At 68.2% G+C, this 57,671-nt stretch carries 36 protein-coding genes and 1 riboswitch (1 of these 37 cut by a window edge); of the genes, 26 read left to right on the top strand and 10 right to left on the bottom strand.

The genetic code is table 11. From position 1 onward, the window contains the following. Positions 1-10: 10 nt before the first annotated feature. From BMX37_RS08675 to BMX37_RS08655, 5 genes are all read left to right on the top strand, one after another. Complete coding sequence (locus BMX37_RS08675; RefSeq protein ID WP_093665318.1) at positions 11-1,285, top strand: TolC family protein; 1,275 nt, start codon at positions 11-13, stop codon at positions 1,283-1,285. After that, complete coding sequence (locus BMX37_RS08670; RefSeq protein ID WP_093665317.1) at positions 1,282-2,418, top strand: efflux RND transporter periplasmic adaptor subunit; 1,137 nt, start codon at positions 1,282-1,284, stop codon at positions 2,416-2,418. Before BMX37_RS08675 ends, BMX37_RS08670 begins: the two co-directional genes overlap by 4 nt. A gap of 3 nt (positions 2,419-2,421) precedes the next feature. Further along, positions 2,422-5,646: an efflux RND transporter permease subunit gene (locus tag BMX37_RS08665; protein WP_093665316.1), complete on the top strand. Its 3,225-nt coding sequence runs from the start codon at positions 2,422-2,424 to the stop codon at positions 5,644-5,646. Then, positions 5,636-6,550 carry a cation diffusion facilitator family transporter gene (locus BMX37_RS08660; protein ID WP_093665315.1) on the top strand — a complete coding sequence of 305 codons (915 nt, stop codon included), beginning with the start codon at positions 5,636-5,638 and terminating at the stop codon, positions 6,548-6,550. Before BMX37_RS08665 ends, BMX37_RS08660 begins: the two co-directional genes overlap by 11 nt. Positions 6,551-6,623: 73 nt before the next feature. Then, entirely contained in the window at positions 6,624-7,013 is a 390-nt protein-coding gene (locus BMX37_RS08655) for a barstar family protein (protein ID WP_093665314.1), read from the top strand. Between the two features lie 9 nt (positions 7,014-7,022). Here BMX37_RS08655 and BMX37_RS08650 read toward each other — a convergent pair whose 3' ends face one another. The 3 genes from BMX37_RS08650 to BMX37_RS08640 are packed head-to-tail and all read right to left on the bottom strand — an operon-like array spanning position 7,023 to position 9,195. After that, complete coding sequence (locus BMX37_RS08650) at positions 7,023-8,207, bottom strand: FAD-dependent monooxygenase (protein ID WP_093665313.1); 1,185 nt, start codon at positions 8,205-8,207, stop codon at positions 7,023-7,025. Positions 8,208-8,234: 27 nt separating this feature from the next. Then, entirely contained in the window at positions 8,235-8,744 is a 510-nt protein-coding gene (locus BMX37_RS08645) for a MarR family winged helix-turn-helix transcriptional regulator (RefSeq protein ID WP_093665312.1), read from the bottom strand. Continuing rightward, positions 8,737-9,195 carry an Rrf2 family transcriptional regulator gene (locus tag BMX37_RS08640; RefSeq protein WP_093665311.1) on the bottom strand — a complete coding sequence of 153 codons (459 nt, stop codon included), beginning with the start codon at positions 9,193-9,195 and terminating at the stop codon, positions 8,737-8,739. The genes BMX37_RS08645 and BMX37_RS08640 overlap by 8 nt, the downstream gene beginning before the upstream one ends. 189 nt (positions 9,196-9,384) lie before the next feature. On the opposite strand from BMX37_RS08640, the gene BMX37_RS08635 reads away from it, so the two are divergent. Continuing rightward, positions 9,385-11,010, top strand: a complete 1,626-nt coding sequence (locus BMX37_RS08635) for a Na+/H+ antiporter (protein WP_170841900.1) — start codon at positions 9,385-9,387, stop codon at positions 11,008-11,010. A gap of 48 nt (positions 11,011-11,058) precedes the next feature. Here BMX37_RS08635 and maiA read toward each other — a convergent pair whose 3' ends face one another. The 3 genes from maiA to BMX37_RS08620 all read right to left on the bottom strand — a co-directional run bounded on the left by maiA (position 11,059) and on the right by BMX37_RS08620 (position 14,824). Then, positions 11,059-11,694, bottom strand: a complete 636-nt coding sequence (gene maiA / locus BMX37_RS08630; RefSeq protein ID WP_093665310.1) for a maleylacetoacetate isomerase — start codon at positions 11,692-11,694, stop codon at positions 11,059-11,061. A gap of 218 nt (positions 11,695-11,912) precedes the next feature. Next, entirely contained in the window at positions 11,913-13,424 is a 1,512-nt protein-coding gene (locus BMX37_RS08625) for an alginate export family protein (RefSeq protein WP_170841899.1), read from the bottom strand. 56 nt (positions 13,425-13,480) lie between these two features. Next, on the bottom strand, positions 13,481-14,824 hold the full coding sequence (locus BMX37_RS08620; protein ID WP_093665309.1) for a dicarboxylate/amino acid:cation symporter: 1,344 nt from the start codon (positions 14,822-14,824) through the stop codon (positions 13,481-13,483). Positions 14,825-15,060: 236 nt separating this feature from the next. Between BMX37_RS08620 and BMX37_RS08615 the strand changes: the two genes are divergently transcribed. From BMX37_RS08615 to BMX37_RS08595, 5 genes are all read left to right on the top strand, one after another. Then, positions 15,061-16,737 (top strand): sensor histidine kinase, encoded by a 1,677-nt coding sequence (locus BMX37_RS08615; RefSeq protein WP_093665308.1) that lies wholly within the window; start codon positions 15,061-15,063, stop codon positions 16,735-16,737. Next, positions 16,734-18,029 carry a sigma-54-dependent transcriptional regulator gene (locus BMX37_RS08610; protein WP_244501465.1) on the top strand — a complete coding sequence of 432 codons (1,296 nt, stop codon included), beginning with the start codon at positions 16,734-16,736 and terminating at the stop codon, positions 18,027-18,029. Before BMX37_RS08615 ends, BMX37_RS08610 begins: the two co-directional genes overlap by 4 nt. 153 nt (positions 18,030-18,182) lie before the next feature. Further along, entirely contained in the window at positions 18,183-18,689 is a 507-nt protein-coding gene (locus tag BMX37_RS08605; RefSeq protein WP_093665307.1) for a 2Fe-2S iron-sulfur cluster-binding protein, read from the top strand. Then, positions 18,686-19,675, top strand: a complete 990-nt coding sequence (locus BMX37_RS08600) for an FAD binding domain-containing protein (RefSeq protein ID WP_093665306.1) — start codon at positions 18,686-18,688, stop codon at positions 19,673-19,675. Before BMX37_RS08605 ends, BMX37_RS08600 begins: the two co-directional genes overlap by 4 nt. Beyond that, a complete protein-coding gene (locus BMX37_RS08595) occupies positions 19,672-22,014 on the top strand; it encodes a xanthine dehydrogenase family protein molybdopterin-binding subunit (protein ID WP_093665305.1) in 2,343 nt (780 codons plus the stop codon). Before BMX37_RS08600 ends, BMX37_RS08595 begins: the two co-directional genes overlap by 4 nt. Before the next feature lie 63 nt (positions 22,015-22,077). Here BMX37_RS08595 and BMX37_RS08590 read toward each other — a convergent pair whose 3' ends face one another. Next, positions 22,078-24,009, bottom strand: a complete 1,932-nt coding sequence (locus BMX37_RS08590) for an MGH1-like glycoside hydrolase domain-containing protein (RefSeq protein ID WP_244501464.1) — start codon at positions 24,007-24,009, stop codon at positions 22,078-22,080. A gap of 333 nt (positions 24,010-24,342) precedes the next feature. On the opposite strand from BMX37_RS08590, the gene BMX37_RS08585 reads away from it, so the two are divergent. From BMX37_RS08585 to BMX37_RS08570, 4 genes are all read left to right on the top strand, one after another. Then, positions 24,343-26,850, top strand: a complete 2,508-nt coding sequence (locus BMX37_RS08585) for a glycoside hydrolase family 31 protein (RefSeq protein WP_093665303.1) — start codon at positions 24,343-24,345, stop codon at positions 26,848-26,850. A gap of 133 nt (positions 26,851-26,983) precedes the next feature. Next, positions 26,984-27,664 (top strand): DUF6445 family protein, encoded by a 681-nt coding sequence (locus BMX37_RS08580; RefSeq protein ID WP_093665302.1) that lies wholly within the window; start codon positions 26,984-26,986, stop codon positions 27,662-27,664. 164 nt (positions 27,665-27,828) lie between these two features. Next, positions 27,829-30,780 (top strand): TonB-dependent receptor, encoded by a 2,952-nt coding sequence (locus BMX37_RS08575; RefSeq protein WP_093665301.1) that lies wholly within the window; start codon positions 27,829-27,831, stop codon positions 30,778-30,780. An 87-nt stretch (positions 30,781-30,867) separates the two neighbouring features. Continuing rightward, positions 30,868-32,367, top strand: a complete 1,500-nt coding sequence (locus BMX37_RS08570) for a tryptophan halogenase family protein (protein WP_093665300.1) — start codon at positions 30,868-30,870, stop codon at positions 32,365-32,367. Between the two features lie 59 nt (positions 32,368-32,426). Here BMX37_RS08570 and BMX37_RS08565 read toward each other — a convergent pair whose 3' ends face one another. Continuing rightward, a complete protein-coding gene (locus BMX37_RS08565; RefSeq protein ID WP_093665299.1) occupies positions 32,427-33,446 on the bottom strand; it encodes a LacI family DNA-binding transcriptional regulator in 1,020 nt (339 codons plus the stop codon). A gap of 157 nt (positions 33,447-33,603) precedes the next feature. Between BMX37_RS08565 and BMX37_RS08560 the strand changes: the two genes are divergently transcribed. From BMX37_RS08560 to BMX37_RS08525, 8 genes are all read left to right on the top strand, one after another. Beyond that, positions 33,604-35,418: an alpha-amylase family glycosyl hydrolase gene (locus BMX37_RS08560; protein ID WP_093665399.1), complete on the top strand. Its 1,815-nt coding sequence runs from the start codon at positions 33,604-33,606 to the stop codon at positions 35,416-35,418. Continuing rightward, positions 35,415-36,998 carry an alpha-glucosidase family protein gene (locus BMX37_RS08555; RefSeq protein WP_093665298.1) on the top strand — a complete coding sequence of 528 codons (1,584 nt, stop codon included), beginning with the start codon at positions 35,415-35,417 and terminating at the stop codon, positions 36,996-36,998. Before BMX37_RS08560 ends, BMX37_RS08555 begins: the two co-directional genes overlap by 4 nt. Before the next feature lie 5 nt (positions 36,999-37,003). Then, positions 37,004-38,521: a tryptophan halogenase family protein gene (locus tag BMX37_RS08550; RefSeq protein WP_093665297.1), complete on the top strand. Its 1,518-nt coding sequence runs from the start codon at positions 37,004-37,006 to the stop codon at positions 38,519-38,521. Beyond that, on the top strand, positions 38,518-40,041 hold the full coding sequence (locus tag BMX37_RS08545; protein WP_093665296.1) for an MFS transporter: 1,524 nt from the start codon (positions 38,518-38,520) through the stop codon (positions 40,039-40,041). The genes BMX37_RS08550 and BMX37_RS08545 overlap by 4 nt, the downstream gene beginning before the upstream one ends. 101 nt (positions 40,042-40,142) lie before the next feature. Next, on the top strand, positions 40,143-41,540 hold the full coding sequence (locus BMX37_RS08540) for a 2OG-Fe(II) oxygenase family protein (RefSeq protein ID WP_093665295.1): 1,398 nt from the start codon (positions 40,143-40,145) through the stop codon (positions 41,538-41,540). An 84-nt stretch (positions 41,541-41,624) separates the two neighbouring features. Further along, complete coding sequence (locus BMX37_RS08535; RefSeq protein WP_093665398.1) at positions 41,625-44,411, top strand: M14 family metallopeptidase; 2,787 nt, start codon at positions 41,625-41,627, stop codon at positions 44,409-44,411. A 249-nt stretch (positions 44,412-44,660) separates the two neighbouring features. Then, on the top strand, positions 44,661-47,720 hold the full coding sequence (locus BMX37_RS08530) for a TonB-dependent receptor domain-containing protein (RefSeq protein WP_093665294.1): 3,060 nt from the start codon (positions 44,661-44,663) through the stop codon (positions 47,718-47,720). Between the two features lie 36 nt (positions 47,721-47,756). Next, positions 47,757-49,211, top strand: coding sequence for an amidohydrolase (locus BMX37_RS08525; RefSeq protein ID WP_093665293.1), 1,455 nt, complete (start codon positions 47,757-47,759; stop codon positions 49,209-49,211). A gap of 107 nt (positions 49,212-49,318) precedes the next feature. Here BMX37_RS08525 and BMX37_RS08520 read toward each other — a convergent pair whose 3' ends face one another. Further along, positions 49,319-50,308: a FecR family protein gene (locus tag BMX37_RS08520; protein WP_093665292.1), complete on the bottom strand. Its 990-nt coding sequence runs from the start codon at positions 50,306-50,308 to the stop codon at positions 49,319-49,321. Next, positions 50,305-50,820, bottom strand: a complete 516-nt coding sequence (locus tag BMX37_RS08515; protein WP_244501463.1) for an RNA polymerase sigma factor — start codon at positions 50,818-50,820, stop codon at positions 50,305-50,307. The genes BMX37_RS08520 and BMX37_RS08515 overlap by 4 nt, the downstream gene beginning before the upstream one ends. A gap of 184 nt (positions 50,821-51,004) precedes the next feature. On the opposite strand from BMX37_RS08515, the gene BMX37_RS08510 reads away from it, so the two are divergent. The 3 genes from BMX37_RS08510 to cobN all read left to right on the top strand — a co-directional run. Beyond that, positions 51,005-53,530: a TonB-dependent receptor gene (locus tag BMX37_RS08510; RefSeq protein ID WP_170841898.1), complete on the top strand. Its 2,526-nt coding sequence runs from the start codon at positions 51,005-51,007 to the stop codon at positions 53,528-53,530. 111 nt (positions 53,531-53,641) lie between these two features. Next, a riboswitch (cobalamin riboswitch) is annotated at positions 53,642-53,869 on the top strand. 180 nt (positions 53,870-54,049) lie between these two features. Continuing rightward, entirely contained in the window at positions 54,050-55,099 is a 1,050-nt protein-coding gene (gene cobW, locus BMX37_RS08505; RefSeq protein ID WP_093665290.1) for a cobalamin biosynthesis protein CobW, read from the top strand. A 10-nt stretch (positions 55,100-55,109) separates the two neighbouring features. Continuing rightward, positions 55,110-57,671: the 5' portion of a cobaltochelatase subunit CobN gene (gene cobN, locus BMX37_RS08500; protein WP_093665289.1), read on the top strand. The gene runs 702 nt beyond the window's last position; 2,562 of the gene's 3,264 nt are visible here — the first part of the coding sequence; the start codon lies at positions 55,110-55,112; the stop codon falls past the right edge of the window.

Here is a 57,671-nt window from a genome sequence, read left to right as displayed (position 1 = left end):
ACAATGCAACATGATGAAGATGATCGCGGCGCTCTGCGTCGCGGTGCCTTGCGCGGCGTCGGCGCAGGCAAGCCAACAGCGCGCGTCCGCCACGATGGCGGACGGGCCGCTGACCCTGGAACAGGCGGTCGCGGCGGCGGGTGGCTCCGCACCCATGATGGAGGCGGCGAGCGCCGGCGTCGAAGCGGCCCGCGCAGCCCGGACGACGGCCGCCCTCCGCCCCAACCCGTCCCTTCAGGGGCAGGTGGAGAATGTCGTCGGCAGCGGACCCTATCGCGGCCTCAGGAGCGCGGAGACGACGCTGGGCGTCGCCGTGCCCATCGAACTGGGCGGAAAACGAGGTGCGCGCATAGCTGTCGCCGATGCGCAGTTGTCGCGGGCGGAGCTTCAGGCCGCCATGACCGCCGCGGATGTGCGGTATCAGGTGACACAGCTGTACGTGGAGGCGGTCGCGGCGGCGCGGCGTCTGTCGACTGCCGGGGACCAGCATAGGGTCACCGGCGACGCGCTGCATGCCGCACAGGTGCGCGTGCAGGCGGGGCGCGCCTCGCCGTTGGAGGAACAACGCGCCATGGTCGCACGGGCGCTGTCGCTTGCACGGCTGGAACAGACGGAGCGGCTGGCGGGGGCGACGCGAGAGAACCTGGCGCGCCGCATCGGCCGGCCCGTGGACGGTCCGCTGGACGATGCGTGGCTCGATGCACTGCCGCCCGTCACCTATGGACCCAGCGCCATAGCATCTGCCACGGGCACCCTGACGCTGGCCGCCGCGGAAGCCGATCTAGCGGTCACCGACGCCAATGTCCGATTGTTCCGCGCCGCCCGCGTTCCGGACCTCACCGTCGGCCCGGCGCTACGTCGGCTTTCGGCGACCAACGACACCGCTGCCGTGTTCAGCGTCTCGCTGCCGATCCCGCTGTTCAACGCCGGTCGCTCCGCCCTCGCCCAAGCACGATCCGAACGCGTGCGCGCGGATTCGCAGCGGCGCGCGACGGCGCTGGACGTCGAACAGGCGATCACCGACGCACGTGCGGAGGTCGCGAACGCGGCCGCCAGCGCCAGGGCGGCGTCGGGACCCGCGATGACGGCCGCGGCGGAAGCCGCCCGGATCGCCCGCATCGGCTATCGCGAGGGCAAGTTCGGGCAGCTCGACCTGCTGGATGCCGAACGCACGCTGGCCGACACCCGCCTGGCGGCGATCGACGCGCTGGCCACCTATCACAACGCCCAGGCTCGGCTGGAGCGGCTGACCGCCCCCGTGCCGCAGGGGGAGACACTGCCATGAAGATGCCCTTTCCAGGCGCCGCAATCGCCCTGACCCTGACCTTGGCGGGCTGCGGCGGCTCGCCCGAAACCAGCGACCCGACCACGAACGGCGAAGCGCCCGCGGGCCATGCCGCGGAAGGCGTCGTCACCTTGTCGCCCGACCGGATCGCAGCGGCGGGAATCCAGATCGCGCGGCCGACGACCGGCGGGGTCGGCGTCATCGACCTTCCCGCCACGATCGAGGGCGATCCGCAGGGCATGCAGATCGTGTCCGCCGCTCTGTCGGGTCGTGTGGTCGCGCTGGTCCGCAATCTGGGTGAGTCCGTCCAACGCGGACAGACCCTAGCCGTGATAGAGAGCCGAGAGGCGGCGCAGCTGAAGGGCGAAGTGGAGGCATCGCGCGCACGCTTTGCGCTCGCCCGGTCGAACCTGGCCCGCGAACAGCGCCTGTTCGCGGAACGCGTATCGCCCGAGCAGGACCTGATCGCGGCCCGCACCGCCGCGACGGAGGCGCGCATCGCCTATGACCAGGCGCGCAGCCAGGTGTCCGCCGCCGGCAGCGGTGCGGGCAGCCTGAACCGGATCGGCATCGTTGCGCCGATTGCGGGACAGGTCATCGCCCGCCCGGTGACGCTGGGCCAGACGGTTGCCGCCGATGCCGAACTGTTCCGCGTCGCAAGCCTGGGACAGCTGTCGCTGTCGCTCAACCTCCAGCCCGCCGATGCGGGGCGGGTCCGGCCGGGGACGGCCGTGACGGTGACTGCGCCGGGGCGACAGGGCACGGCGCGGGTCCGTTTCGTGTCGCCCGCGCTCGATCCCCAGACCAGATTGGTGCCGACGATCGCCACGCTTCCCAATCGCGACGGGGCCTGGCGGGTCGGGGAGGCGGTGACCGCCGCCGTGCAGATCGCCGGCGATGCCAGCGGCGCCGTCCGCGTGCCGACCACCGCCATCCAGACGGTGGACGGGCGCCCGGTGGTCTTCGTCCGCACCGGCACCGGCTTCCTGGCCACCCCGGTCACATTGGGGGAAGCGGCGGGCGATGGCGTGATCGTCCGGACGGGCCTGTCCGGGCGCGAGCGGATCGCGACCACCGGCAGCTTCACGCTCAAGGCCGAGCTGGGCAAGGGCGACGCGAGCCATGAGGACTGAACCATGATCGCCCGCATCGTCACATGGGCGGTCGAGAAGCGCTGGCTCGTCCTGGCCCTCACCGCCATCGCCGCCGCCATCGGCGCCGTCTCGCTGTATCGGCTGCCGATCGACGCGGTGCCCGATATCACCAACAATCAGGTGCAGATCAACGTCCGCGCACCCGCCTTGTCCCCCGAACTGGTGGAAAAGCAGGTGTCGTTCCCGATCGAAACGGCGCTGTCGGGCATACCTGGCCTGGACCACACGCGCTCGTTGAGCCGCAACGGCTTCGCGCAGGTGACCGCCGTGTTCTCGGACGCGACCGACATCTATTTCGCGCGTGCGCAGGTCGGCGAGCGATTGCAGGGCATCGCGGACAGCCTGCCCGACGGCGTCAGCCCGGAAATGGGGCCGATCGCGACGGGCCTGGGGGAGGTCTATATGTGGACCGTCCGCCTGCAACACCGCGCCGACGACACGCACCGCCCCGGCGAGCCGGGGCAACAGCCCGACGGCAGCTACATCACGCCGGAGGGAGAGCGGCTGACCACCGACGAGGACAGGGCGACCTATCTGCGCACGGCGCAGGACTGGATCGTCACGCCCTTGCTGAAGAATGTGGACGGCGTCGCCGGCATCGATTCGATCGGCGGTTTCGCCAAACAATATCTGGTCGTCCCCGACGTGCAGAAGCTGGCCGCGCTTCACCTGACGCTGAGCGAACTCGGGACCGCGTTGGAACGCAACAATTCCAGCATCGGCGGTGGCGTCGTCGACCGCAACGGAGAGGGGCTGGCGGTCCGGTCGGACGCGCTGATCCGCAACCAGGCGGAGCTGGGCCGTACCGTGGTCGCCACGCGCGAAGGCGTGCCGATCACGCTGGATCAGGTCGCGACGCTGCGCACCGGACAGGCGATCCGCATGGGATCGGCGTCGGAGAACGGGACGGAAGTGGTGGTCGGCACCGCCATCATGCGCATCGGCGAGAACAGCCGCACCGTGGCGAGCGCGGTGGCCGCGCGCCTGCGCTCGATCAACGCGTCGCTGCCGCCCGATGTGGTGGTGCAGCCGGTGCTCGACCGCACCGCGCTGGTCAACTCGACCATCGGCACGGTTGCGCGCAACCTGGGCGAGGGCGCGCTGCTGGTCGTGGCGGTGCTGTTCCTGCTGCTCGGCAACGGGCGCGCCGCGCTGATCGCGGCGATGGTGATCCCGATCACCATGATGCTGACCGGGTTCGGCATGCTGCGCGTGGGCGTCTCGGCCAACCTGATGAGCCTGGGCGCGCTCGATTTCGGCCTGATCGTCGACGGTGCGGTGATCATCGTCGAGAACGCGCTGCGCCGGCTGGCGGAGCGGCAGCACGCGGAAGGCCGGCTGCTGAGCCTGGATCAGCGGCTGGCCACCGTCGCCGCCGCCGCGCGGGAAATGATCCGCCCCTCCGTCTACGGACAGGCGATCATCATCCTGGTCTATGTGCCGTTGCTGACGCTGACCGGGGTGGAGGGCAAGACGTTCGTGCCCATGGCGCTGACCGTCATCATCGCACTCGCCTTTGCGTTCGTTCTGTCGCTGACATTCGTCCCGGCGATCGTCGCCATCTGGCTGTCGCGCCGGGTGGACGAGGAGGACGGTCGCATCGTCACATGGCTGAAACGCCGCTACGCCCCCGGACTGGACCGGGCGATGCGCCGTCCAACCGTCACCATCGGCGCGGCGCTCGTCAGCCTTGCGGTCGCGGCGCTCGCGTTCGCCTCGCTGGGTCAGGTGTTCCTGCCGCAACTGGACGAGGGCGACCTGCTGATCCAGGCCCTGCGCATCCCTGCGACCTCCGTACAGCAGAGCCAGTCGATGCAGGTGCCGATCGAGCGGGCGATGTCGCGACAGCCGGAGGTGCGGTTCGTCTTTTCCAAGACCGGCACCGCCGAGTTGGCGTCCGACCCGATGCCACCCAATGCGACCGACATGTTCGTGATCCTGAAGCCGCGCGCGGCGTGGCCGGACCCGCGACTGGCGAAGGAGGAACTGGTGTCGCGACTGGAAGGGGCGCTCGCACAAATTCCCGGCAACGCCTACGAGATCACGCAGCCGATCCAGATGCGCTTCAACGAACTGATCGCGGGTGTACGCGGTGATATCGCGGTGAAGGTGTTCGGCGACGACTTCGCGGCGATGACGCGCACGGCCGATCAGATCGCCGACGTGCTGCGCCGGACCGAAGGCGCGGCGGACGTCAAGGTCGAACAGACGGCCGGGCTACCGATGCTCGACATCCGGGTGAACCGCGACGCCATGGCCCGTCTCGGCATCACCGCCGGGGACGTGCAGGACACGCTGACTGCCACGATCGGCGGCCGGGGGTCGGGCACCATCTTCGAAGGGGATCGCCGCGTGCCGATCGTGATCCGCCTGTCCGACAGCCAACGCGCGGACTTGGCCCTGCTGGCGCAGGTCCAGGTGCCGGTGGCGGGCGGCGCCTATGTGCCGCTGGCCAGCGTCGCCGACATCCGCGTCGTCGACGGCCCGAACCAGATCAGCCGGGAGAACGGAAAGCGTCGCGTCGTGGTCCAGGCCAACGTCCGTGGCCGCGACGTCGGGTCGGTCGTCGCCGACGCACAGGCGGCGATCGGGCGACAGGTCCGCCTGCCCGCGGGCAGCTATCTGGAATGGGGTGGCCAGTTCGAGAACATCGCATCCGCCAGCGCGCGGCTGAAACTGGTCGTGCCGGCCTGTTTCGTGCTGATCCTGTTGCTGCTGTACGGCGCGCTCGGCAGCGTGCGCGACGCGGCGATCGTGTTCACCGGCGTGCCGTTCGCGCTGGTCGGGGGCGTGCTGCTGCTGGTCGTGCGTGGCATGGACTTTTCTATCTCGGCGGCGGTGGGGCTGATCGCGCTGTCCGGCATCGCGGTCCTGAACGGGCTGGTGATGGTCAGCGCGGTTCAGGCGCTGGTGCACGCCGGCATGGACCGGGCACAGGCGGCACGGAAGGGCGCGATGCAGCGGCTTCGCCCGGTCGCGATGACCGCGCTGGTCGCCAGCCTGGGCTTCGTACCCATGGCGCTGGGCCATGGCGCGGGCGCGGAGGTGCAGAAGCCCTTGGCCACCGTGGTCATCGGCGGGCTGATCTCCGCCACGTTGCTGACGTTGTTCGTGCTGCCGACGCTGTATGGCCGGTTCGGCCAACGCCCGCCGCAGGACAACTCGACACGCGCGACGAACCATCGGGAGACTCCGGATGCCGCATGACGACCATGGCGCAGGCCACGCCCATGACCATACCGCGGGGGCCAATGCACGCATGCTAGGCTGGGCGCTGGCGCTGACCGCCACCTATCTGGTGGCGGAGGTGATCGGCGGCCTCTGGTTCAACAGCCTGGCGCTGCTGTCCGATGCGGCGCACATGCTGACCGACGTCGCGGCGCTGGTCATGTCGTTGCTGGCGATCGCGCTAGGGCGAAAGCCGCCCGACGATCGGCGCACCTTCGGTTATCGCCGGTTCGAGATTCTGGCCGCCGCGTTCAACGCGGTCCTGCTGTTTGCCATCGCCATCTATGTCTTCGTGGAGGCGATCCGGCGGTTCAGCCAGCCGCAGGAGGTGCAGTCCTGGGGCATGCTGATCGTCGCGGCGATCGGCCTGGCCGTGAACCTGGTGTCCATGCGGCTGCTGACCGCCGGAAAGGATGCCAGCTTCAACGTCAAGGGCGCGTATCTGGAGGTATGGGCCGACATGATCGGCTCCGTCGGGGTCATCGCCGGCGCGGTGGCGATCCGCTTCACGGGATGGACGTGGATCGATCCCGTGGTCGCCGTGGCGATCGGGCTGTGGGTGCTGCCACGCACCTGGATTCTGCTGCGCGATACGAGCAACGTGCTGCTGGAAGGGGTACCGCGCGGTGTCGTCCTGTCGGATGTGCGGGCGGCGATCGGTAACGTGCGCGGCGTGTCGGGACTGCACGACCTGCACGTCTGGTCGACCTCCAACGACGAAAACAGCTGCACCGTCCATGTCACGCTGGACGATGCGGCCGATCCCGACACGGTCCGCACCGCCATCGTCGCCGAGATGGAGCGGCGTTTCGGCATCGCCCATGTGACCGTACAGGCGGAACGGCCGGACGCGCTATGCGACGCCGCCACACGCCACGCCTGAGGGTCGCGGAACGGCGACAATCGCGGGCCGACAGGCTAATCGCGGCGGCATCGGCATGACAGGATGATGGACCATCAAGACACTGATCATCCAGGGCGGCGCCATCCGCGACATTCCGTCCTTCTACGAAGAGATCAACCGCGTCTTCATGTCGGCAGAAGACTGGTCGCTGGGGCAGAGCCTGGACGCCTTGGACGACATGCTCCGTGGCGGCTACGGTGCGATCGAGGGGCGTGAGCCGGTGCGGCTGATCTGGCGCGACATGGAGCATAGCCGCGCGGCGCTGGGTACCGAGACCACACGCGCTTACCTCACCGCGAAGCTGGACCAGCCCGGCCGCTACAACATGGCGACCATCGGCCGCCAGCTGGCCGAGCTGGAGGGCGGCACGGGCCAGACCTATTTCGAGATCGTGCTGGCCATCATCGCCGAACACGCCAACATCGCGCTCGTCGCCGCCTGACCCGCCGCCTCAGCCATAGGGCGACAGGTCGACCTCCTTGCCGGGGCCGCCGAACAGCTTCGCGGCGGTGGCACGCACCGGCGCCAGGCTGGCGACCCCCAGCACGCCGTGGAGCATACGGATGCCGAGCCGGCTGTCGGGATGCATCAGGCGCGGTCCGATCTTCGGCACCCCCTGCCCGTCCTCGACCATGGGCCGCATCTGGCGTTCATAAGCGGCAAACGCGGCCTGCACCGTGTCGTGCCGCGCCAGCTCCTGCGCCAGCACATAGGCGCCGGTCACCGCCAGCGTCGTCCCGACCCCGGCAAGCGGCGTCGCGCACCATGCCGCGTCGCCGGTCAGCGCCACCGCCCCATTAGACCAGCGCGGCATCCGCACCTGACGCAGCACGTCCAGGTAGAAGTCGTCCGTATCCTCCATCCCCGCCAGCACGCGCGGCGTCTCCCAGCCGGCATCGGCGAATTGTTCGCGCAGGAACGCCTTTTGCCGATCGGCATCCCAGTCCTGTTCGCCCTCGGACGCCCGTGACAGGCAGAGCATCGCGCGCGTGGTGCCGTGGCGGTCGGGACGCAGCGACACGCTGCGCTTGCCCGGCGCGTTGTACCAGCGCCACATGCGATCGTCGTCGGGCGCGCGCGGGATGGTGAAATAGGCGATGGTCATGTCCATCCACCGCGCATCGTTCTCCCCGGCGAATGCCAGCTCGCGCGTGGTCGACCCGACGCCCTCGGCAACGATCAGCGCGTCGTAGCGCTCGGTTCCACCGCTGGAGAGGGTGACGGACACCCCGTCCGCTTCCTGATCGACGCCGTTCACATGGTCGCCGAAGCGGAAGCGGGCATGGTCCTTGCCTGCGTCCATCAACAGGCGTGCCAGGTCGCCGCGCAGGATCTCCATCTCCGCGGTCGGTCCGTCGGTACCGATATCGGCCGTGACGAAGCGCGCGGCGTCCGAGCCATCTTCATTGACCCACACGGTGCCTTCCTCGCCTGTGCCCCGATCCAGCGCCGCCTGTTCCAGCCCGAGCCGCCTGAGCACCTCGCGCCCGACCCCGCGAACGTCGATATTCTGTCCGCCGTCCCGAAACTCGGGCGCGCGTTCCAGCACCGTGACGTCGAAGCCATGCCGGCCCAATACGCTGGCGGTGGCATTGCCGGCGATGCTCGCCCCGGTGATCAGGACCTTTTTGGACATGGCAGCTTCTCCTCGCCGCCCTGAACATCATGAATGATGTTTATGTTCCGCCTCGAACCCGTCGATCAATCGCTGGAGCAGCCGGACAAGGGTATCCGCCTCCTCCTGCGACAGGCCGGACAGCCCACGGGCATTCTCCGCGCGCAGGGCATCGCCGCCGATCGCGGCCATGCGGCTGCCCTTGTCGGTCAGCGATACGATCGCGGCCCGGCCGTCATCCGGCGACTGCGCGCGCTCGATCAGCGCCATCCCCTCCAGCTTGTCGAGCAGGGCGACCATCGCCGGCTGTTTCACCGCCGACCCCGCGACCAGATCGCGCTGCCGCATCGGGCCACGCCACGACAGCAACAGGATCGGGCCGATCAGGCTGAGCGACAGGCCGTGCCGGCGCAGCGCGGCATCGACGTTGCGGTTGAACACCCGTGCGGCATGGTTGGCGAGATACCCCGGCGCGACCGCCGCCTCGGGATGCGGGCGATCCTCTTCCGACACCCGCGTGGGCCGGTCGCCCGACGCCCTCTCCGCGGCATCATCCATGGCCGATGTCCGACCGGTCCATCCCCAGCGCGGACAGGCGCGTGTCGAAGTTGCGGGCCAGTGCCGACAGCGTCACGCCGGCCATGCGGGTCAGCAGAACCGCCTCCGCCTGCCGCCGGGCATCGTCCAGTTCGGCGTTCACCGCCTGCTCCACCAGACAGTCGGGTCGCTCGCTGCGGTTGCCGAAGGCGAAGATGCGTGGCGCGCCCAGCGCCTCATAGACCATGCGCAGCGTCACTTCGTCCGGGTTCCTGGCCAACGACCAGCCGCCGCCATGCCCCTTTACGGAGTGGACGATGCCCGCATCGCGCAACCCGGCCAGCGTGCGCCGGGCGACCACCGCGTTGCTCCCCATCGCCCGGGCCATCGCCTCCGACGTCACCGGGCCGTCCGCATCGGCCAGATGCAGCAGGAGGTGCAGGACGCTGGACAGGCGAACGTCGGACGACATGCATGGTCAGGTGTTCCCCACGACTGCACGTGTCAACCGGACCGATCGTCCGGCGCCCCCCCCCTGGCGGCGATCCGATCCCGCTTGGCCCTCGGCAAGTCCGGGCAAAGCCGGTGTTGAACCGCCAAAAGGGTTGTCGCACGCCTGTTCTACACCTTACGGAGTAATTGTCAGCACCGGAGAAGCCATTTGGAAGTTGTATCGCTCAGCCTGTTTCTGCTCCTGGCAGTGGTGATCAGCGTGGCCGCCGCACGCATGCTGCCCCTGTCCATACCCACACCGTTGGTGCAGATCGCGCTGGGCGCCCTGATCGGGCTGTCGACCTCGTACCGGGTGGAACTGGACCCGGAACTGTTCCTGCTGCTGTTTCTGCCGCCCCTGCTGTTCCTTGACGGGTGGCGCATCCCCAAGGACGAATTGTTCAAGGATCTGTCCACCGTGGTGGAACTGGCGCTGGGGCTGGTGCTGCTGACGGTGGTGGGCATGGGCCTGTTCATCCATTGGATGATCCCGGCCATGCCGCTGGCGGTCGCGTTCGCGCTGGCGGCGGTGGTGTCTCCGACCGACCCGATCGCGGTGTCGGCGATCGCGGCGCGCGTGCCCATCCCGAAGCGGATGATGCACATCCTGGAGGGGGAGTCGCTGCTCAACGACGCGTCCGGCCTGGTCTGCCTGCGCTTCGCCATCGCCGCCGCGCTGACCGGCACGTTTTCGGCGGGCGCGGTGGCGCTTAACTTCCTGTGGGTCGCGGGCGCCGGCCTGGCGATCGGAGTCATCCTGACCGCCGCCGTGTCGCGAGCCAAGGCGTGGCTGACGCGCCGATCGGGCGAGGACACGGGGTCGCAGATCCTGGTCAGCCTGTTGATCCCGTTCGGATCCTATCTGCTGGCCGAACATCTGCACGCGTCCGGCATCCTTGCCGCAGTCAGTGCCGGCGTGACGATGACCTTTGTGGAAATCTCCCGCCAGGCGGCCGCCGTCACGCGGATGCGCCGCAACTCGGTATGGGACACCGTCCAGTTCGCGCTGAACGGCATCATCTTCGTGCTGCTTGGCGAACAGCTGCCCGCCATTCTCGCCAATGCGCGGCAGACGGTGGCGATCACCGGCCATGCCTCGCCCTGGTGGCTGGGCGCGTACATCCTCGCGATCGTCACCGGGCTGGTGGTGCTGCGCTTCGTCTGGGTGTGGGTGTCGCTTCGCCTGACCATCCTGCGCAAGGCGACGGGAATCGGGCGCAGCCCCGACTGGCGCGTGGTCGCGACAACCTCCTTTGCCGGCGTGCGTGGCGCGATCACCCTGGCCGGCGTGCTGACGCTGCCCCTGACCATGGCCGATGGCAGCGCGTTTCCCGGGCGCGACCTTGCCATCTTCCTGGCCGCCGGGGTGATCATCGTTTCGCTGATCCTGGCCACGCTGACGCTGCCGATCCTGCTCAAGGGACTCGCCCTGCCTGCCCAGCCGTCGGGGCAGGAGGAAGAGGACGCCGCCAGGATCTCAACCGCCAAGGCGGCGGTGCGCGCGATCGAGCGGCACCAGCATGCGCTGGCCGAGGAGCATGACGATCCCGACCTCTACACCGCGGCCGGCTCGCGGGTGATGGACTTCTACCGCGACCGGATCGACGGCCTGACCGACGGCGCGTCCGACGCGCTGCGCCAGCAGGAAGCATTGGCGTCGGAGCTGCGGCTGGTGGGCGTAAAGGCTGAACGCGAACAGCTCACCCGCCTGATCCGCGACCGATCCGTCGGCAGCGAGACGGCGCGCAAGCTGGTGCGGGAACTGGACCTGGCGGAGGCACGGCATCGGGGCTGAGCGCCCGGCGGTGCGTGGGTGATGCGGCGATGCCGCCAGCCGCCACCCTCATTCCGTGTCGATCTGGTTCTCCGGTCTGGCACGCCGAAAGGCGTCGAGTTCCAGGCACGCGGCCTCGATCGCCAGCAGACGCGGCCAGCGCAGGTCCACGCCGAACCGCCGCGCGTTGACCAGCTGCGGCACCAGACAGATGTCGGCCAGCGTCGGCGCATCGCCAAAGCAATAAGGGTTCGTCGCGTCGCCGATCAGCGCCGCGCAGGCGTCCAGCCCGTCGGCGATGACGTCGCGCGCCCAGCCCGTCACCTGCTCCTCGTCCAACCCCATCGCGCGGAGCCGGGCCAGCACCTTCAGGTTCTGGACGGGGTGGATGTCGCAGGCGATCGCCTGCGCAAAGGCGCGGACATGCGCCCGCTTCACCGGCTCATCCGGCAACAGCGGCGGCGACGGGTGGGTCTCGTCCAGATATTCGCAGATTGCGAGGCTCTGCGTCAGCACCGCGCCATCGACCTCCAGCACGGGCAACAGCCCTTGCGGATTGATCGCGCGAAACGCCGCCGCCTTTTGTTCGCCCTTGCGCAAATGGTGGATGGCATCGGCATAGCGGATGCCCTTCAGGTTCAGCGCGATGCGAACGCGATAGGAGGCGGTGGAGCGGAAATAGCCATGGAGCAAGGGTTCGGTCATGCGCGTGCCTGCACAGCGGCGGTGCGACCGGGGCAGCGGTGCGTCGTCAGCATCCTCACATCATCCTCCACCCGGCGGACCCAACGTCTCGTCCGAGTGGCCGCCACATCCGGCGCGCCCGAGCGCGCGCCCTGGCGCGGCGTAGCAGGACGGCCGCGCTACCGCGAGCCTCGCCCGGTACCGTCCGCCAACGCCCCTGCACGGGGGGGGGGCCGTTGTCAGAATCGCAGGCTGATCCATCCGGCCAGGAAATCGGAACTGCGATAGCCGGCATTGGTCAGCGCCGGTCCCGCCGCCAGATGCTCGTAGCGCCCGGTGACCGACAGGCGCGGCGACAGCGACCAGACGACCTGCGCCCGTGCCGTCTCCGCGACCTTGCGACCGGCAACCGACTGCGTGCCGGCGAACGCCTGGCCATTGGCCCGGTACACCGCGTCCGACAGGCTGTCGCGCCAGGAGAACTGATATTCCAGCGACGCGCGGACCTTTGCCATCGGTTGAAAGCTGACGTTCGGTGCCGCCGCGATCAGGTTGGTCGGGGTCGCGTAGAGCTGGTAGCTGTAATAGACGTTGTTGCCGAACGGGGCGAGCGCGTTGCGCAGCTTGCCGCCGTCATAGGCCCCGCCGCCGCTGGCATAGTCGACATGGAAACCGACGCGCGGCGCGCTGCGGTCCTTGCCGACGCGATAGCTCTGCGCGAACAGCAACTGCCAGGCGGAGATGTCGCGGTCGGCATAGCGGCCACCCTGGTGATTGATCGTCCAGTCCAGGTTGACCGGCCCCGCATCGCCCCAGATGTGCAGGCCGTAGAATTCACGCTCCTCACGCGCGCTCTGCCCGCCCCACACTGCCGCCCGGTTCCGCAACCGCCAGAAGAACGGATCGACGTACAGCTTGGACCCGCCGAACAGATCGCGCGGCAGGACGACGCCACCCGATACGCCGGAAAAGCGCCGCCCATCGCTGTTCAGGTCGTCGCCGGTGCCCGTCTGACCCGGACGCGTCACGGTGAAGTCGAACACGTCGACGCGCGTCGTTCGGGTGTGGCCCCAGGCACGCACGCCGTTGAAGGTCAGGAAGATCGTGTTGTTGTCACGCGGCACGACCAGCAGGTTGGGGCCGTCGGCAAAGGTCTGTCGCCCGTACCGGATGCCTAGGTCCGCGCCCCCGACCTGTGTCGTCGCGTCGGCAAAGGACTGCTGCACGATCAGCCGGTTGCGGAGCAGGCCGGATGGCGAACCGATATTGGGGCCGGAGATGCCGGCATGCGCGACCTCCCCGAAAAAGCGGAAATGCTTGCCGACATGCAGGTCCGCGCCGCCGACGATGCGGTCGATGTCCTGCCGCTGCGCATCCTGTTCGCGCAGGTCCGGATTGGTTGTCTGGTTGACGCGCAGCCGCACCTCTCCCGACAGGGTCAGGTACACGTCGTCACCGACCAGCGGGATGAACTTCATCCGGTCGATCGGATCGCGACGCTTTGCCGGATCGCTCAGCGCACTCCAGTCCTCCACCCAACGCGACTGGTTGTAGCCGTTCGCCGTCGACCCGTTGCCCAGCGCCTCGACGGGATAGGATTCGGACAGCGGCGCGGCCAGCGTCTGGCGGGCGCGTTCGTTCTGCGCCGTGGCCGGTGGCGACGGTGCGTTTGTCTGGGCCGGGGCGGACGCCGCCGCCACCAGGGCGAGCGCGGCGGTGGCGGTGGCGAAGCCCCGCGGGTTGATCGACATGATGATGCTTTCTGGTCGGCGGCGGATGCGCGGTGCGACCGCGCGTCCGTCCGCGATTACTCGGCGGGAATGGCGCTGGCGGACAGCTGGTCGACGCGGGGACCGGGATGCCCGGATAGCGCATGGGCGAGCTGCTCGCTGTCCAACTTGCCCTCCCACCGCGACACAACCACGGTGGCGACCGCGTTGCCGATGAAGTTGGTCAGGCTGCGACATTCGCTCATGAAGCGGTCGACGCCCAGGATCAGCGCCATGCCGGCCACGGGCACCGAGGGTACGATCGACAACGTCGCGGCCAGCGTGATGAACCCCGCGCCGGTGACACCCGCCGCGCCCTTGGACGACAGCATGGCGACGAGCAGCAGCAGCAGTTGCTGGCCGATCGTCAGGTCGACGTTGCACGCCTGCGCGATGAACAGCGCGGCCAGCGTCATGTAGATGTTGGTGCCGTCCAGGTTGAATGAATATCCGGTCGGCACGACCAGCCCGACGATCGACTTCGGACAGCCGGCGCGCTCCATCTTCTCGATCAGCGACGGCAGCGCGCTTTCGGAAGACGAGGTGCCGAGCACCAGCAACAGCTCCGCCTTCAGATAGGCGACCAGCCGGAAGATGGAAAAGCCGGACAGGCGGCTGACCGCGCCCAGCACGATCACCACGAACAGGACACTGGTCAGGTAGAATGCGCCGACCAGCGTCGCCAGGTTGACCAGCGTGCCGACCCCGTACTTGCCGATAGTGAAGGCCATCGCCCCGAACGCGCCGATCGGGGCCGCGCGCATCAGGATCGACACCACCTTGAACACCGCCAGCGACACGTCCTCAAGCGCGCCAAGCAGCCGGTCGCCGCGATCCCCGATCAGGGCCAGCCCGATGCCGAACAGGATGGCGACGAACAGCACCTGCAGGATGTTGCCCTCCGTCAGGGCGCCGACGAACGTGTCGGGGATGATGCCGGTCAGGAATCCGGTGATCGTGGTCTCATGCGCCTTGCTGGCGTATTCCGCGACCTTGCTGGTATCCAGCGTGGCGGGGTCGATGTTCAGCCCCGCGCCGGGACGGACGACGTTGCCGACCACCATGCCGATGATCAGCGCAAAGGTGGAAAAGAACAGGAAATAGGCGAATGCCTTGCCCGCGACCCGGCCCACCGACGCGATGTCGCGCATCCCGGCGATGCCGGTGACGATGGTCAGGAAGATGACCGGCGCGATGATCATCTTCACCAGCTTGATGAAGGCATCGCCCAGCGGCTTCATCGCTTCGCCGGTCTGCGGATAGAAGTGGCCGAGCAGGACGCCCAGCGTGATCGCGATCAGCACCTGTACGTAGAGCTGCGCGTACCACGGCTTGCGCTCGGGCAGCGGAGCCGCGGACGGTGAATGGGCGGCCTGGATCATGATCGCGAACCTCTCCTTCCGCTGCTTGCGAGCGGATCGATCTATGCTTGCATCCTGCGGCGGAACGCGGCGCGGACCATCACGAAAAATCGATAGGTGAGTTTCTAGTTATTTCTCAGTGGCTTGGGAGGTACGCCGCAAGTGAGGGCATGTCGTCCCGTGCAGCTTTTCGCCTGCGGCCGCGACGACCAGTGCAAGAACTTGCACAAGCGCCCCGCGAGACTAGGGTCGATCGTATGAGTCGCGAGAACGCAATCCGCGTGCGCTGGCTGGCGGCCGTCCTGCTGCTGGCGCTGCTCGTCGGATATGGCGCGGGCCAGATCACGTGGGACCGGGCGCGTCAGGCCCTGTCACGCAGCCTGGTGACCGACGCCCGCCTGCGCGCGTCGCTGCTGAACAGCGAAATCGCCCGGTTCCGCCTGGTTCCGCTGACGCTGAGCGACGACCGCGACGTGGTCGCGACCCTGTCCGGTTCCGCGCCGGCGACCCTGAACCGAAAGCTGGAGATGCTGGCACGGACCACCGGCGCGTCCGTCATCTATGTGGTGGACCGGTCGGGCCGTGCGGTAGCGGCAAGCAACTGGCGCACGTCGTCCAGCTTCGTCGGCAGCGACTACGCGTTCCGCCGCTATGTCCGCGACGCGCAGCGGTTCGGCGCCGCCGCCCAGTTCGCGCTTGGTACGGTCAGCGGTCGGCCCGGCCTGTACCTGGCCCGGCGAACGACCGCGGGCGGCGTTGTCGTCGTGAAACTGGAGTTCGATGGGGTGGAGGCGGACTGGTCGCGCGCCGGCGGCGACACCTTCGTGCGCGATCCCCATGGCGTTGTGCTGGTCAGCAGCCGTCCGGCCTGGCGCTTCGCCCTCACCCAACCCTTGTCCCCGCGACTGCTGGCCACGGTACGTTCCGAGGCGAGCCTACCGCCAGGGTCGCTGCGCCTGCTTCCCTCTCCCTTGCAGGAGGTGACGGCGACAGTCGCCACGGCGCATCCCGGCTGGACGCTGACGCTGCGCAAGGCCGTTGGCGCGACGGAGCGGGCCGCCGCCCGCACGGTCGGGATCGGCGCCGGACTGGCGGTGGTCGCGCTCGCCGCGCTGCTCTGGGGCCTGCGACAGCGCAGCCGCTCCGCGCGCCGCCGCACCGCCGAACTGGAGGACGCGGTGGCGGCCCGTACCGCGCTGCTGACGCGAGAGATGGAGGAACGAGCGGCCGGAGAGGCGCGCGCCGCCGACCTGCGCGAGGGGCTGCGCCAGGCGAACCGGCTGGCGACGCTGGGTCAGGTCACCGCCAGCGTGGCGCACGAAACGGCACAGCCGGTCGCGGCGATCCGGACCTATGCGCAGACCAGCGCCGCCCTGCTCGACCGCGGCGACATGGACGCCGTGCGCGCCAATCTTTCCGCGATCGCGCGCCTGTCGGACCGGATCGGCACCGTGACGGAGGAACTGCGCGGCTTTGCCCGGCGGCGGCCCGGTCCCAAGCGCCCGGTGACGCTGGCCGGCGTGGTGGACGGGGCGGCGCTGATCCTGAAGGAGCAGTTGCGGCGCGTGACCTTCGACCGGCCCGCGATCGATGCCGGGCTGCACGTCAGCGGCGGGCACATCCGTCTGGAACAGGTGCTGGTCAACGTGCTGCAGAACGCGCTGGAGGCGCTGCGCGACACGCCTGACCCGCGCATCGCGATGACGCTGTCGGTCAATGGCGGCCATGTCGTGCTGGCGGTGACGGACAACGGACCGGGCGTGTCGGCGGAGGTCGCCGCGCGCCTGTTCACCCCCTTCGTCACCAGCCGCGCCGACGGGCTCGGCCTGGGGCTGGTCATCGCGCATGACATCATGACCGATATCGGCGGCACGTTGCGCCATGTCGCGGGCGCATCCGGTGCACGTTTCGAGATAGAGATGGTGCTGGCGTGAGCGGCTCCCCCTCCCTGACCGCCCCGTTGGTCGTCGCTCTGGTCGATGACGACGACGACCTGCGCACCGCGACGGCACAGCTGCTGTCGCTCGCGGGTCACGAGGTCCGCCCCTTCGCCGCCGCCGCGCCGGCCCTGGCGGCGATCGACGACAGCTTCCCCGGCGTGGTCGTGACCGATGTGCGGATGCCGGGCATGTCCGGTATCGAACTGTTCCGCGCCCTCGTTGGGCGGGATGCCGAGCTGCCCGTCATCCTGATCACCGGGCATGGCGATGTCGAGATGGCGGTGTCCGCGCTGAAGGACGGGGCCTGGGATTTCCTGTCCAAGCCGTTCGACCCCGACGCGCTGCTGGCCGCGGTGGCGCGCGCGGCGACGGCGCGCGCGCTGGCGATGGAGAACCGTCGCCTGCGCACGCTGGCCGAGGAGTCGGCGGCGGACGAGCTGGTCGGTCAGTCGCCCGCGATACGTCGCCTGCGGACCACCCTGCCCGTGGTGGCGGACGCCGATCTGGACGTCGTGCTGGAGGGGGAGACGGGGACCGGCAAGCAACTGCTCGCCCGACTGATCCACCGGGCGAGCCGGCGCAACCGCCACCGGCTGGTGACGCTGGATTGCGCGGTGCTGCCCGCCGCGGCGGAGGATGCCGCCTTCGACGCCCATGGCGCCATTTCGCGGGCCGGTCGCGGCACGCTGTTCCTCGACAATCTGGACCGCGCCGACGAGCGTTTGCAACACAGGCTGGCGCAGTTCGTCGAACGACGCGCCGTCGCCCTCGATACGCGCGATCCCGTGCCGGTCGATGCGCGCATCATCGCGGCGGTCGATGAGGGTGGACGATCGCGCGTGCTGCCGACGCTGTTCCACCGGCTCGCGGCGGTGACGTTGCGCCTGCCGCCACTGGCCGAGCGGCCGGAGGACGTTCCCCTGCTGGTGGCGCACTTCCTGGCGGCGCAGGGGGGCGGCCGATCCCAGTCGGCAAGGGCGCCGTCCGACCTCGCGCATCTGACCGGACGGCGGACATGGCCGGGCAACGTGCGCGAGCTGGAGATGGCGGTGGCGCGCGCCGCGCTGGGCCTGGACGAGGCCGCGCCCGTATCGGCCGATCTTCCGCTGCCCGAACGGGTCCGCGCCTATGAACAGGCGTTGATCGTCGATGCGGTGACGCGCGCCGGTGGAGAGGTATCGCGGGCGGTGGACCTGCTCGGCATCCCGCGCGAGACGTTTTACTACCGGGTCAAACGGCTCGGCATCGACCTGAAGCGGCTGCGCGGCGCGCCGGGTGCCGGATAGCGGCCGGCCGATCCGCCCCCCGTTCGCCGCCGGAGGATCGATCGTCCGGCACGTGCGACGAGTTGTTCCCGAATGGTCGCGGCCGCGCCTCCACAGCCGACCGATCCGTGCTAAGCTTTCGGTCACGCACACGGCCACACGCTGGAGGATAGGATGTCGCTCATCGTCAACGGAACGTCCGTCGCGCCGCCCGACGATCCACGCGTATCGTTGCTCGACCACCTGCGCGAAGGGCTGCACCTGACCGGGACGAAGAAGGGGTGCAACCAGGGGGCGTGCGGCGCGTGCACCGTGCTGGTCGATGGCGAGCGCATCCTGTCGTGCCTGGCGCTGGCGGTGCAATATGACGGGCGTCACATCACCACGGTCGAGGGTCTGGCGCAGGACGATGCGCTGCACCCGTTGCAGGCCGCGTTCATCGAGCATGACGGCTTCCAGTGCGGATATTGCACGCCGGGGCAGATCTGTTCGGCGATCGGCATGGCGGCGGAGGTGGAACGCGGCGTGCCCAGCCATGTCACCGCCGACCTGCGCGCCGATGCCGCGCTGACCCGGGAGGAGATCCAGGAACGGATGAGCGGCAATCTGTGCCGCTGCGGCGCGCACAACGGCATCGTCGCGGCGATCCAGGCGACCTTTGTCGTGGAGGCCCAGGCATGACCCCGTTCACCTACAGCCGGGCCGGCGAGACGGCGGAGGCCGTGCGCATGGGCGGCGCGGCGGCGAGCGCGTATCTGGGCGGCGGCACCAACCTGGTCGACCTGATGCGAGAAACCGTGGCACGGCCCGAACGGCTGGTCGACGTCAGCGGGCTGTCGACGAGCATCACCGACACCGACGCGGGCGGCCTGCTGATCGGCGCGGGCGTGCGCAACACGACGCTGGCGGAACACCGCGCCGTGCGCGAGCGCTTTCCGCTGCTGTCGCGCGCGATCCTGGCCGGGGCGTCCGCGCAGATCCGCAACATGGCGACGGTCGGCGGCAACCTGATGCAGCGCACCCGCTGCACCTATTTCTACGACGCCGACGGATCGCGCTGCAACAAGCGGGTGCCCGGATCGGGATGCGACGCGCGCGACGGATTCAACCGCATCCACGCGGTCCTCGGCGCTTCGGACGCGTGCGTGGCGACGCATCCGTCCGACATGTGCGTCGCGCTGGCCGCGCTGGACGCGGTGGTGCACGTGGAGGGCAGCGCCGGCGTCCGCACCCTGCCCCTGCGCGAGTTCCACCGCCTGCCGGGCGACCGGCCCGATGTCGACACGGTGCTGGCGCCGGGCGATCTGATCGTCGCGGTGGAGGTGCCGCCACTCGGCTTCGCCACCAACTCCACCTATCGCAAGGTGCGCGACCGGGCGAGCTACGCCTTTGCGCTGGTGTCCGTCGCGGCGGCGCTGGACATGGACGGCGACCGTGTCCGCGACGTGCGCATCGCCCTGGGCGGCGTCGCGCACAAGCCGTGGCGCGCCGCCCGTGCCGAGGACGCGTTGCGCGGCGGTCCGGCGACCGAGCAGGCGTTCCGCGCCGCCGCCCTGATGGAATTCGCGGACGCGCAGCCGTTGCGCGACAATGCGTTCAAACCGGAACTGGCGACGCGCACGCTCGTGTCCGTGCTGGGCGCGCTGGCCAAGGGAGACGCGGCATGAGCATCCTCGACACCGCAAAGGAAACCGCACAGGGCCTGATGCAGGGCGCGCTGGAAAAGCTGGTGCCGCTCGCCCCCGACAGCTGGATACCCGGCGGCGTGCCGGACCCGCTGATCGCGCGCAAGCATGGGCTGATCGGCAGCCCCGTGTCGCGGCTGGACGGCGCGTTCAAGGTGCAGGGACAGGCCCCCTTCGCCGCAGAGTTCCGGTTCGACCGGATGACCTATGCCGCGCTCGCCTATGCCACGGTCGCGCGCGGGCGGGTCGCATCGATCGACAGCGCGGCGGCGGAGGGGGCACCCGGCGTGGTGCTGGTGATGACCCACCGCAACGCCCCGCGGATGAACACGCCGGCGGTGTTCGGATCGTCCCCATCGGCGGTCGGACCCTCCGACCTGCCCATCTTCCAGGACGACCGGGTCCACTGGAACGGACAGCCGATCGCCTGCGTCCTGGCGGAGACGCAGGAACAGGCCGACCACGCCGCCTCCCTGCTGGCATTCACCTATGACGAGGAGCCGTCGACCACCACGCTGGAGGGGGCAAGGGCCGCGGGGACGGAGCAGGGCGTGATGATGGGACGCCCGCTTCTCAATAAGATCGGCGATGCGGACGCCGCGCTCGCGGCGGCACCGCACAGCGTCGATCACCTTTATCGTACGCCGCGCCACAACCATAACGCGATCGAGCCGCATGCCGCCACCATCGCATGGGTCGACGATCAACTGCACATCCACGACGCCAGCCAGATGGTCACGCAACAGGCGCAGACGGTCGCCGAGGTGTTCGACCTGAAGCCGGATCAGGTGCGGCTCACCTCGCCCTATGTGGGTGGCGGGTTCGGCAGCAAGGGGCTGTGGGATCACCAGATCATCGGCGCCGCCGCCGCGAAGCTGTGCGGGCGACCGGTGCGCATCACGCTGTCGCGTGAGGGCGTGTACCGCGTGGTCGGCGGCCGCACCCTGACCGAGCAGCGGGTGGCGATCGGGGCACAGGCGGATGGCGCGATCGACGCGCTGATCCACACCGGCATGGCTGTGATGACGCCGCACAACAGCATGCCCGAACCCTTCACCCTGGGCACCCAGTCCGCCTACGCCTCGCCCAACATCACGCTGCAGGTGAAGATGGCGAAGATGAACATGCTCGCCAACACCTTCATGCGCGCGCCCGGCGAGGCGGTCGGCACCTTTGCTCTGGAATCGGCGATCGACGAGCTCGCGGTGGAGTTGGGGATGGACCCGATCGACCTGCGCCTGCGCAACGAGCCGGATCGGGACCCGGTGTCGGGCCTGCCCTTCTCCTCCCGCAACATCGCGGAGGCGTGGCGGCGCGGCGCGGAGGCGTTCGGCTGGAACGAACGCAGCGCGACACCGGGGACCAGGCGGGATGGCGAGTGGCAGGTCGGCATGGGCTGCGCCACCGGCACCTATCCCTATTACCGAATGCCGGGAGCCGAGGCGCGGATCACCCTGACCCTGCAGGACGGCGCGATCCATGCGAAGGTGGAGATCGCGGCGGCCGAAATGGGCATGGGTACGTCGACCACCACCGCGATCGTCGCAGCGGAACGGCTGGGCCTGCCCATCGAGCAGGTGGAGGTCGCGTACGGCGATTCCGCCATTCCAGGCGCGATCATGGCCGGCGGCTCGCAACAGACGGCGGCAATCGGGGGCGCCGTGATCGCCGCGCACAACGCGCTGGTCGCCGAACTGCTGAAGCTGGCCGGCAACGACTCTCCGCTCGCCGGCCTGTCCCCGGACGAAGTCGGCAGCGAGGGCGCCGCCCTGTGCAAGCTGGATGATCCGGGACGGCGCGAAAGCTACGCGTCGATCCTCGGCCGGGCCCAGCGGGATCAGGTGAGCGTCACGCAGGCGGGCTCGCCGCCGCTGGAGTTGATGCACTGGTCGATGCACTCGCACAGCGCGCTGTTTTGCGAGGTGCGGGTCAACGCCGTCACGGGCGAAACCCGTGTCGGCCGTTTCCTCGGCGCGTTCGATTGCGGTCGCATCCTCAACCCCAAGACCGCGCGGAGCCAGTTTCGGGGCGGCATCATCATGGGGCTGGGCATGGCGCTGATGGAGGAAACGCAGTTCGATGAACGCAACGGGCGGATCATGAACCCCAGCCTCGCCGAATATCACGTTCCCGTGCATCTGGACGTGCCGGAGATCGACGTAATCTGGACCGACATCCCCGATCCGCACACCCCGATGGGCGCGCACGGCATCGGTGAGATCGGCATCACCGGCGTCGCGGCGGCGGTCGCGAACGCGGTGTACAACGCGACCGGCAGGCGCGTGCGCGACCTGCCGATCACGCTGGACAAGCTGATCTGATACGCGACCGTGCGGTTCGGTGGCCGTCCCGGCGCCGAATCGCACGGGTTCATCCCGCGACCGCTAGAACATCTTCAGCTCGACCAGGCGGATCTGCCGACCGGCCGGCACGTGCAGGTTCAGCCTGTACCGGCTGGCCGTGACCGGAGCCCAGGTCAGGTTGGTGACGCCGTTCGGCACGATCGGCACGCCGGGCGCATCCACGTCCAGCCATTCGCCGGCCTGCCATCCCGTCTCGTGCCAACGCTGCAACCGCACGGTGTCGGGCACGTCGAAGCGTTTTCCATCGGCAAGAAAGGCCAGTTCCGCACGGGACAGCATCACCGGCTGGCCGAAGTTCAGCTCGAACCATTGATCGCCCGCGCCCTCCGGCGACCAGCCATTCTCCAGCTCGCGAAAGAACCACAGCCGCCCGTCGACCGCCGCGTGCAGCGCCTCCGGCTGCGCACCGCTCGACGCGCTCAGTTTCGGAAAGCCTGAGCGGTCCAGCTGCATCGCCCGGTTGATCGGCCGTGCCACCGGCGCATTCTCCGCACGGGACAGCGCCACGACGATCCGCGACAGGCCCGGCGTGTTCGCCACTTCCCGCCCGTCGACCTCGACGCGCAGGCCCGCGCCCTGTCGGAAATGCCGCCCGTCCGCGTCCCAGGTCACCGCCACCAGATGGCCGTGATAGGGGATCTGTTCGGCCCGGAACCAGCTCAGCGCCTGTGGATCGCCCCTGCTCGGCAATAGCGGGTTGACCTCCAGCACCTCGTCGGCGCGCGGGCGGATACCCACGACCCCGGTCAGGACGAGGTTGTCGAAGCCGGAATGGAAATAATGGTGGCTCCGCGCGAGCCCGACGATCGGGCGACCCGTATCGGGATGGTAATCCTCCTCCAGGTCCAGCCGCCCGTCCTGATAATGCAGGCGCGCATATTGCCGCAGCAGCTGCATGAAGTCGGCACGGGTGACGCTGGTCTGGTGGTAATGATCCAGCAGGTTGATCATGCCCTCCAGAACCTGCGTGGTCTGGAACGGCCAGACGGGGCCGTTCCACTGGCACTCGGGCTGCGTACCCTCGTACCGATATTGCCGCATGTAATATTGGTAGCCGGGCTCCACGGTCCTCAGGCCCGCCGGCCCCCGAAACCCCGTCGGCGCCATGACGTGCGACCACGCCGCGCCAAAGGCTGGCGTGTCGTCCGGCAGATCGAACGCCCAGGGGGCATAGCCGGCCAGCTCACGCCCGCGGATCGGCTGCCAATAGGTCACGAACTGGTTGTTGACCTTGTACCGGTCGGTGAAGTGGCCGAGCGCGGGGTTCCAAAGGTCCTGCTGGACCCGCGTCTTGATGGCCTCCGCCCGCGCGGCATAATCCTTGGCGGTGGCGTCGTCGCTGGTCAGCGCGGCCAGTTGCGACAGCGCCCGCGCCTGCGCGAACATGTAGCTGTTGACCGTCGGACGAAATGCCTCTCCACCGAAGAAGCCGTCCTTGCCGCCAGACGCGTCGATCGATGCGATCGTGTATTCGGTCGCGTCCAGAAGCGGCGAGATCCAGTACAGGCCCTTGGACCAGTCGAGATGGTCGTACCACGCATCGTACAGGCGGCGCATTTCGGCCAGGTGTCGCGTGGCGGCCGCCGCGTCGCCATCGACCAGGTACCGACCCCAGACCGAAGCCGCGATATAGTCGCTGAAATGCCGGTCGTTGCCGCCGGACAGCATGTAATCGAGGTAATCGTCCGCAAAGCGCCGATCGCGCAGCCAGCGCAGTTCCGCGACGTGGAACCCGGTGGCGTCGTTCAGGCTCGCCTCCGGTTCCCGCTGCCAACTGACGTCGTTCGCGAACTCGGTGGTGATATAGCCCTTGCCGCCCAGGTCACGCTGATGCGCGCGCACGATCTGCCAACGGTAGTAATAGACATCGTCCAGCGTCGGGTCGGAGGAGCGGAAGAACGGGATACGGTCGCGATACCACGCGGCATCGTTCCCGAACCTCTGCCGCGCCACCTGGTCCAGTTCGTCCGCCCGTCGACCCCTGTCCGCCGCCCGCGCCGAAACAGGCGTAGCGACGACGACCGACGCGACGGCAAACAAAGCCGCGGAACGAAGCCATGTGCGGATGCGGGATCGGGAGCGTTGAAGTGCCTGCATCCGGTAACGCTATCGCAGATCGCAGGCTCGCAACAGCCAGTCCGCGCGACGGGTTACTCCGCCTCCCCTCGGCCCGCCGGGCAGCCTTACCCCGGCAATCGCCCCATACGTATTCATGCCCGGGCTCCCCTTGTCGCGGATCGTCGGTGGATGCCAAGCGGACGGCGATAAATCATTCGGGAGAGAGCCATGTCGATCGGCCGTTTTTTGAAAGTCGCGCTCGCGACCAGCAGCGTCGCCATCGCCGTACCCGCGCTCGCTCAGGGCCCCGCCGCAGCCACGGCGACCGGCATCAACCGCGACAATGGGCTCGAAGCGCGGCGGGGAGCGATGCTGATGCGCGTGGAAGCGCTGACCGACATGGTGCTGCGGGTGCGGATCGGTCGTGACGGCACCCTGCCCGAAGATGCGAGCTGGGCAGTCGCCGCTCCGCTGCGGCAACAGCGGGTGAAGGTCACGGCCACGCCCGATGGCTTCCGCACGTCGGCGGTTCAGGTCCGCCTCGACCCGGCGACGCTGGCACTGACGGTCACCGATCTCGCCGGCAAGGTCATCGTCGCCGATGCGCCAAGTCCGGTTGCGGTGGAGGGTCGCACGTTCACCCTGCGCAAGGCCTTGCCGCAGGGGGAGCATTATTTCGGCCTGGGCGACAAGACTGGCGGGATGGACCGACGCGGGAAGACCTTTGTCGACTGGAACACTGACGCCTATGGCTTCAGCCCGGCCGACGATCCCATCTACAAATCGATTCCGTTCTTCATCGGCGTCGGCGGCGAGGGCGGCAGCTGGGGCATGTTCCTGGACAATAGCTGGCGCACCGCGTTCGATTTCGGCCACAAGACTGACGGCGTCCTGGAACTCAGCGGCCCGGACGGTCCGATCGACTATTACCTGATCGCCGGCCCTTCCACGGCGGAGGTGGTGCGCCGCTACACGGACCTGACCGGAAAGGCGCCGCTCGTGCCGCAATGGGCGCTCGGCTACCAGCAGTCCCGCTACAGCTACGAAACTGCGGACGAACTGCGTCAGGTCGCCGCCCGCCTGCGCCAGGAAAAGGTGCCGACGGATGTTCTGTGGCTCGACATCGGATTCCTGGACAAGAATACGCCCTTCACCGTCAACAAGACCAAGTTCCCGGACCTGAAGGGCCTGGTCGCAGACATGCGCCACGACGGGTTCAAGGCCGTGACGATCACCGACCTGCATGTCGGCGCCAATCGGCCAAAGGGCAGCTATGCCCCATACGACAGTGGCATGGCGGGCGATCACTTCGTAAAGAACGCAGATGGGTCCGTGTACGTGGCCCCGGTCTGGCCCGGTCCGTCGGTGTTTCCCGACTTCACGCAGAAGCGGACGCGTGACTGGTATGGCGGCCTGTTCAAGGAACAGGTCGACATGGGCATCGCCGGCGCGTGGAACGACATGAACGAACCCGCGATCTTCGAGACGCCGACCAAGACCATGCCGCTCGACGTCCAGCATCGCATTGCGACGGACGACTTCACGCCCCGAACGGCCAACCATGCCGAACTGCACAACATTTACGGCATGGAGAACACACGCGCGACGTTCGACGGGCTGCAAAAGCTGGCGCCCGACGAACGGCCGTTCGTGATGACCCGCGCAAGCTATGCCGGCGGGCAACGCTATGCGGTCACCTGGACCGGCGACAACAGCGCGACCTGGGATCATCTGAAGCTGTCGATCCAGCAGATCGTGAACCTGGGCCTGTCCGGATTTTCCTATGGCGCTGCCGATGTCAGCGGCTTTGCGGGCGGACCCAGCGCCGACCTGCTGACCCGGTGGTTCGAGATCGGCGCGTTCTATCCCGTGTTCCGAGATCATTCGGCCACGGGCACGCCCCGCGTCGAACCTTGGGTCGACGGTCCGGACCACCTCGCCATCCGGCGCCGCTTCGTCGAGGAGCGGTATCGCCTGATGCCGTACCTGTACGGGCTGGCGGATCAGAATGCGCGGACCGGCGACCCGATCCTGCGCCCCGTCTTCTACGACTATCCATCGGCGCTGCGCATGTCCTGCGACCAGAGCTGGACGTTCACGCTGGGCAAGGCGTTGCTGGTCGCGCCGCCGCCCACGCCCGAAAGCCCTCAGGCCTATGACGTGTGCCTGCCACAGGGCGGGTGGTTCGATTATTGGACCGGCCTGCCTGCTGGCACAAAGGCGATGCAGGAGACCGGGCCGATCCAGTCGGCGACGCAGGCGACGGGCGAGAAGCAGGCGCAGGGCGACCTGGTGCGCGAAACGCCGCGATTGGACCGGTTGCCCGTGTTCGTCCGCGCGGGCACCATCCTACCGCGTCAGCCGTTGGTGCAAAGCACCGCGGAAACGCCGTCCGGCCCCCTGCAGCTCGATGTGTACCCGGGTGACGACTGCCAGGGCACGCTGTACGCCGATGACGGCCACTCGATGGCCTATCGACGCGGCGTGCTGCTGCGGCAGGCGATCCGGTGCACACGCACTGCGGAGGGCATCAGGATCGATTTCGATCGGCGACAGGGATCGTTCCGGCCGTGGTGGCGGGAGATGCGCGTGACCGTCCATAGCTGGACCGGCGCCGGCACAGTCTCGGCGCGGAACCGCGCGGTGGCTTCGGACACAGACGCGACCGCGCAGACCCTGTCCTTCACCCTTCCCGACCAAGCGCGCGCCGCGAGCGTGACGATCGCCCGTCGCTGATGGCCGCGATCGGCGCGCGACCTGTTCTGGCCCGTTCATGGCGGCGCGTCCGTGCGATGCACGCGGCGCCCACCGTCTGGCCCCGACAGAGCGATCGGTGGAGACTTGCCCCGCGGTCGGGCTATGGTCGCGCATGACCTGGCGCGTCTCCATCGAGCATCATGGCGCGGAGCGGCAGCCGGTGGTCTTGATCGACCATTTCGCTCCGGATCCCGCGCAGTGGGTCGACGGGGCCGGTTTCCTGTCGTTCTATCCGATCGGGGAGCATTATCCGGGTGTACGGGCGCCCGTGCCGCCGTCGATGCTGCGCCAGCTGCTGTCCGATCTGGCGCCGGTGGCGGAGGAGTTGTTCGGAGCCGTGGAGCTGGAGGTGGTCGACGCCTTCTTCTCGCTGGTCACCACTCCGCCGGCAGCGCTCGCACCGATCCAGCGGCTACCGCATTTCGACGAGACCTCGCCCGGACGGCTCGCATTGCTCCACTTCCTCTCGACGGACGAATCCAGCGGCACGGCCTTCTACCGCCACCGCGCGACTGGGTTCGAAAGCGTGGATGGGGCGCGGCTGCCCGCCTATCGCACCGCATTGCAGGCCGATGTAGCGCGCGCCGGCCTGCCGGAGCCAGGCTATATCGGTGGAGACACGCCGCTGTTCGAACAGCTCGCGGTGCATCGCGGCACGTTCAATCGCGCCCTGCTCTATCGCTCCAACACGCTGCATTGCGCGCTGATCCCGCTGGGCATGAACCTGTCCGACGACCCCGCCACCGGCCGTCTGACCGTCAACACCTTTCTCGATTCCCGGCCCGCCGCCTGATCCGCGTCTGTGGCCGGAAAGCCACGTCCGGACGGGCGGGGAGGAGACTCCGTCTGAATACGTATGTGGCTTTCTTTCCACGGCGGAGCCAGCGGACCTAAAACCCGCCCAATCAGACAGCCGGCCGCGTGTTGCAAAGAGCCGGTGTTTTTGGAGGGGCTTTCATGACAACTTCGCAACCGCTCTCGATCCGTGCACGCCTGACGACGCGGGCCAGTGCGCTGACCATGGCCGGCGCGATGCTGGTGGCCGGCGGTGCAGCATGGGCGCAGGAAGCGCCCAACCCCGGCGCCCCGACCGCGAACACGGCGGCCCCCGCCTCTGCGCAAAGTGCGCCGCAGCCGGCCGACGGCCGTCCCCAGACCAGCGCCGATCCCGATCCGGCGGCCACCGGCGTCGCCACGGCCACCGCGGCACCGCAGGCCGATGAGCAGACCGACATCGTCGTGACCGGCATCCGCGCCTCGCTCGCCTCCTCGGCGAAGATCAAGCGCGACTCCACGCTGATCGTCGACTCCGTCTCTGCCGAGGATGTCGGCAAGCTGCCCGACGTGTCGATCGCCGACTCGCTCGCCCGTCTGCCCGGCGTCACCGCCCAGCGGCTGGAGGGACGCGACCAGCGCCTGTCAATCCGCGGCCTGGGTCCGGATTTCTCGACCACGCTGTTGAACGGTCGCGAGCAAGTGACCGTCGGCGACAATCGCGGTGTCGAGTACGACCAGTACCCGTCCGAGTTCTTCAAGAACGTCAACGTGTTCAAGTCCGCCGATGCCTCGCTGATCGCGTCGGGCATCTCGGGCACGGTGGACCTGCGCATGCTGCGGCCGCTCGATCAGTCGCAGCGGGTGTTCGCCGTCAACGCGCGCGGTCAGATGAACGGGCTGAAAAGCCTGAACCCGGACTCATCGCGCTACGGCTACCGCGGGTCTGCGACCTATGTCGACCAGTTCGCCGACGACACGTTCGGTGTCGCGCTGGGCGTATCGGCGACCCAGACGCCGTCGCAGGACGAGCGGTACAACGCATGGGGCTACAATCCCGACGCGAATGGCAACCAGCTGCTGAGCGGGGCCAAGCCCTATGTCCAGTCGAACGAACTGAAGCGCTACGGCGCGGTCGCGACGCTGGAGTGGGAACCGAGCGACAGCTTCCACTCCACCTTCGACGCGCTGTATTCGCATTTCCAGGAACGCCAGATCCTGCGCGGCATCGAGTTCCCGCTGTCCGGTCAGCTGGCCAGCGCCACCAACCCGACCGGGACCGTCGTCACCAACAGCACCGCCAGCGATGGCTTCGTGACCGGCGCCACGTTCAGCAACGTGTTTGGCGTCCAGCGCAACGACTACAACAAGCGCAAGGCCGACAACTACTCGCTGGGCTGGAACAACGACCTGCGCCTGACCGACAGCATCCACCTGAACGTGGACGCAAGCTGGAGTCATGCGAAACGTACCGACTTCCTGCTGGAAACCAACACCGGCACCGGCTTCTCGAAATCGGGGCGGCCCGACACGGTCACGATCTCGCAGAACGACAACGGCACATACCGCATCGTGCCGACGCTGGATTACACCAACACCGACATCTTCAAGCTGACCGATCCGCAGGGCTGGGGCAACAATGGCAACCAGCAGGTCGTGCAGACCGGCTTCCTCAATCGGCCCAGCTTCAAGGATGACCTGAAGTCGCTCCGCGCCAGCCTGAACGGCGAATTCGAGGGCAGCGTGGTTAAGGGTTGGGAGGTCGGCGGGAACTACAGCCGCCGCAAGAAGACCAGCGCCTACACCTCCTACTTCCTGTGCCCCAAGGGTGCGGGCACCGGCTGCACCGTGGCCAGCGGCACGCCACTGACCGGCAACGTGCCGCAAGAGGCTCTGCTGGGCGAAAATGTCGCGCTGGACTATCTCGGCATACCGCAGATGCTGACGCTTGATCCGCTGTACATCTACAACAACTCGGTGAACGCCGCGTACGACAACCGGCCGTCCGCCCTGGTGCGCGACAACAGCGTGACCGAGAACGTGTACACCGGCTATGCCAAGATCACGCTTGACGGCGAGGTCGGCGGCAAGACGCTGAAGGGGTCGCTGGGCGGCCAAGTCGTGCATTCGCAGCAGCGTTCGGACGGGCAGATCGCCAGCGTCGTCGGCGGCAACGTGACCGTCGCGCCCGCCAGCCAGAAGGTCAACTACACCAACTTCCTGCCCAGCGCGACGATGTCGGTCGAACTGATCCCCAGCGGCTTCATCAAGATGGGCGCGTCCCAGACGATGGTGCGGCCGCGCCTGGATCAGGAGCGCGTGACGCAGGACGTCGCGATCAACACCGGCAATATCGGTCAACAGCCCGTGTCGCTGTTCCCGGTGTTCACCTCCACCGGCGGCAACGTCGCGCTACGCCCGTATCAGTCGACCAACATCGACCTGTCGTTCGAGAAGTATTTCACCGGCGGCGGCTACGTCGCGCTGTCGGGATATTTCAAGCACCTGACCGACTTCGTCGATCCCAACAACAGCTACGCCTACGACTTCACGCCGCTGTTGAGCGCGCTGACGCCTGCGCAGCAGGCGGCGGTGATCGCCGCCGGTCAGACGACGGGCAACGTGTCGTCGCCGGCGAACACCGGGCGCGGCGAAGTGCTGGGGCTGGAGGGCACGCTGTCGCTGCCGTTCAAGGCCATCACCAGCGCGCTGGACGGTTTCGGCATCTTCGCCACGGGCAACTACACCCAGTCGACGATCAAGTTCGCCAGCAACCCGGCCGAGGCGATCACCCTGCCCGGCCTGTCGAAATACACGGCCAGCGGCACGGTCTATTTCGAGAAGTGGGGTTTCCAGGCGCGCGCCAACTACCGCTATCGCTCGTCGTTCCTGGCGGAGGTCGCGGGCCTGTCGGCAACGCCCACCTATCGCACTGCGCGGTCGGAGGGCATTCTGGACGCGCAGATCGGTTATGAATTCCAGGAAGGGTTCCTGAAGGGCTTCTCCATCCTGGCACAGGGTAAGAACCTGACCGATCGTCCGTTCGTCACCTACAACAACGGCGATTCACGCCAGGTGATCGATTACCAGCGCTATGGCCGGGATTATTATATCGGCCTGACCTACAAGTTCTGATCGTCCCCTCGATTGGACCTGGTCGCCATCACCACAGGGTGATGGCGACCATTTTCATTCAAGCGGGAAGAGGACAAACATACCGGCATGGATCAGCAACCCGTCACCATCGTCATCGCGGGCGGGGGCACCGCCGGCTGGATGACCGCCGCCGCGCTCGGCCAGTTCATCGAGAGCGGCTATCGCATTCGTCTGGTCGAGTCCGAGGAGATCGGCACCGTCGGCGTCGGCGAGGCCACCATCCCGCAACTCCGCCTGTTCAACAGCGCGCTCGGGCTGGACGAGAACGCTTTTCTGCGCGCGACGCAGGGCACCTTCAAACTGGGTATCGAGTTCGATGGCTGGCGACGCCCGGGTGAAAGCTACCTGCATGCGTTTGGCGATATCGGCCGCGACGTCGGCCTGATCGCGTTCCAGCACTACTGGCTGCGCGCACGTTCGCTCGGCGTAGCCGGACCGCTGTCGCATTATGCGTTGAACGACATCGCCGCGCGCGCCGGGCGCATGCATCGCGGCCCGGCCGTGACGGCGAACACCATCCCCTCGCTTCCCTATGCCTTCCACTTCGATGCGGGACTGTACGCCGCCTATCTGCGCCGCTTTGCGGAAATGCGCGGCGTCGCGCGCACGGAGGGCCGCATCGCGCATGTCGAGCGCCACGGCGACAGCGGCGACGTCGCGGCCCTGCACCTTGCCTCCGGCGAAAGGGTGGAGGGCGACCTCTTCATCGACTGCACCGGCTTTCGCGGCATGCTGATCGAGGAGACCATGGCTGCCGGCTTCGAAAGCTGGGCCCACTGGCTGCCCTGCGACCGCGCGCTCGCCCTCCCGACGAGCAACATCGCCCCGCCGCCGCCCTACACCCGCGCCATTGCGCGGGGTGCGGGATGGCAGTGGCGCATTCCGCTTCAGCATCGCACCGGCAACGGACTGGTCTATTCCAGCGTCCATCTCAGCGACGACGAGGCCGCGTCCGCCCTGCTCGGCAATCTGGAGGGCGAGACACTTGCCGATCCGCGCCCGCTGCGCTTCACGACGGGTCGCAGGCGCCAGGCGTGGAAGGGCAACGTCGTCGCCATCGGCCTGGCCAGCGGCTTTCTGGAACCGCTGGAGTCGACCAGCATCCACATGATCCAGTCGGCCATCTCGCGACTGCTCAAATTCCTACCCGGCCGCCGTATCGATCCCGCCGAGCGGCGCGAGTACAACCGCCAGACGGATTATGAGATCGAGCGCATCCGCGACTTCCTGATCCTGCACTACCACGCCAACGAGCGATCCGAGCCGTTCTGGCAGGCGATGCGCGCCATGCCGATCCCGGACACGTTGGCGGAACGCATCGCGCTGTGGCGCGGCAAGGGTCACATCGTGCGCGAGCATGAGGAACTGTTCACCGAGGTCGCCTGGTTCCAGGTCTTTGCCGGCCAGGGTGTGGACCCCGCCGGCTGGCACCCGCTTGCGAACGCCATACCGGAACGGGACCTGGGTGAGTTCATGGAGACGATCGAGGCGCTGTACCGGCGGGAAGTGGGCCGCTGGCCGGCGCACGACGCCTTTATCGCACAGCATTGCGCCGCCCGCCGGTGACGCCCCCACTCGGCTAGCGGTCAACCCCGGACTGTATATCCGCGCCGGACACGCCTTCTTCAGGCGGAGGCGCGCACCACCAGCCGGGTCGGCAGCACCTGGCTTTCCGCCGGCTCGCCATGGATGTGCCGGATCAGCGCGTCCACCAGCGTGGCGCCGGCGCGGCCATAATCCTGCGCAATCGTCGTCAGCGGTGGCCGCATCAGCCCGGCGGCGGGAATATCGTCGAACCCGATCAACCGGACGTCACGCGGGACATCCAGCCCTGCCCCGGCCAGCGCTCGCATCGCACCCAGCGCGATCAGATCGGACGCGGCGAATACGCCATCGAACGGGATGTTGCGCGCGATCAGCCGGCATGTCGCTTCATACCCCTGCTGCTCGATCGACAGCGTGTCCACCTGCAGGCCAGGGTCGATCGGCAGACCCGCCTCGCGCAGCGCGTCGGACAGGCCGCGATACCGATCGCGGAATTCAGGATACGCGCTCGATGCTTCGCCGACAAAGGCGACGCGCCGGCATCCGCGCGCGACCAGATGATCGCCCGCCTGACGGCCGCCCATCCGGTTGTCGCATCCGATTACGGTGCCCGGAACGCCCGGCTCCACCGCGCCCCAGCGCACGAAATGCGTCTTTTGCCCCACCAGCTGTTCCAGCCGCGGCCGGTAAGCCTGATAATCGCCATAGCCGAGCAGGATGATCCCGTCCGCCTTCCGGCTGTCCTCGTAATCGGTGTGCCAGTCGGCGGACAGCTGCTGGAACGAGGTCAGCAGGTCGTACCCTCGCCGGGCGGCGGTGGTCAGGATGGACCCCAGCATGGAAAGGAAGAACGGGTTGATGTACGACCCGTCGGGCAGCTGATCTTCGAAAAAGAGCAACGCCAACGTGTTCGCCTGCCCGCCCCGTAAGGACGAGGCCGCGCGATCCACCGTGTAGTTGAGCTGACGCGCGACCGCCTCCACCCGCATGCGGGTCGCCGCACTGACCGTCTTGTCGCCCCGCAGGGCCCGCGACACGGTCGGTTGGGACACACCCGCCAAGGCCGCGATGTCGAATGATGTCGGTCTGCTGGCCGCCATGGCCGCCTCGCTCTCCTTCGCTGGGCCGTCACATTAGGCCGCTTGCGGCGCATAAGATACTGGCATTGAATACGTATGCCGGTCGCTTCCCTTTCGTGACCCGGACCCGCACGAGACATGCGAGCCGGCGGCGCAAGGCCGGCCTTGGGGAGGAATGATGGCGCGTTGGGGCAGAACAGGCTGGCGACGAGCGCTGGCGGCGGTGGCTGCGGCGGCCTTGGCTACACCCGTGGCCGCGCAAAGCTATCGCGACCGGCTACCCCAGGACGAGGTGATCTATTTCCTCCTCCCCGACCGGTTCGACAATGGCGACAAATCCAACGATCGTGGCGGCCTGAACGGCGACCGGCTCGTCACCGGCTTCGATCCCACGGACAAGGGCTTCTACCATGGCGGCGACCTGAAGGGGCTGTTGCGGCGGCTGGATTACATCCAGGCGCTGGGCGCCACCGCGGTCTGGGTCGGGCCGATCTTTCGGAACAAGCCCGTCCAGGGTCCGGCCGGTCACGAATCCGCCGGCTATCACGGATACTGGATCACCGATTTCGAGCATGTCGACCCGCATTTCGGCATCGATGCGGATTTCAAAACGCTGGTCGACGCCGCGCACGCGCGTGGCATCAAGGTCTACATGGACATCATCGTCAACCACACGGCAGACGTGATCCGCTATGCCGAGTGTGACGATTGCGCGTATCGCTCTCGCGCAGATTATCCCTACACCCGCAAGGGCGGCGTCACCGGACCCGCGATCAATGCGGGATTTGCCGGCGACGCCGTGGTCACTGCCGCCAACTTCGCGAAGCTGACCGACCCGCGTTACGCCTACACGCCGTTCGTCCCGAAGGGGGGGGAGCATGCCAAGTCGCCAGAATGGCTGAACGACCCGATCTTCTACCATAATCGCGGCAATTCGACCTTTTCGGGCGAAAGCTCAACAACCGGCGATTTCTTCGGGCTCGACGACCTGATGACGGAGAACCCGCGCGTCGTGTCGGGGATGATTGACATCTTCGGCGGGTGGATCGACAGGTTCGGCATCGACGGATTCCGCATCGACACCGCGCGCCACGTCAATCCGGAGTTCTGGCAGGCGTTCATCCCGGCGATGCAGGCGCGCGCGCGGGCAAGGAACATCCCCAACTTCCACATCTTCGGGGAGGTGCACGATTCCAGCCCCGCCGCCCTGGCACGCTTCACTCGCGTCGACGCCTATCCGGCCGTGCTGGATTTCGGGTTGCGTCAGGCGGTGGTCGACACGGTCGCCGGAACGCGGGGCACCGACGTGTTCGAAACGCTGTTCGCCGCCGACGCCCTGTATGGCGGCGGGCCGGACACGCCGCTTCAGCTGCCGACCTTCACGGGCAATCATGACGATGGCCGCTTTGCCACCGAAGTACGCCGCGCGTTCCCGAAGGCTGGCGACGAGGAAGTGATGGCGCGCGTGATGCTGGCCGACGCCATGCTGATGACGCTTCGCGGGGTTCCGACTATCTATGCCGGCGACGAGCAGGGCTTTGTCGGGGACGGCGGCGACCAAGACGCGCGAGAGGACATGTTCCCCAGCCGGGTTCCATCCTACAACGACAACCGCCTGATCGGTACGGCCACGACCACCGCCACCGCGCATTTCGGTCGGGACAATCCCCTGTTCCGCCAGATCGCGACACTCGCCCGGCTGCGTCTCTCCACCCCGGCGTTGACGCGCGGGCGCCAGGTCATGCGCGCGCGGGAGGAGAAGCCGGGGTTGCTCGCTATCTCCCGCTTCGACCCGACCACCGGGCAGGAGGTGCTTGTCGCTTTCAACACCGCAACGACGGCTCTGGATCGGCAGGTGGAGATCGGCACCGATGGCGCGGTCGCCACGCTGGCCGGCGCCGGCTGCGCCACGAAGCCCAGCGCACCCGGATCGCTGCGTGTCAGGCTTGCCCCGCTCGGCTATGCCGTGTGTCGCATCGGAGCCGCGCGATGAGCGGCGGCACCTGGTGGCGGGGCGCGACCACCTATCAGATCTATCCGCGCAGTTTCGCGGACACGAATGGCGACGGCATCGGCGATCTTCCGGGAGTGACCCAGCGGCTCGACCATGTCGCCAGCCTTGGCGTGGACGCGATCTGGCTATCCCCCTTCTTCACCAGCCCTCAGGTGGATTTCGGCTATGACGTGGCCGATTATCGCGGTGTCGACCCGATCTTCGGCACGCTGGACGATTTCGACGCCCTGGTCGCCCGCGCGCACGCGCTGGGGCTGAAGGTCATCATCGATCAGGTATGGTCCCACACGTCCGACCGACATGCGTGGTTCCAGAGCAGCCGACAGGACCGTGCCGGTCCGCATGCCGACTGGTATGTCTGGGCCAATGCGAAGCCCGACGGCAGCCCGCCCAACAACTGGCAATCGGTGTTCGGCGGCCCCGCCTGGACCTGGGACGCCCGGCGTGGGCAATATTACCTGCACAATTTCCTGTCGCAGCAACCACAGATCAACGGCCATAATCCGGCCGTTCAGGACGCGTTGCTGGACACCGCCGGTTTCTGGCTGGCGCGCGGTGTCGACGGTTTCCGCCTCGATGCAATCAACTTCCTGATGCACGACCCGGCGCTGCGGGATAATCCTGCCGCGCCTGACGATGGCTGCATCCGGAGCCGCCCGTTCGATTTCCAACAGCACCTGCACAATCAGAGCCATGCTGCCATACCAGCATTCTTGGAGCGGATCCGCGCGTTGTTGGACAGTCACGATGCCCGCTTCACCGTGGCGGAGGTCGGCGGCGCCGACGCCGACCGCGAGATGAAGCTGTTCACCGCCGGCGGTAAAAGGTTGGACAGCGCCTATGGCTTCGACTTCCTCTACGCCCGCGAACTGACGCCGGCGGGAGTTCGCGATGCGCTGGCAAGCTGGCCGGATGAGCCGGGCGTCGGCTGGCCCAGCTGGGCGCTGGAGAACCACGACGCGCCCCGCGCCGTCTCGCGCTGGTGCGCACCGGAACACCGCCAGCTTTTCGCGCGCGCGAAGATGTTGCTGTTGGCCTGTCTGCGCGGCAACATCATCCTCTATTATGGAGAGGAGCTGGGCTTGACCCAGGTCGACATTGCGTTCGAGGACCTGAAGGATCCGGAGGCGATCGCCAACTGGCCGCTGACCCTGTCACGCGATGGCGCGCGAACCCCGATGCCGTGGCAGGCGGACGCACCGCATCTGGGCTTTTCCACGGGCACGCCCTGGCTGCCCGCCGGACCCGATCACGGCGCATTGGCCGTCGACCGGCAGGAGGATGATCCGACATCCATGCTCGCCTGGACCCGGCGCGTGCTGGCGCTGCGCCGCGCGCATCCGGCGCTGTCGACCGGCACCGTGACGATCCTGCGGTGTGACGATCAGGTTCTCGCCTTTGAGCGCAGCATGGGCGACGAGCAGCTGGTCTGCGTCTTCAACCTGTCCGGGCAATCGGCCCCGTACACGCCGGTCGGCGGCACGCCCCTGATCGCAAGTGGCCTGGATGGAAGCGATCACCTGCCCCCCTACGCCGCGCTTGTCGTGCAGGCCGGCTGACCGGCATGGCACCACCGGACCGGATCGTCATACTGGGCGGCGGCACGGCCGGCTGGATGGCCGCGTGCCTGATGGCGCGCGCCTGGCCGGCCTCGGCGATCACGGTGGTGGAGGCACCCGACATACCGATCGTCGGCGTGGGTGAGGGCTCGACGCCGCAGTTGCGCGCTTTTTTTGATCGGCTGGGCATCCCGGAGTCCACATGGATGGCCGCGTGCCACGCGACCTACAAGGTGGGCATCGCGTTTCGCGGCTGGTCGGACCGGCCGGGCCATCAAAGCTACTTCCATCCTTTCGCGGGACCGGCGGACCTGCATACGGAGGCGGCCTTTCATCACAGCACCCTGGCGCGCCGCCTGGGGCACGATGTGGAGGCACATCCCGACCGGTTCTTCCTGTCGACAAGGCTCGCCAGCCAAAGGCTGGCACCGCTTGCGCCCGCGCATTTTCCGTTCGGCCCGGGCTACGGCTATCATTTTGACGCCCATCTGGTCGGCGCGTTCCTGGCCGAGTGGGCGACCGCGAGAGGGGTCACGCACCTGAGGCGGCGGGTCGAGGACGTTCTCATCACGGAGGGCGGCGACATCGCGAGCGTCCTGGTCGAGGACGGAGAGGCGATCCTGGGCGATCTGTTCGTGGATGCCAGCGGTTTTGGCGGCGTCCTGATCCAGCAGGCGCTGGGCGAGTCGTTCCTGCCGTTCGCGGACAACCTGTTCTGTGACCGCGCGGTGGTGGTCCCGACACCTGCCGATCCCGCTGGTCCGGAGGTGCACACCACCGCCACGGCGCTGAACCATGGTTGGGCGTGGCGCATCCCGCTGACCACGCGCACCGGCAACGGTTATGTCTATGCCAGCCGCTACGTGTCCCCGGATGGGGCGGCGGCGGAGTTGCGCGCCCACCTCCTGCTGCCGGACGATGCCCCGGTACGCCATCTGTCCATGAAGGTCGGCCGCGTGGATCGAAGCTGGGTCGGCAACTGCCTGGCGGTTGGTCTGGCGCAAGGATTCATCGAGCCGCTGGAGGCCACGGCCCTGCACATGGTCCAGGCAACGGTAGAAGGGTTCATCGACGCACTGGAGGCTCATGGCTTCACCACTGCCGGGCGTGATGACTTCAACGCCCGCATCGCACGCCGGTACGAGGGCATACGCGACTATATCGTCGCGCATTACCGGATGAACCAGCGCGCCGACACGGATTTCTGGCGCGACAATGCCGGTCATGACCGCCTGTCCGACACGCTGAAGGCGATGATGACGGCCTGGTTCACCGGGCGCGATCTGCCGGCGGAAGTGCAGCGGCTCGACATCGGCGGTTATTACGCGCCCTTGTCGTGGGGCTGCCTGTTCGCTGGGTACGGCGTGTTCCCGGAGCCCGCCCGGTTGCACGCCGCACCATCACCGGTCGATCTGCCCGCTATCGACCGGCTGCTCGACCGCTGTCTCCTGAACTTTCGCCCCCAGACCGCCGTGCTTCCGCAGCGGGCGGGAACGCCGCGCACATCGCGGGAGATCGCATGACCGCCACCCTCGCCCGCCCCCGCCAGAGCTGGAGCGGGCTCTGGAACATATCGTTCGGCTTTTTCGGCATCCAGATCGGTTTTGCCCTCCAGAACGCGAATATGAGCCGCATCTTCCAGTCGCTCGGTACCAATCTGGACGATCTGCCTGCCTTATGGGTGGCGGCGCCGCTCACCGGCCTGCTGGTGCAGCCGATCATCGGCCATTTGTCCGATCGGACGTGGCTGGGACGGCTCGGTCGCCGACGCCCCTATTTCCTGGCCGGGGCCGTGCTCGCGGCTCTGGCGCTCGTGCTGATGCCGCTCGCGCCCGGCCTGCTGTTCGCCGCGACGATGCTGTGGGTATTGGACGCCTCGCTCAACGTGTCCATGGAGCCTTTCCGCGCTTTTGTCGGGGACATGCTGGACAAGGACCAGCACGCCGCCGGCTATGCCGTGCAGACCGCGTTCATCGGCGCCGGTGCGGTCGCTGGGTCGATCTTTCCATGGGCGCTCGAACATCTGGGCGTGTCCAACGTCGCGGCGCGCGGCGCGCTGCCCGACACCGTCCGCTTCGCATTCTGGTTCGGGGCTGTCGTGTCCCTCGCGTCGGTGATCTGGACGGTGCTGACCACGCGCGAATACTCCCCGGAGGAAATGGCGCGCTTCGACGCGGGTGCCGGCATCGAGCACGCACAACCCGACCTGTCCGGACATGACTATGGCGCAAGCCTGGGTTGGGCCGCGGCCGGTGTCGCGGTGGCCGCCACGTGCTGGGCCGCTGGGCTGGAGAAGGAGCTTTACCTACTCGGTGCGCTGCTGCTCGCTTATGGCGGTGCGGGCGCGCTGGCGATCCGGCGCGCGAGGCACGGCCATGCCGCGGGGATGCTGGGCCATATCATCGGCGACTTCGCCGGCATGCCGCCCCTGATGAAGCGGCTGTCGGTGGCGCAATTCTTCAGCTGGTCCGCGCTGTTCATCATGTGGATCAACACCACTCCGGTCGTCACCCGCAGCTTCTTCGGCGCGCCGGACCCGACCAGCCCTGCTTACCAGCAGGGCGCGAACTGGGTCGACGCGCTGTTCGCGACCTATAACGGGATCGCCGCCGTGTCCGCGCTCATGCTGCTGCCGGCACTGTCGCGGCGCATCGGCCGGGTGCGAACGCACATCGTCGGCCTGCTATGCGGTGCGGCAGGGTTCGCCAGCTTCCTGGTCATCCGCGATCCTCGCTGGCTGCTGGCGAGCGAGGTGGGCATCGGGATCGCTTGGTCGTCCATCCTTGCCATGCCCTACGCGATTCTCGCGTCGAGTCTGCCTCAGCGAAAACTCGGCATCTATATGGGCCTGTTCAACGTCTTCGTGGTTCTGCCGCAGCTGCTGGTGGCCACGGTGATGGGCACCATCATGAAGTGGTTTTTTCCCGACCAGCCGATCTGGACCATGGCGTTCGCCGCTGTCACCCTGGTTGGCGCGGCAGCGGCCATGTTGAGGGTCCGTCCTAAGTTGAACAGCGTGCGCGTCCCGCCCGTTCCGAACTAGCGTTCGCTTGCCCAACCCAGCGCGCAGCCCGTGTCGAACATGCCCGGCGATCCGATCACCCATCGACGCGGGTCGTTGGTCGTGGCTAGGATCGGCGGGTCATGACCGTCGGCACGTCATCAGACCCTATCGACTGGGCCGCGCGTGCGGCCGCGCTGAAAGCTTCTGGCGATCTTGCCGGTGCGGCGCGTGCGTATGAACAGGCGGCGCGGGTGCGTCCGGACAGTTCGGTGGCCGAGCACAATCTGGCCTCGACGCTGGGCGATCTCGGAGACTTCGCGGCAGCGGCGGAGGCGAGCGCGCGCGCGTTCGCGAAGGGTGGCGACGCGCCCGAGACATGGCTCGTCCACGCGCGTGCCCTGCAGGGCCTTGGGCAGCTCGACGACGCCGACCGCGCGTTCGAACAGGCGTTGCGCCGCCGCCCAGCCTATGCCGTGGCGCATCGCGACCTCGCGCAATTGCGCTGGATGCGCACCGCCGACCCGGCCGCGGCGATGCGCGCGCTGGATGCCGCGCCCGACACTCCCGATCTGGCGCTGGTCCGCGCCACCGTGCTGGCGGCGATCGGACGCGCGGACCACGCGAGGCAGGTCGTCCAGACAGCACTCGCCCGCGGGGGCGCGATACCGGCGCTGCACCTGATGGCCGCCGGTCTGGCCGGGCGGACCGGCGATGCGCCGGCGCAGCTCCACCATGCCACCGCCGCCCTGCGTGCCGCGCCCGCCTCCGCCGATGCCGCGCGCGCGGCGGTGGAGGCGCTGATCCACCTGGACCGCGGCGGCGAAGCGGCCTCGCTCGCGGAGCGCGTGGTTGCCGCAGAGCCCGACAATCAGGCGGCCCTGTCGCTGCTGGCGACCGCATGGCGGCTGACGGGCGACCCGCGCCACCGGGCGCTGGCCGAGGACCCGGCCCTTGTCTCCGCCGGCCTGATCGCGTGCCCGGCGGGCTGGAGCGACCTCGATGCCTTTCTGTCGGAGCTTAGCGCGGCGCTGGCCGCTCTCCATGGCTGGCGCACCCACCCGCTCGAACAGTCGCTTCGCCACGGCAGCCAGACACAGGTCGACCTGACCCGGTTGGAGACGCCTGTCATCCGCGCGCTGTTCGCGGCCCTGACGACCACGCTCGACACCCGTCTGCCCGCACTGGGCCATGGCGACGATCCGGTACGCCGCCGCAACACGGGTCGCTGGCGCTTTGCCGGCGCATGGTCGGTGCGGCTGATGCCCGGCGGCTTCCACACCGATCACGTTCATCCCGCCGGGTGGCTATCCAGCGCCTTCTACGTCGCACTGCCAAAGGCGGTTGCGCGGGAGCCGGAGGGTTGGCTCGCCTTCGGGCGCCCGGGCATTCCCACCGCGCGGCCGCTGCCCCCGTTTCGCCGCATCCGACCGGAACCCGGCATGCTCGCGCTGTTCCCATCCTATCTGTGGCACGGGACCGAGCCGTTCACCGGCGACGAGCCCCGCATCACCGTGGCCTTCGACATCGTGCCCGCGTGAAATAAATTACCGCGAGCGGGGTGCGGGACAACCCGATCCGTGCGTCAATGGCCGTAGGGACCGGCTATTTGGGGGATGACGACGATGAAACCTGCGCTCCTGCTCGGCGTCGCAGCGCTGACGCTTTCCATGCCGGCGCTTGCCGATCCGATCACGCCCAAGGCGCCGGGCGCAATCCCCTCCCCCGCGGAAGCATTCTCGACCGAGCCGGGCAGCGACTATTACCTGGCCAATTACGACGCCTATGAAAGCTATCTGAAAAAACTGGCCGCCGCGTCCGATCGCATGAAGCTGATCGACATCGGCAAGTCCGCCGAGGGTCGCACCATGTGGGTCGCGATCGTCTCGTCGCCCGCGAACCTGGCGCGGCTGGACCATTACCGCGACATCGCGCGCCGGCTCGCCAAGGCGGAGGGCGTGACCGAGGATCAGGCGAAGGCGATGGCGGCGGAGGGGCGCGCGGTCGTGTGGATCGACGCCGGGCTGCACGCGACCGAGACGGTGACGACGCAGAGCCAGATCCACGTCCTGTACCGCATGCTGACCGGTCAGGATGCGGAAACCAAGCGCATTCTGGACGAGGAGATCGTCCTGTTCGGCCAGGACAATCCTGACGGCCTGCAACTGGTCGCCGACTGGTACATGCGCAACAAGGACCCGAAAACGCGCGAGTTCCGCACCATTCCGCGCCTGTACCAGAAGTATGTCGGCCACGATAACAACCGCGACAGCTTCATGGCGCAGATGCCGGAGACCGTGGCGGTGAACCGCGTGTTCTTTCGCCAATGGTTCCCGCAGATCATCTTCAACCAGCACCAGACCGGCCCCGCCGGGATGGTCGTGTTCGTTCCCCCGTTCCGGGATCCGTTCAACTACAATTACGCGCCGCTGGTCATGAACGAGTTGCAGGAAGTCGGTGCGGCGATGCACAGCCGCCTGGTCGCGGAGGACAAGCCGGGATCGGGCGCGCGATCGGCCGCACCGTATTCGACGTGGCACAATGGCATGGTGCGATCGATCGCCTATTTCCACAACTCGATCGGCCTGTTGACGGAGATCATCGGCGGCCCGACGCCGGAGAAGATCCCGCTGATCGCCGACACGCAGCTCGCCCGCAACGACGAGACGCTGCCGATCGGGCCGCGGGACTGGCACCTGAAAGACAGCCTGGAATATCAATATTCCCTCGATCGGGCGGTGATGGACTATGCCGCCCGCAACCGCGAACGCCTGCTCCTGAACATCTGGCGCATGGGCCATGAGGCAATCGAACGGGGCAGTCGTGACAGCTGGACGACCACGCCCAAGGATGTCGACGCGCTGAAGGAAGCGGGCAAGGCGAACAAGGCCGACGAAGGCTTTGTCGGGTACAACAGCCGCGCGCGCGAGGGGATGGTCGCCCCCGAGCTCTATGCCAAGGTGCTGCGCGATCCCGCCCGGCGCGATCCGCGCGCCTATGTCCTGCCGCCGACGCAGCGTGACATGCCGACCACCATCACCTTCCTCAACACGCTGTTGAAGAACGGCGTCGACGTGGAGCGTGCCGATGCGGCCTTTAGTGCGGGGGGCAGGCGCTATCCCGCCGGCAGCTATGTCGTGCGGACCGCGCAGGCGTATCGCCCCCATGTCCTCGACATGTTCGAGCCGCAGGATCACCCCCACGACGCCGAATATCCGGGCGGCCCGCCCAAGGCGCCCTATGACATCACCGGCTACACCCTCGCCTATCAGATGGGTGTCCAATATGACCGCGTGCTGGACGACGCCCCGCCGAAGCTGACGCCGGTCACGGCCGATCTGCTGACGCCGCCGCCGGGCCGCGTTCTCGGCTCCGGCAATGCGGGCTGGGTCGTCGGGCACGAGACCAATAACGGCTTCATCCTGACCAACCGGCTGTTGAAGGCGGGCGTTCCGGTGTCGTGGATCACGACCGCGACCACGACGGGCCGAACGACGCTGACCCCCGGAGCGCTGTGGATCCCGGCCTCCGCGCAGGCGGCGTCGATCATCGCGCAGTCCGCCCCCCTGGGCGTCGACGCGTACAAGGTCGCACGCGCACCCGCAGGCGCCATGATGCCGTTGAAGCCGGTCAGGATCGGGCTGGTCGATCGCTATGGCGGCATCATGCCCGCAGGCTGGACCCGCTGGCTGCTCGAACAGTTCGAATTCCCGTTCAAGGTCGTCTATCCGCAGGAACTGGACGCGGGGAACCTCAATACGAAGTACGACGCGCTGGTGTTCGCCGACGGCACGGTGCCGGTCGAACGCGGCGGCGCCTATCCCGGCGGCTACCGGTTCGAGATGCCCAAGTCGGAGGCGATCCCGGCGGACTATCGATCCTGGCTGGGCGAGGTGACGCGCGACAAGTCGCTGCCCGCGATCGACGCGTTCGCCAGGGCGGGCGGCACCGTCATCACCGTCGGCAGCGCGAATACGCTGGCGTCGATGCTGTCGCCCGCGATCACGCCCGCGCTGGTGACCAAGAAGGCGGATGGCTCGCTCACCGCGCTCGATCACAAGCTGTTCTACATCCCCGGCTCGCTGGTCGCGGCGCGCGTCGACACGACCAAGCCGCTCGCCTTTGGCATGACACCCAGCGTCGACATGTTCTTCGACGAAAGCCAGCCCTTCGTCCCCGCTGCGGGTGCGACGCCGATCGTCACCTTCGACAGCGCGAACCCGCTGCGCAGCGGCTGGGCGGTCGGGCAGGAGCGGTTGAAGGGCACGGTGGCGGTCAGCGAGGTCGATCTCGGTCGCGGCAAGCTGTTCGCCATGGGACCGGAAGTGACCCAGCGCGCGCAGCCCTATGCGACGTTCAAACTTCTGTTCAACGGCCTGCTCTACGGCCCGGCCAGCGCCGAGGCGAAATAGGCGCAGTGACCCACCCGCTCTTCCTTCAAGGAGAACGGGTCCGCCTTATGTGCGTTGAACGAGGCGGCACAAACGCGCTCGCCCCTCACGCAACAAACAACGTTTGCGTGTTACTCCTACGTCAATTCGTTACGATTGTTCCTACATCCCTAAAATTATTTTGCGCCGACAGTGAGGGGCTGCGCGGGCTTCGCGTCTCCCGTTGTGACAGCCGCCCGATACGAGGCGGCGTTTCAAAGGGAACCGACCATGAAACAGCGCCTCACTTCGCGCCGCTTGCGCCGCTCGCTTCTTTCGTCCGGCACGGCGAGCCTGGCCCTTATTGCCGCCCAGGCCGAGGCACAGGTCTCCGTTCCCACCGACGAAAATCCCCCGGTCGCCGCCGCCGAGGCCATGGCGGAGGCGCAGAACCCGGCCGAGCCCCCGCCGCCCTCGGATGAGGTCGTCGTCACCGGTTCGCGCATCGCGCGTCGCGACTATGTGTCCAACTCACCGATCGTGTCCGTCGGGCAGGCGGCAATCGAGAATACGGGCCGCGTGACCGTGGAGAGCACGCTGAACCAGCTGCCGCAATTCTCCGGCGCGTTCGGACAGGCCAATGCCGGTTCCACCTCGACCGGCCTGAACGGCGGCCAGGCCTATGCCTCGCTGCGCGGGTTGGGATCGAAGCGTACGCTGCTGCTGCTCGACGGCCGGCGCATCCAGCCGTCGAACCCCGACGGTTCGGTCGACCTGAACATCATCCCGGAGGCGCTGATCGAGAATATCGAGGTCATCACCGGCGGCGCCTCCACCACCTACGGATCGGATGCCACCGCGGGCGTCGTCAATTTCCGGCTGAAGCGCAATTTCAAGGGGCTGGAGCTGTCCGGGCAGACCGGCGTCAGCGACTATGGCGACGGCAACACCTATCGCCTTACCGGCACGGTCGGCTCCAAGTTCGCCGACGATCGCGGCAGCGCGGTCCTGTCGATCGACTACACCAAGCGCGATCGCGCGATCCAGGCGAAGCGCGATTACTACACCTTCCGCCAGTCGACGCCCGGCCTGTCCACCATTCCGCAGGGCAACACGATATTCGGCGCGAACACGCCGACGTTGGCGGCGGTGAACGCGGTGTTCTCCGGATACGGTGTCCCGGCGCTGACCGGCAATGCGGCGGGGCGCTACACCGGCCAGATCGGGTTCAACACCGACCAGACGCTGTTTTCCACGTCGGGCGTACCGGTGTACAACTTCCGCGACCCGCAGACCGACGAAGCCTATATCGTCAATTCGGGCACCAATTCGCAGCAGATCAACTTCGGCTACAATGGCGGGTCGTTGCAGGCCGATCTCAACCGGTGGTCGATCTTCGGCAAGGTCGATTACGACGTGAGCGACAATGTGAAGGCGTTCGTCCAGACGACATACACCACCTATTCGTCGCTTGGCATCACCAACCCCACGCTCGCCTCCAACGTGTACGGCCTCAGCGTGCCGGTGACCAACCCGTTCATCACCCCAGGCTTCCGCTCAATCCTGGCGTCTCGCCAGAACCCCAACGCGCCCTTCACCTTCTACAAGGCGCTGAGCATCCTCGGGCCCCGCTACCAGGGCTACGACTATGACGTGTGGCAGGTGACGGCGGGCCTGTCTGGGAAGCTGGGGATCAGGGACTGGACCTGGGACATCTATGGCTCCACCAGCCAGGCGAAGTTCCAGAACGAACAGACCGGCGGCGCCAGTGCGAGCGCGATCAGCCGCCTGCTCAATTCGGGCACCGGAGGCACCGAGCTGTGCGCGGGCGGCTTCAACCCGTTCGGCAACGTCACCCCGTCACAGGCGTGCATCGACTATATGTCGCGCCGCACGCTGAACACCAACGCGCTGAAACAGCGCACGGTGGAGGGCAACCTCCAGGGCGGCCTGTTCACCCTGCCCGCCGGAGAGGTGCGCTTCGCGGCCGGCGCCGATTACCGGTACAATTCCTACGACTTCCTGCCCGACGCCGCGCTGGCGCAGCCCGACGGTACCAGCGACGTCCTGGGGTACAGCGTGCTGCGTCCCGCGTCCGGATCGGTCAACACCAAGGAGGTGTATGCGGAATTGCTGGTTCCGTTGCTCAGCGACGTGCCGCTGATCCAGCAACTCGATCTCGACCTCGGCTATCGCTATTCCAGCTACAGCTCGGTCGGCGGGGTCAGCGCGTACAAGGCGGACGCGACGTGGAAGGTGTTCGAGGCGCTGCGCCTGCGCGGCGGGTACAACCGGGCGATCCGCGCACCCAGCGTCGGGGAACTGTACGCGCCGGTGTCGACGGGCTCCGTCGCGATCGGCACCGCGACACCGACCACGACCAACGGCGATCCGTGCGACGTCCGGTCCTCCTATCGCCGCGGGTCGAACGCCGGCCAGGTGCGCGCGCTGTGCCTGGCGCAGGGCGTGCCGGCCTCCATCATCGACAGCTATCAGCTCGGCACCGCACAGGTGTTCGCGCTGACCGGTGGCAATCCGGACCTGAAGGAAGAAACGGCGGACACCTATTCGGCGGGCGCGGTGATCCAGTCGCCGTTCTCGGGCATGTTCCGCAACCTGTCGCTGTCGGTCGACTTCTACAAGATCAAGATCAAGGACGCGGTCGGTCCGCTGTCGGTCGGGCAGGCGTTCCAGTTCTGCTACAATTCGGGGGACAACAACCCGTCCTTCGACCCGAAGAACTATTACTGCTCGCTCATCACGCGCAACGCCGCGTCGGGTGTGCCGGTCAATCCGCAACAGCCTTTGCTGAACCTCGGCACGTACAACGTCCAGGGCATCGACTTCCAGTTCGACTGGCGCTTCGGGTTGGACTCGCTGGGACTGGGCGGCAATGCGGGGTCGATCGCGTTCAACTCGGCCGTCAGCTACCTTGACAAGTTCGAGGTCCAGTCGATCGCAGGCGCGCCGACCTATGACTATGCCAACTCGATCGGCATCGGCGTCGAAAGCACCGCCGGCATCGCGCATCCGCGGTGGAAGTCGATCACCTCGCTGACCTATACGTTGGGCCAGGCCAGCCTGGGCCTGCGCTGGCGCTTCACCGACAAGATGATCAACTCGGCAAAGGTGGTGTCGCCCGCCAGCACGACGCGCGGTGTCGACGCGTATCACGCGTTCGACCTGAACGCGCGCTTCGACGTCGACGACAGCACGCAGTTCCGGCTGGGCGCGACCAATCTGTTCAACCGGAAACCGCCGCAGGTCGGCGACACCGAGGGCAATTACGATGCCCAGAACTACGATGTGATCGGGCGCTATTTCTTTATCGGCGCGACCAAGAAGTTCTGATCCAGGCAAGAATTTCTGATCCAGGGAGGCACACACATGAAGACCCTCACCCTTCTCGCCACCGCGATGGCGACGGTCGCCACCCCGGCGGTGGCCCAACAGCTGGCGGAGGCCGACAGCCGGCAGGTGCTCGCCAACGTGAACGCCAACGAACAGGCGATCGGCGACACCGCGCTCGCCATCTGGAAATATGCGGAGGTCGGATACAAGGAGACGCAGAGTTCCGCCTTGCTCCAGTCCAAGCTGAAGGCCGCCGGGTTCACCGTGCGCGCCGGCGTGGCGGGCGAACCCACCGCCTTCGTCGCCAGCTTCAGGAGCGGGGCAGGCCCCGTCATCGGCGTGCTGGCGGAATATGACGCGCTGCCCGGCCTGTCGCAGCGGGCCGAGCCCGTGCGCGCGCCCGGCACGGCGGCGGCGGGCCACGGCTGCGGCCACAACCTGTTCGGCACCGCCAGCACCTATGCCGCGATCGCGGTCAAGGAATGGATGGTGAAGAACAAGGTCGGAGGGGAGATCCGCGTCTACGGCACCCCCGCCGAGGAGGGCGGCTCCGGCAAGGTCTACATGGTTCGCGCCGGGCTGTTCAACGATGTCGACACCGTGCTGCACTGGCACCCCGGCAACGCCAATTCGGCGGTGCAGGGGCCATCGATGGCGAACATCTCCGGCAAGTTCCGCTTCCACGGCAAATCCGCGCATGCGGCCGGTGCGCCGGACAAGGGCCGCTCCGCGCTGGACGGCGTGGAGGCGATGGACGCGATGACCAACCTGATGCGCGAACACATCCCCGATCGCACGCGCATCCATTACGTCATCACCAAGGGCGGCAAGGCGCCCAACGTCGTGCCGGACGAGGCCGAGGTCTATTACTATGTGCGCCACACCGATCCGCAGATCGTCAAGGACACCTGGAAATGGGTGACGGAGGCGGCACAGGGCGCGGCGATGGGCACGCAGACAAAGGTGGATTGGGAGATCACCGGCGGCGTGTATTCGCTGCTGCCCAACGAGGCGCTGATGGGGGTGATGGACCGCAGCCTCCACACCGCGGGCACGATCAGCTGGACGCCCGAGGAAACCGCCTTTGCCCGCAAGCTGCAGGAAAGCATGACCAGCCCGCCCCCGATCGACAGCGTCGGGACGATCGTGCCCGCCCGGATCGCCGACGATGCACTGGGCGGATCGACCGACGTCGCCGATGTCAGCTGGACCACGCCCACCGTCGGCCTGTCCACGGCCACCTTTGTTCCCGGTTCGGCGGGGCACAGCTGGCAGAATGTGGCGGCGGCGGGTTCCAGCATCGGCGTCAAGGGTGCGGTCCTCGCGTCCAAGACGCTGGCGCTGACCGCCGCGGACCTGTTCCGCAGCCCCGCGACGATCCAGGCGGCAAAACAGGAATTCGCCGCCAAGCGCGGGGCGAACTTCAAATATCAGGCGATGCTTGGGGACCGCCAGCCGCCGCTCGATTACCGCGACGGTGCCGCGGACTGACGAGTTCCTGATTTACGGACCCCTGTCCGGCGGCCGGTGCCGCCGGACCTTTTTCACTTGATCCCGTAAAAGGTCGGAGAAAGGCACCCTCCGACGCGAACGCCTGCTTACCGTGGCTCCAGCGTCACCGAAGCGCCATCCCGGCTCGTGACCCGCGCGGCACCGGTGGTCGTCAGCACCGCGACCAGGGCGTCCGCCCCACCCTTCGCACGCAGCACACCGCTATACGGACGAGCCGCCAGACCGGCATCGCGGATCACCACCTGGCGTTGCGCATAGCGGTTCAGCGTCGCCGCCACATCGCCCAGCGGCACTGCCGTGAACACCAGCCGCCCCTCGACCCAGCCGCTCTCGTCCGCAGCGCCGTCATCGACCCGAACTGTCGTCGCACGGGCCGTCAGCACCTGACCCGGCACCAGCGTCCGCGTCGCCACGGGCGTCCTGACCCGCACCGACCCCTCGGTCAACGCGACCACGGCACCGTCCCCGCGCCGCTCCACCGAGAAATGGGTACCGAGCGCCATGACGCGCGTCTCGCCGACCGAGACGATGAAGGGATGCGCCCTGTCCTTCGCGACCGCGAACATCGCCCGCCCTGCGTCCACCGCCACCTGCCGCGTCACGCCCGGTGCCGCCGCCCGGACTACGGAACGTGCGTCCATCGTCATGGCGGTTCCATCGGCCAGCCGGACGGTGCGCATCTCGCCCAGCCCCGTCTGGTACCGCGTCACCACAGGCGCGGCCGCCACCTGCTCCGCGCGTTCGGCGCCTCCATGCGGTTTCAGCGCGACAATGGTCACCATCGCGACCGATGCGGCCATCGCCGCGGCGGCGCCGGCGATGCGCCAGGACGGGAAGCGTGCCGGGGTCGGGCGCAGGGCATCGGCGCGCAGGGCGGCAATTGCCGGGTCCGAGGCAAGGGAGGGCAAGGTGGCATCGACCTGCTCCAACCGCTCCCACGCCACGCGATGCGCCGGGTTTGCGTCGATCCAGGTGTCGAACGCCTCCGCATCGCCGTCCGTCGGCGCATCGCTGCGCAGGCGCGCGTACCAGCGCGCCGCCGCGGCGGCGGGATCGTTTGGCAGATGCGTCGTCAATCGACGGTCGCCGCCAGGGTGCGAATGGCCTTCATGATATGCTTTTCGACGGCGCTGACCGAAATCCCCATGTGCCGGGCAACCGCCGCGTAGCTCATCTCCTCGAACCGGTGAAGCACGAACGCCTGCCGGGTCCGATCCGGCAGAGTGCCAACCGCCGCGACGAGCCGCTGCAATCGCTCCTTGCTGTCCAAGACGCGCTCGGGCGAGCGGACCTCAACCGGGTGGTGAAATTCTTCCAGCGAGACATGGCTGGACCGCGCGCGCACCTGGTCGCGCCGGGCATGGTCGGTCAGTACGCTGCGCGCGACCTGAAAGACGTACCCCTCCAGATTGCCGATCGGCAGGTCACCGCTGCGCGTCTGCATGCGCAACGCAACCTCCTGCACCAGATCGTCGATCTCCGCAGGCGCGGCACGCTTGGACACGAAGCGGCGCACGGCGGGCAGCAGCGGCGTCACCGCGTCGACGGGCCTACCCCCGTGATTCTGGTGCAACTTCGCGATCGGCAAGTCTGCGTAATCCCCCGACAAAAAAGGACGGCCCCCGCCTCTCCCGTCATTATTCTGTCACGCGCAATCGACCATGCTGGCAGCACCGCGTCAACCATCCGGGCGCCCGTCTTCGCACGTGCAGCAATCTATTGTGCGACTGTGTTCTTCGCGGCACAATCGGGTGACTGGAAAAGGGGAACGGGTGGGCGCGGCCGAGGCTGCTTGGGGCGGAATGCACCGCAAATGGGCGATCGCGGCGCTGTGGCTGGCCGCCGTGTCGTGTCCGCTGGCCGCCGCCGCCCAGGCGATGCCTGCGCAAAAGGGCGCCGGTCGCGCACTGGATGTCGTTCTTTCCCGTCTGGCGGCGCAGGGCGGGTACCAGATCCTCTTCGATCCGCGCCTGCTGTCCGGCAGACGTTTGGCCGGGCAGCTGCCGCGCGACGTGTCCGCCAGGCAGGCGATGGCGCACGCGCTGCAAGGCACCGGCCTGCGCCTGCGCGAGGCGGCACCCGGCGTCCTGATCGTGGAGATGGCACCCGCCGCGCCTCAACCCGCCGTCCTCAACAGCGACATCGTCGTCACCGCGCTGCATCGCCCGACCCGTCTGGGCCGCACGGCGATGGCGATCAGCGCGGTGCCCGGTACGGCCCTGCCGCAACGGCGCATCTTCGACAGCCGGACGCTGCACCGCCAATTGCCCGATCTGGTCCAGGTCCCCACCGGCCCGCTTCAGCGCCGGCTCGCACTGCGCGGCGTCAGCGGCACCGGCGAGGGGACGGTCGGTACCTATTATGGCGAGACGCCGGTGGCGGGACCATCGGGCACCGGCTTCGACGCGGGTGCGACGGCGCCGGATGTCGACCTGATCGATGTCGAACGGATCGAGCTGTTGAAGGGGCCGCAGGGCACGCTCTACGGCGCGGGATCGATGGGCGGCACGCTGCGCACGCTCTTCAACCGCGCCGATCCGTCAAGGCTGGCGGGAGAGGTGGCGGCGGAGGGCGCGGTCACCGCGCACGGACAACCCGGCTGGGCCGCGAGCGGGGTGCTCAACCTGCCGCTGGCGACAAACACGCTCGCGCTACGGGTCGCGGTTGGTCGCCGGTACGAGGGGGGCACGATCGACAATGTCCGGCTGGGCCTCAGGAACACCGACGACCGCCGGCGGGAAAGCGAGCGCGTATCGGTCGCCTGGACACCCTCCCCCGATCTGCGGCTGGACGCGATGTGGCTGCAACAGCGCAACAGCGTCGGCGATGCGGGTACCGCCGACCTGGACGCGGCACGCCTGTCGGCCGACCGCACGGTTCGCGTGCCCAGCCGCGAGGGGCTGTCGCTGGCATCAGCGACACTGCACTGGAACCCGGACGGCCTGCGCGTCGTCGCCACCGCGTCCCACTATGACTGGGACATCGTCAAACAGCTCGATTTCACCCGCGTCATCGACCGCCAGCGCGGCAGCACGGCCGCCTGCCTACGCTATGCCGCAACGATCGGCGGCACGGCATGCGACGACACCATCCGGTCTGCCTTCGTCGCCTATGTCGACGCGCGCCTGCCCGCCGCGCTGTACCAGCCGATGTCGGTGGAAAGTAGCAGCGGCGAACTGCGCGTCGGCAACGCGGGCGATGGCCCCTCCGGCTGGACAGTCGGCACGTTCTTCGAGCATCGCACGGACGCCGTGGCCAGCAACACCGTACGCGCGGACGCCGCAAGCGGGCTGGTCGTCCAGCCGCTCGACCTCACCGGGCTGCGCCTGATCGCAACGACGCTCGACCAGCAGGCGGTTTTCGCGGAGGGGCGCCAGGCGCTGGGCCGAACGGTTGTCGCGACACTGGGCGGCCGCCTTTACCGCTATGTCCGCCATGCCGAGGGTTCGACGCCCATTCCCAACATCATCACCGGCACGGCCCGGACGGAAACGGGCGATTTCCGCTCGTCGGAGGACGGCGCGAACCTGAAGGCGGAACTGGCCTGGACCCCGCGACCGGGCATCCTGGTCTATGCCACCGCCGCGCAAGGTTTCCGTCCCGGCGGCGTCAACATCACGCCCGAGCTGAACGATCAAGAACGCACCTATCGCGCCGATCGCCTGTGGAGCGTGGAGGGCGGGGTGAAGGCGCCGCGACTGCTCGCCCCGCTCGGCCTGGAGGCGTCCGTGTACCGGATCGGATGGAACGACACGATCTTTGCCGCCAACAGCGCGAACGGCGCCTTCACCTACAACACCAACCTGTCGAGCGTCCGCATCCATGGCGGCGAGATGCAGGCGACCTGGACCGCCCGCCGTTGGAGCGTGGCCGCATCCGCGGCGATCGTCGACGCGCGCCTGTCCGCCGACACGCTGCTCGGCACCAATGACGGCGTGGGATACAGGGGCGACCGTTTGCCCAACATCCCCGTCATCACCTATGCCGTGATCTGGGACTGGGAGATCGCGGAGAAGGCCGCCGGCACCAGCTGGACAATGGGCGGCGGATTGACCGGCAATGGTGGAAGCGAGTCCACCTTCAACCGGGAAAGCGCCTATCGCGAGCACAACCCGGCGCGGGTGGTGGCCGACCTGTACATCTCGGCATCGCGGGGCGCGTGGACCGTGCGCGCGGGCGCCGACAACCTGTTCGACGCGCTGGCAACCGGCCGCGTCACCTCCAGCGGCTTTGGCCTCCACCAGCTCTACGTGACACGCCCGCGGACGATCACGCTAGGCCTGAGGCGCAGTTTCTAGCGATCGCGGCCGTGCGTGAATGGGCGGCCAGGCTCGCGGCGCCCCTCTCACTGGCCACCCCATTGGCAAAGCCGGCGGCTGTGGCTAGACATCGTGACGGCGCCGGTGGACCGGCGTCATGATCGCGTCGGTGCCTTTCGCAAAAAGGCGTAAATGGGAATGCGGTGCGGGGTTCGCCCCAATGCCGCGGCTGTCCCTGCAACTGTAAGCGGCGAGTGACGGACACGTGCCCACCCCATCCGGGCGGGCGGCCACTGGAACGGATCTACCGAACCGGGAAGGCTGTGACCGGAGCGTCGACCCGCGAGCCAGGAAACCTGCCGGCGTCATGGTCGCTCTTGCTCGGGTCCAGGGGATGGCCGGGGCACGGTGTTCCGTCTGAGCGACGATAGCCATGCGGCAGGGCCGCATCGGTGCGGGTGCGCGGGCGACATGCGAGGCGCCCGCCCGTCGTGCGCGCGCCGATGTTCGTGCGGTCCCGTCGCCTCGATCGTCGCGGCGCCGCGCGAAGGAACAACCGTGCCCGATCACGCACCCAATCTGGCCAAGACCCCCGTCACCATCGTCACCGGCTTTCTCGGCGCCGGCAAGACCACGCTTATCAGCCACCTGATCCGCAACGCCCGCGGGCGACGGCTGGCCGTGGTGGTCAACGAGTTCGGCACGCTGGGCGTCGATGGCGACATATTGAAGGGGTGCGCGATCCCCGATTGCCCGGCGGAGAATGTCGTCGAACTGGCGAACGGATGCATCTGCTGCACGGTCGCCGACGACTTCATCCCCACGGTGGAACACCTGCTCGCGCTAGATCCGCGGCCGGATCACATCCTGATCGAGACGTCGGGCCTGGCGCTGCCGAAACCGCTGCTGAAGGCGTTCGACTGGCCGGCGATCCGGTCGCGGGTCACGGTCGACGGCGTGATCGCGCTTGCCGATGCGGAGGCGGTCGCCGCCGGACGCTTCGCCCCCGATCCCGTCGCGCTGGAGGCGCAACGTGCCGCCGACCCCGGCATCGATCACGAGACGCCTTTGTCGGAGGTGTTCGAGGACCAGCTCGCCTGCGCCGACATGGTGCTGCTGACCAAGGCGGACCTGGCCGGTGCCGAGGGTGTGGCCGCCGCCCGCGCCGTGATCGCCGCCGAGGCGCCACGGCCGGTGCCGGTGGTCGAGCTGATCGAGGGCGTCATCGATCCTGCGGTGATCCTGGGGCTAGATGCCGCGGCGGAGGACGACCTCGCCGCCCGCCCCTCGCACCATGATGGCGAGGACGAGCACGAGCATGACGATTTCGACAGCCTGGTGCATGACGCGGGGGAGATCGACGACCCGGCGACGCTGATCGCGCGGATCGAGGGGCTGGCGCGCGACCACGACATCCTGCGCGTGAAGGGCTATGCGGCGGTACGCGGCAAGCCCATGCGCCTGCTGGTGCAGGCGGTCGGCGCGCGCGTCCGGACGCAGTATGATCGCCCCTGGCGCGCCGGCGAGACGCGCGCGACGCGGCTGGTCGTTATCGCCGAACACGACCGTATCGACCCGGAGACGATCGGACGCGCACTGCACGATTGAGGGCCGGCGCATGCACGTCGTCTCTCGCGAAAGCCATGGGCTGGAAGAGGTCACGACCCCGCGCGACCTCGGACAGGATCCGGCGGACCTGGTGGTGCTGTCCTTTTCGGACAGCGACCTGGGTGCGTTCGCGGCCGGCTGGCACAACGCCGCCGCCGCGGGGGAAAGCCTGCCGTCGCTGCGTCTCGCCAACCTGGCCGACCTGGCGCATCCGCTGTCGGTCGACACCTATCTCGACCGTACGCTTCAGGGTGCAAAGGGCATCCTGATCCGCCTGATCGGTGGACGCTCCTACTGGAACTACGGCCTGCAACAGGTGGAGGCGCTTGCACGGCGAGGGGGGATCGCGCTCGCGGTCCTCGCCGCCGATGGGCGGGAGGACGCCGTGCTGGCGCAGGCGTCGACGGTGCCGCGTTCGACGCTCGACCGGCTGGCCACGCTTTGCGACACGGGCGGCGCGGTGGCGGCACGGGCGGCGCTGGCGCAACTTTCGCTGGCCGCCGGGCTGTATGCCGGGCCGGTTCGGGGCGTGCAGGCGATCCCCGCCGTCGGTGCCTGGTCGGCGACGACGAACGGTGTGTCCTGTCCGGCCGCGCTCGCCCTCCACACCACTGACCGGCCGCGCGTCCTTATCACCTTTTACCGGTCCTATCTGCTCGCCGCCGATCTCGATCCGATAGCGGCCCTTGCCGACGCGATGAGCGCGCGCGGGTTCGACGCGGTGCCTCTGTTCGTTCCCTCGCTGAAGGATGGCGAGGCGCGCCGCTGGCTCCGCCGCTGGGTCGAGTGGATGGCACCGGCCGCGATCATCAACGCCACCGCCTTCTCCGCCCGCGGCGATGCCGAGGACGGCTCCCCGCTCGACGCCGCGGACGTGCCGGTGTTTCAGGTTGCGCTGGCCACCGCGACGCGCGCGGCGTGGCAGGACAGCGTGCGCGGCCTGCCCCCCGCCGACCTCGCGATGCATGTCGTGTTGCCCGAGGTGGATGGCCGCCTGTTCGCCGGCGTCGCCAGTTTCAAGCAGGATGCGGTGGTCGACCCGGCCCTCCAATATGCCCGCCGCGCCCACCGTGCCGACCCCGCGCGCATTGCCGCCATCGCCGACCGCGTGGCGGCGACGGTGGCGCTCGGCCGCACGCCGCCGGCCGATCGTCACGTGGCGCTCATCCTCTCGACCTATCCGGGCAAGGGGTATCAGATGGCGCATGCCGTCGGGCTGGACGCCTTTGCTTCGGCGGAGGCGATGCTGGCCGACCTGGCCGGCGCCGGTCATGCTGCGACCACCGGCGGGTCGCTGCCGGACGAGCTGGCGCGCGACCGGCTGGTCTGGCCGCTTGCCGAGTACCGCGCGGCGCTGGCGACCCTGCCCAAGGCGCTGCGCGACGATCTGGCCGCCGCCTGGGGCGATCCTGCCGACGATCCGCTCGTCGCGGACGGCGCCTTCCGCTTCGCCGCGACGGTCCGGGGGAACACGCTGGTCACCCTCCAGCCGGAACGTGGCGACCCCGCACTACGCGCCGACGATTATCACGACCTGTCGCGCGTGCCTCGCCACGGCTACGTCGCCTTTTACCTGTGGCTGCGCGCGCGGCGCACCGATGCGGCGATCCAGATCGGCGCGCATGGCACGCTGGAATGGTTGCCGGGCAAGTCGGTGGCCCTGTCGGACACCTGCTGGCCGGAGGCGCTGTCTGGACCGCTGCCGATCCTCTACCCCTTCATCGTCAACGATCCGGGGGAGGCTGCACAGGCGAAGCGCCGCACCGCCGCCATCACGCTGGGCCACCTGCCCCCGCCGATGATCGTGGCGGGCAGCGGTGCCGGACTCGGCCGGCTGGAGGCGCTTCTGGACGAATTCTCGAACGCGGTCGGCCTCGACCCCGCCCGGCGCGACAGACTGCGCGCGGACATCGCGGACGAGGCGCAGGCGATCGGGCTGGCCGCCGAACTCGACCTCGCCGGTGCGGCGACGCCGGCCGAGGCGATCGCGCGGATCGACGCGTTCGTGTGCGACGTAAAGGACAGCCGCTTCGGCGACGGGCTCCACGTCTATGGCCGGGGCGATTGCGGCGGGGCGGAGCGTGCCGGCCTGCTCGCCGCGCTGGATGGCAGGCGAGTCGCGCCGGGTCCCGCCGGATCGCCGTATCGCGGCCGGCACGACGTGCTGCCGACGGGACGCAACCTGTACGCGGTCGATCCGCGCGCAGTCCCCTCCCGCTCCGCGCATCTGCAGGGGCAGCGCCTCGCCGACGACCTGGTCCGCCGTCACCTGCAGGATCATGGCGATTACCCGCGCAATCTAGTGATCGACCTGTGGGGATCCGCCACGATGCGGACGGCGGGGGAGGAGTTCGCGATGGCGCTGCACCTGCTCGGTGCCGCGCCGATATGGTACCATGGGTCGGACCGGGTGACCGGCGTCGACATCCTGCCGCTCGCACTGCTCGATCGTCCGCGCATCGACGTGACGCTCAGGATCTCCGGCCTGTTCCGCGACACGTTCGCGCCCCTGTGCGCGCTGTTCGGCCAGGCGGTGCGCGCGCTCGCGGCCCGTGACGAGGCGCCGGAGTGG

The organism is Sphingomonas gellani, assembly GCF_900110035.1.
GTDB lineage: Bacteria > Pseudomonadota > Alphaproteobacteria > Sphingomonadales > Sphingomonadaceae > Sphingomonas > Sphingomonas gellani.
This window is presented reverse-complemented; position numbering and strand designations above follow the sequence as displayed.

What these genes read in the sequence shown, in the direction of transcription:
- BMX37_RS08575 (WP_093665301.1), top strand. Translation starts at nt 27,829, where the DNA reads ATGACAACTTCGCAACCGCTCTCGATCCGTGCACGCCTGACGACGCGG.
- BMX37_RS08565 (WP_093665299.1), bottom strand. Translation starts at nt 33,446, where the DNA reads ATGGCGGCCAGCAGACCGACATCATTCGACATCGCGGCCTTGGCGGGT.
- BMX37_RS08540 (WP_093665295.1), top strand. Translation starts at nt 40,143, where the DNA reads ATGACCGTCGGCACGTCATCAGACCCTATCGACTGGGCCGCGCGTGCG.
- BMX37_RS08650 (WP_093665313.1), bottom strand. Translation starts at nt 8,207, where the DNA reads ATGTCCAAAAAGGTCCTGATCACCGGGGCGAGCATCGCCGGCAATGCC.
- BMX37_RS08675 (WP_093665318.1), top strand. Translation starts at nt 11, where the DNA reads ATGATGAAGATGATCGCGGCGCTCTGCGTCGCGGTGCCTTGCGCGGCG.
- BMX37_RS08640 (WP_093665311.1), bottom strand. Translation starts at nt 9,195, where the DNA reads ATGTCGTCCGACGTTCGCCTGTCCAGCGTCCTGCACCTCCTGCTGCAT.
- BMX37_RS08525 (WP_093665293.1), top strand. Translation starts at nt 47,757, where the DNA reads ATGAAGACCCTCACCCTTCTCGCCACCGCGATGGCGACGGTCGCCACC.
- BMX37_RS08560 (WP_093665399.1), top strand. Translation starts at nt 33,604, where the DNA reads ATGGCGCGTTGGGGCAGAACAGGCTGGCGACGAGCGCTGGCGGCGGTG.
- BMX37_RS08535 (WP_093665398.1), top strand. Translation starts at nt 41,625, where the DNA reads ATGAAACCTGCGCTCCTGCTCGGCGTCGCAGCGCTGACGCTTTCCATG.
- BMX37_RS08620 (WP_093665309.1), bottom strand. Translation starts at nt 14,824, where the DNA reads ATGATCCAGGCCGCCCATTCACCGTCCGCGGCTCCGCTGCCCGAGCGC.
- BMX37_RS08670 (WP_093665317.1), top strand. Translation starts at nt 1,282, where the DNA reads ATGAAGATGCCCTTTCCAGGCGCCGCAATCGCCCTGACCCTGACCTTG.
- BMX37_RS08605 (WP_093665307.1), top strand. Translation starts at nt 18,183, where the DNA reads ATGTCGCTCATCGTCAACGGAACGTCCGTCGCGCCGCCCGACGATCCA.
- BMX37_RS08595 (WP_093665305.1), top strand. Translation starts at nt 19,672, where the DNA reads ATGAGCATCCTCGACACCGCAAAGGAAACCGCACAGGGCCTGATGCAG.
- BMX37_RS08585 (WP_093665303.1), top strand. Translation starts at nt 24,343, where the DNA reads ATGTCGATCGGCCGTTTTTTGAAAGTCGCGCTCGCGACCAGCAGCGTC.
- maiA (WP_093665310.1), bottom strand. Translation starts at nt 11,694, where the DNA reads ATGACCGAACCCTTGCTCCATGGCTATTTCCGCTCCACCGCCTCCTAT.
- BMX37_RS08615 (WP_093665308.1), top strand. Translation starts at nt 15,061, where the DNA reads ATGAGTCGCGAGAACGCAATCCGCGTGCGCTGGCTGGCGGCCGTCCTG.
- BMX37_RS08530 (WP_093665294.1), top strand. Translation starts at nt 44,661, where the DNA reads ATGAAACAGCGCCTCACTTCGCGCCGCTTGCGCCGCTCGCTTCTTTCG.
- BMX37_RS08625 (WP_170841899.1), bottom strand. Translation starts at nt 13,424, where the DNA reads ATGTCGATCAACCCGCGGGGCTTCGCCACCGCCACCGCCGCGCTCGCC.
- BMX37_RS08555 (WP_093665298.1), top strand. Translation starts at nt 35,415, where the DNA reads ATGAGCGGCGGCACCTGGTGGCGGGGCGCGACCACCTATCAGATCTAT.
- BMX37_RS08550 (WP_093665297.1), top strand. Translation starts at nt 37,004, where the DNA reads ATGGCACCACCGGACCGGATCGTCATACTGGGCGGCGGCACGGCCGGC.
- BMX37_RS08665 (WP_093665316.1), top strand. Translation starts at nt 2,422, where the DNA reads ATGATCGCCCGCATCGTCACATGGGCGGTCGAGAAGCGCTGGCTCGTC.
- BMX37_RS08570 (WP_093665300.1), top strand. Translation starts at nt 30,868, where the DNA reads ATGGATCAGCAACCCGTCACCATCGTCATCGCGGGCGGGGGCACCGCC.
- BMX37_RS08545 (WP_093665296.1), top strand. Translation starts at nt 38,518, where the DNA reads ATGACCGCCACCCTCGCCCGCCCCCGCCAGAGCTGGAGCGGGCTCTGG.
- BMX37_RS08660 (WP_093665315.1), top strand. Translation starts at nt 5,636, where the DNA reads ATGCCGCATGACGACCATGGCGCAGGCCACGCCCATGACCATACCGCG.
- BMX37_RS08600 (WP_093665306.1), top strand. Translation starts at nt 18,686, where the DNA reads ATGACCCCGTTCACCTACAGCCGGGCCGGCGAGACGGCGGAGGCCGTG.
- BMX37_RS08645 (WP_093665312.1), bottom strand. Translation starts at nt 8,744, where the DNA reads ATGGATGATGCCGCGGAGAGGGCGTCGGGCGACCGGCCCACGCGGGTG.
- BMX37_RS08580 (WP_093665302.1), top strand. Translation starts at nt 26,984, where the DNA reads ATGACCTGGCGCGTCTCCATCGAGCATCATGGCGCGGAGCGGCAGCCG.